The sequence below is a fragment of the Acidovorax sp. 22279 genome (assembly GCF_052045435.1).
Lineage (GTDB): Bacteria > Pseudomonadota > Gammaproteobacteria > Burkholderiales > Burkholderiaceae_C > Acidovorax > Acidovorax delafieldii.
The window spans coordinates 32,130-87,625 of sequence record NZ_JBQEOV010000016.1 but is presented as its reverse complement, the minus strand read 5'-3'; the positions used below and the strand labels follow the sequence as shown (position 1 = coordinate 87,625).

Here is a 55,496-nt window from a genome sequence, read left to right as displayed (position 1 = left end):
GGTGAGGGGGCGGTGTTGCTGGCCGGGTATCAGGCCACCACCACGGCGGCGCCTTCGCCACGCGCTGCGATCGTGCCAATCGCGTAGACCTGTTCACCGGCAGTTCGCAGCGTGGCGGCCGTGGCTTCGGCGTTGGCCGCATCCACCACCACCACCATGCCGATGCCGTTGTTGAAGGTGCGGTTCATCTCGATGTCGTCGATGCCCGCCGTCTTCTGCAGCCAGGCGAACAGCTCGGTCTGGGGCCAGCTGCCCTTCTTCAGGTGCGCGGCGGTGCCGTCGGGCAGCACGCGGGGGATGTTCTCCAGCAAACCACCGCCGGTGATGTGGGCCAGGGCCTTGATGGGGTGAGCGGCCAGCGCGGCCAGCACGTTCTTCACGTACAGGCGGGTGGGCTCCATGATGGCCTGCTTGAAGGGCTTGCCGTCCAGCGTGGCGGGCACTGTGCCCTGGCTTTCAGCGCGGTCAATGCACTTGCGCACCAGCGAGAAGCCGTTGGAGTGCACGCCGTGGCTGGACAGGCCCAGCACCACGTCGCCAGGGGCCACGTCCTTGCCGGTCAGGATCTTGGATTTTTCGACCGCGCCCACGGCAAAGCCGGCCAGGTCGTATTCGCCCGCCGGGTACATGCCGGGCATTTCGGCCGTTTCGCCGCCGATCAGCGCACAACCGGAGAGCTCGCAGCCCTTGGCGATGCCGCCGACCACGGCCGCAGCCGTGTCCACGTCGAGCTTGCCGCAGGCAAAGTAGTCCAGGAAGAACAGGGGCTCGGCGCCCTGCACCAGCACGTCGTTCACGCTCATGGCCACCAGGTCGATGCCCACGGTGTCGTGCATGTTCCATTCGAACGCCAGCTTGAGCTTAGTGCCCACGCCATCGGTGCCAGAGACCAGCACGGGCTCCTTGTAACGCTTGGGCACTTCAAACAGCGCGCCAAAGCCGCCGATGCCCGCCAGCACGCCTTCGCGCATGGTCTTCTTGGCCAGCGGCTTGATGCGCTCGACCAGGGCGTCGCCCGCGTCGATGTCAACGCCGGCGTCTTTGTAGGAGATGGGGGTGGAGGGGGCAGAAGAGCTCATGGGTGGTGTGGTGCTGGTAGGCCCGCCGGGCGGGCTGGAATCCGGGGATTTTAAGGGGCACGCTCAGGCCCACCACCTCAGCCCTGCGGTACAGGGGGCTTTGGGGCGCGGCCGTGCCGGGCAGATTGCACCAGTACACCGGCCAGCGCCAGCGTGGCAAACAGGATTCCGGCACCAAACGTGGCACTGGCGCCCAGCCGGTCCCACAGCAGGCCTGCCAGCCCGCTGGCCACCAGCAGTGCCACGCCGCTGACCAGGTTGAACATGCCAAACGCCGTGCCCCGCAGGTCGGCCGGTGCGGTGTCGGCCACCATGGTGGCCAGCAGCCCTTGCGTCATGGCCATGTGCAGGCCCCACAGCGCAATCCCCAGCCAGGCGGCGGCGCCCCGGTCGCTGAGGGCCAGCAGCGCATCGGCAGCGATCAGCGCCACCAGCCCCCAGGCCAGCAGCGTGGTGTGGCGGGTGCTGTCTGCCAGTTTGCCCAGCGGGTAGGCGCCCAGTGCAAACACCACGTTCATCAGCACCAGCACCAGGGGCGTCCAGGCCAGTGGCAGGCCACCCTGTTGCACGCGCAGCACCAGAAACGCCTCGCTGAAGCGCGCCAGCGTGAACACGGCGCCCAGCGCCACCACCCACCAGTAGGCGCCGCCCAGGCGGCGCAGGTTCTCGCGGCGGATGGGGTTGGTGCGCACGGCGCTGGCGGCGCGCTCGGGCTCGCGCACACCCACCAGGAGCAGTGCCACGCACAGGGCGGCCGGAATCACGGCCACCCAGAACACGGCGCGGAAGTCATTGGCCCACAGCAGCATCAGCCCCATGGCCAGCAGTGGGCCCAAAAAGGCGCCCACGGTGTCCAGGGACTGCCGCAGCCCGAATGCCGCGCCCCGCATGCCGGGCGGCGCAAGGTCGGCCACCAGCGCGTCGCGCGGCGCGCCGCGTATGCCCTTGCCCACCCGGTCGAGCAGGCGCGCCGTGACCACCAGGCCCACGGTGGGCGCGATGGCAAACAGGGGTTTGGACAGTGCACCGAGCCCATAGCCCAGCACCGCCAGTGGCTTGCGCCGCCCCCACCAATCGCTCAACACCCCCGAAAACACCTTGAGTACCAGCGCTGTGGCCTCGGCCGCGCCCTCGATCAGGCCCACCGCGAGCATGCTCACGCCCAGCGTGGTGACCAGGAACACCGGCAGCAGGCTGTGGATCATCTCGGACGACACGTCCATCAACAGGCTGACGAAGCCCAGCGCCCAGATGCTGGCGGGCAGGCGCTTGGCGGGGGCGGCGGGAGGTGTCATGGTGCAAGGCAGGGGACGGTGGTGCCGGGCGGCGGCCCAGGGGGCTGGCAGCAGACTAAAATCGCGGCCATTGTCGCCCAGCCCCTGCGAGGGAGCCGGTCGGTGACCACGCGCCGTATGCCACTTTGTCGCCGCGCCTGGCCGCAGTCATCGACGGCCCGGTGCCTTCCCACCCACTTGTGATGCCGCTGCTGACCCTCTTCCTGACCGCCGCTTCCGCACCTTCCGCCACGGTTCAGCCTGCACTGTGCGGGCGCCGCGCATGACGATGAAGCAACTGGCGCTGGACATCGGCCTGGCCACCGGGCCCACCCTCGACCGTTTTTTTGCCGGGCCCAACGAGGCCGCGCTGCAGCACCTGCGCCTGGCCGCCGGGGCGGGCAGCAGTGAAGCCACCCGCTCCCCGGTGCCCACCTACCTCTGGGGCGAGCCGGGCAGCGGCAAGACCCATTTGCTCCAGGCCGTGCGCCAGGCCCTGCGCGAGCAGGGCTCCAGCGTGGGCTGGCTCGACCCCTCGGTGGGCGAGCCGCCAGACTTTGACGAGCGCTGGGCCGCCGTGGTCATAGACGACGTGCACCTGTACAGCACCGCCCAGCAGGCCACGGCCTTCAACTGGTTCGTCAATGCCATCAGCCCCGCCAGCGGTAGCCAGCGCTGGGTGCTGGCGGCTGGCGATCTGCCCCCCGCCGACCTGCCGCTGCGCGACGACCTGCGCAGCCGTCTGGGCTGGGGCCATGTGTTCCAGCTGCAACTGCTGGGCGAGGCCGAGCGCCGCGCCGTGCTGCGCCAGGAGGCCGATGCGCGCGGCGTGTTCCTGGGCGACGAAGTCATGGACTACATGCTCAACCGCTTTTCGCGCGACCTGGGCAGCCTGATGCAGCTGCTGGACCAGCTTGACGCCTTTGCCTTGCGCACCCAGCGTGCCATCACGATTCCGCTGCTCAAGACAATGCTCGAGTCCGAATAAAAAATGAGGGACAACCCCCTGAGCGGCTGCGCCGCTTCCCCCTTCTCTCGCTGTGCTGCGCACCGCGGGAAGGAGGACGCCGCCAGCGCGGCGGGGCGGCCCTTGCGCGGCGGCCGCTGGGTTTGGGCAGCGACAGTTTTTGCAACCGCTCGCGCAGCGCAACTTATTGAATGATTGAAATGCAAAGAAGCCGCCTTCGCTTGGCGCTGTTTGACCTGGACCACACGCTGCTGCCGCTCGACTCTGACTACGAGTGGGGTGAGTTCACCATCCGCATCGGCTGGAACGACCCGGTGGAGTTCGCGCGCCGCAACGACGAGTTCTATGCCCACTACCAGGCGGGAACGCTCGATGTACACGACTACGTGCGTTTTGCGACCGAGGCCGTGCGCCTGCGCGGGCCCGAGGCCGCAGCGGCGGCGCACCAGCAGTTCATGCGCGAGGTCATCACCCCCGCCATCCAGCCCCAGGCGCTCGACCTGATCCGCCAGCACCAGGCAGCGGGCGACGAGGTGGTGATCGTCACTGCCACCAACGAGTTCGTGACCACCCCCATCGCCCAGGCGCTGGGGGTGCCGCAACTGCTGGCCGTGCAGCTGGTGCGCGACGCCAGTGGCTGGTACACCGGCGAGATTGACGGTATCCCGACCATGCGCGAAGGCAAGGTGCGCCGCATGGAACAATGGCTGGCCGGGCGGCAGCTCAGCTGGGCCGACGTGGAGAGTACCTTCTACAGCGACTCCATGAACGACGTGCCCCTGCTGGAGAAGGTGAACCACCCGGTCGCCACCAACCCCGACCCGCGCCTGCGCGCCCTGGCCCAGGAGCGCGGCTGGCGCATACTGGACCTGTTTGCCGAGCCTGCCAGCCAGACGGCCTCCTGACCCCCTGCGCTCGCAGTCCCCTGATATCTCCCTACCCATGATCAAGAAGTTCATCGACAAACTGCTGGGCAAATCGACGCCCGGGACCTCGGGCGGCAAGCCCCATTTCGGCAAGCGCGAAGAGGTGCCCGCCAGCGTGCACGGCATCAACCCCGAGCTGGTGGACCGCCGCGCCGCCGAGGTGGTGCAGACGCTCAAGGACGCCGGCTTCGAGGCCTACATCGTGGGTGGCGCTGTGCGCGACCTGCTGCTGGGCCTGCGCCCCAAGGACTTCGACGTGGCCACCAACGCCACGCCCGAGCAGGTCAAGGGCCTGTTTCGCCGCGCGTTCATCATCGGCAAGCGCTTTCGCATCGTGCATGTGGTGCACGGCCGGGGCCGCGAGCACGAGGTGATCGAGGTCTCCACCTTCCGCGCCTACCTCGACAATGCCGCAGCGGGTCAGGTGGCTGGCAACGAAAAGACCAGCAAGGCGCAGCTGTCGGGCATGCAGCATGCCGTGGACGCCAGCGGCCGCGTGCTGCGCGACAACGTCTGGGGCCCGCAGGACGAAGACGCGACGCGCCGCGACTTCACCGTGAACGCCATGTACTACGACCCGGTCAGCCAGATCGTGGTCGATTACCACAAGGGTTTGCAGGACGCGAAGAAGAAGACGCTGCGCATGATTGGCGACCCCGCCACGCGCTACCGCGAAGACCCGGTGCGCATCATCCGCGCCGTGCGTTTTGCGGCCAAGCTCAGCCCGCTGGGCTTCAGCATCGATGCCAAGTCGGCCGCGCCGCTGGTGCAGTCGCAGGCCCTGCTGGCCGAGGTCCCCCAAAGCCGCATGTTTGACGAAATGCTCAAGCTGCTGCAGACCGGGCACGCCATCGCCACCATCGAGCAGCTGCGCAAGCTGGGCATGTCCAAGGGCATCTACCCGCTGCTGGACGTGGCCGTGGAGCGCGCCGACACACCGTTTGTCAAAGCGGCCCTGGTGGACACCGACCGCCGCGTGAACGAAGGCAAGCCCGTGGCCCCCAGCTTCTTGCTGGCCTGCGTGCTGTGGGAAGACGTGCGCAATGGCTGGCAGGAGCGCCTGAACCAGCGCCAACATCCGCTGCCCGCGCTGCAAGAGGCCATCGACGAGGTGTTCGACAAACGCATTGGCGACGTGTCGGGCCGCGGCAAGCTGGCCGCCGACATGCGTGAGATCTGGGTGATGCAGCCGCGTTTTGAAAAGCGCGTGGGCAACACGCCGTTCGGCATGGTCATGCAGCCGCGCTTTCGCGCCGGGTTCGACTTCATGCGCCTGCGCGCCGATGTGGGCGAAGTCGAGGAAGCCCTGGCCGAGTGGTGGCAAGACTTCCAGGCGGCGGACGATGAGCGCCGCGACGACCTGATGGACCAGGCCAAGGAAGAGCAGAAGGCCCGCCAGAAAGCGCAGCCTGTTGTCAAGCGTGTGCCTCGCAGTGCACCTGCTGCAGCACCTCGTGCCCCTGGCACCGTCCAAGACACTGACCATGCGGGCGGTGAAACCGAATGGGCTGCCGAAAGCGGCGCGCCCAAGAAGCGCCGCCGTCGTCGCCGCAAGCCCGGTGGTGGTGGCGGCGAAGGTGCAGCACCTGCTGCGGCTGGCGAGTGAGTTTGCCGGACGTGGGGGAGCAGGCTGAGCGGGCCTCTCGGGTCTATGTGGGCCTGGGGGCCAATCTGGGAGAGCGGCGAGCCGCCTTGCGCAAGGCTTTGGCGGCCATGGGTCAATTGCCCGGCACGCGGGTCCTGCGCGTGTCGCCGCTCTATGGCAGCGCACCGGTCGATGCCGGTGGCCCGGACTACCTCAACGCCGTGGCCGAGCTGACAACGACCCTGGCACCTGAGGCCCTGCTGGGTGCCCTGCAAGCCATCGAGCTATCTGCTGGCCGCGAGCGCCCCTACCGCAACGCGCCGCGCACGCTGGACCTCGACATTCTGTGGTTTGGCGACCAGGTGATCGACACCCCCACACTCACCGTGCCCCACCCCCGCATGGCCGAGCGCGCGTTCGTGCTGCGCCCCCTGGCCGATCTGGTGCCTGGGCGGGTGGATGCGTCGGCGTTGCAGGCCGTAGCGACTCAGGACATCCACCAGCTGGAAGGCCCGGCTTGGGTGGGCGCTTTATCGGGTGAATAATTTGCTCCTGAATTGGGAGCTTTTTGCGCTTTATAGATAAGCGCTAGGGCCTGAAAAGGCTTAAAAATATTCCCGTCTGCATTGGCTTTGCGTGGGACAGATGAAACGGACGCGGTCCAACGCCAGTGCCACCGTGGAACCGGCTCCGCCGGGCCTCGGGTGGCGTCTCTCTCGGGGGCTGGGAGGCCGCAGCCCCAAGCCTGCCCGCGCAGGCGTGGACGGCATCGAAGAGCTACCGCCTCAGGCGGCAGCACCGAGCGGATTGCGTCTCAGAGCGTCAATCGACTTTTGCCCCGGACGCCTTCACCACCTGCTGGTACTTGGCACGCTCGCTGGCCATGAAGCTGTCGAACTGCTGCGGCGTGGTGGTCACGGGCTCCGCCAGCAATGCGGCAAAGCGGGTCTTCGTTTCGGGCGCGTTCAGTGCCGCCACAAAAGCCTTGTTCAGCTTGTCGATGATGGGCTTGGGCGTGGCGGCGGGCGCCACCAGGCCCCACCAGGTGTCGATGGAAAAACCCTTGAAAGTCGCGGAAAGTGGCGGCACGCCGGGCAGCGAGGCCGAGGCGTCGAGCGAGGTCACGGCCAGCGCCTTGAGCTTGCCCGCGCGGATGTTGGGCGCTGCGGCGGCCAGATTGTCGATGTTGAAGTCCACCTCGCCCGCCAGCAGTGCCAGCTGGGCCGGGTTGGCGCCCCGGTAGGGGATGTGCAGCGCGTAGATGCCGGCGCGCTGCTTGAACATCTCGCCCGCCAGGTGGCCCGCGCTGCCGTTGCCGCCACTGCCGTAGTTGAGCTTGGCGGGGTTGGCCTTGGCGTAGGCGATGAGGTCGGTCACGGTGTGGATCTTGAGTTGCTCGGCCTTGGCGGCGTTCATGACCAGCACATTGGGCACGCGCACCATCTGCGTGATGCCGGCAAAGTCCTTGCCTGCGTCATAGGGCATGCGGGCATACAGCCAGGGGTTGACTGCGTGGGTGGCGGTGGCCGCGATGCCAATGGTCAGGCCATCGGGTGCAGCTTTGGCAATCGCGTCGGCGCCGATGTTGCCGCCCGCGCCGCCCTTGTTGTCGATGATGACCGTGCCCAGCGATTCGCGCACGCGCTCGGCCAGTGCGCGGGCCGTGACGTCGATGGGGCCGCCCGGGGCATACGGCACGATCAGGCGGATGGGCTGGCCGGCATCCTGAGCCCAGACGGTGGGGGACGAAAAAGCCGTTGCGGTGGCAGCGGCGGTGGCGAGGAGGATGAGGTTTCTGCGGTTCATGGGCGCCATTGTGCAAAAAAATCGTAAGAAAGCTTATGAAGCCCTGAGGGGGTGATGGTCAGGCGGGGACGTTCATGCCGTGCGAGGCGCGCTGAGCGCCACGCCCAGGTCTTCCACCAGCATGCCCAGTTCGTGCGACGAGCGGATGTCCAGCTTCAGGAAGATGGCGGACCGGTGTGTGTCCACGGTGCGCGGGTCGATGGGGCGCTCCGGGTCACGCTGCGCCAGTGCACGGGCCACTTCCTTGCTGCTGAGGCCCGTGCCCAGCAGCTGGGCCACCTCTTGCTGGCGTGGGCTCAGGGCGTTCCAGCGCTCGCGAAGCTGGTGCTGCCGTTGTGTCTGCCGTGCCTGCGTTTGCGACAGCGTGGAGGCCTTTTCGACAGCGGCCAGCAAGGTGGCTTCGTTGCACGGTTTTTCGAGCCAGTCCACCGCCCCTTGTTTGACGGCTGCCACGGCGGAGGACAGCTCACCGTGGGCCGATAGGAACACGGTCTTGAGCGCGCTGTGGCGCTGGCCGAGTTCGTGGAATACCTGCAGCCCGCTCAAGCCTTCCATGCGCAGGTCCAGCAGCACGCAGCCGGGGTGGTCCAGTGCAGCCTGCGCCAGAAAGGCCTCGCCGCCGTCAAAGGCACGCACCGTGTACCCGCGTGCGAGCAGCAGTGCGGCCAGCGATTGGCGCACGCCTTCATCGTCGTCCACGATGTAGACCACAGTGGGGTCCAGCGAGTCAGCGGCGATGGGGGCAGTGTCGTAGGTCATGGCGCGGTGGCATTCTCGGTGGCGGGGGGGCAGGGCAGGCGGATCTCGAAGACCGCGCCGCCGCCCTCGCGATTGCGGGCCTGTAATTGGCCCCCCATGCTTTCAATGATGGAGCGGCAGATGTTGAGACCCAGGCCGAGACCGTCGGAACGTGTGGTGAAGAAAGGCTCGAACAGGCGCTCGGCGATGCCGGGCGGCAGGCCCGGGCCCCGGTCCAGCACTTGCACCAGCGCTTGGCCATCGTCTGCGGCTATGCGCAGCCGCAATTCGTGCCCGCCGGGCGGGGGCTGGTGGGTCTGCATGGCCTGCAGGGCGTTCAGGCCCAGGTTGATCACCACCTGCTCCAGCAGCACGCGGTCTGCGTTCACCGGCAAAGGGGCGCCGGCCTGTTCCACACGCACAGGGATCCCCTGGCGGCGAGCCTCGGCGCGCAAGAGCAGCTCCAGCGACTGCTCCACGATGGCAGACAGATCGCAAGGCTCGCGGCTTTCAGGGTGCTGGCGCACCCAGCGGCGGATACGACCCACGATGTCGGCGGCCCGCAGCGCCTGGGCCGACAGGGCCTCCAGGCTGTCGTGGAGGGGGCCGGTCTTGCCCTGGGCGGCCAGCGCCCGTGCGGCAGCCGCATAGTTGACCAGGGCGGCCAGCGGCTGGTTCAGCTCGTGGGCCAGGGTGGATGCCATCTCGCCGACAGTGATCACGCGCTGTACCCGCTGCAGCTGGGTCTCGCGCTGCTGCTGCTGCTCTTCGGCCCGCTTCTGCGCGGTGATGTTGACCACCGAACTCATCCAGCCGATGTGCTGGCCGCTGCCGTCGATCAGGCGTGTGGTGTAGAACATCGTGTACACGTCCGACCCGTCACGGTGCCTCAGCCGGTTCTCCCGCCCCTGCGGAAACGCGTTGCCAGCCAGCACGGTGTCGCTGTCGTTCCAGTGGCGGTCCAGCTCGTCAGGGTGCCAGTACGGGTAGGGCGGCAGCTGGCCGATGAGTTCGTCGGCCCGGTAGCCCACCATATCGCACATGGCCGCGTTGACATAGACGATGCGCCCTTCGAGGTCGCGGGCGCGCATGCCCACCAGCAGCGAGTCCTCCATGGACTGGCGGAACGCCTGGGCCTGCTGCAGCGCGTGGGTACGCTCCTGCACGCGCTGCTCCAGTTCGATGCGGGCCAACCGGTTTTCGGCGAGGCGCCGCTCGCGCAACTGCCAGTACAGCGCACCCAGCACCAGCAGGCCCGACGCCAGCGTGGCCAGCGCCCAGGCCTGTTGCCGCGCCAGGGCCACCACGCGGCTGTCGGCGGTGACGGTGAGGGTCCATCCCAGGTCGGGCAGCTTCTCTTCGAACGCCAGGTAGCTTTTGCCGCCAGCGCCGTCCAGGCGCAGTTCGGCACCGGGCGGGTCGTCTTGTGGCCGCAGGGTCCATGGAACGGCGCGCGGGGTCCATCCTGTGCCGTACTGTTCGTTGTGCTGCAGCTGCTGCACGAGTGGGGTGGGCAAGGGCTGGCTGGTGCGGTAGAGCCAGCCGGGCACGGAGCCGAGAAAGACGATGCCCCGTTCGTCCGTCACGAACACTGGATCGCGCAGCTGGGCCCATGGGTCCGAGATGGGTTCCATGCGCACCTTGACCGCCACCACGCCGATCACGCGGCCCGCATCGACCACGGGGGCTGAGACAAACAGGCCGGGTTCGCCCGTGGTCTTACCCACGCCATAAAAGCGCCCCGTCTGGCCCGCCAGGGCATCGCGAAAGTACGGCCTGTTACCGTAGTTCTGGTGCACAAAGCTGTTGGGGGTGTCCCAGTTGCTGGACGCGAGGGTGAGGCCCTGCGGGTCCATCACGTACAGCATGTCGGAGCCCGCATGCTGGTTCACCGCCTGCAGGTAGACATTGGCTGCGTCGCGTACGGCCTGCGATGAAGGCTCCTGCAATAACTGGCGCACCAGTGGGTGCTGCGCGGTGGTGAAGGGCAGGTAGTTGTAGCGCGTGGCCACGCCACGCAGCGCCAGGGCTTGCACCTCGCCCAGGCGGCGCAGGTTGTCCCACTGGGCGTCGCGTTCGCTCTGTTCTGCCCATTCGCCCGCGCCCCACACCAGCAGGGCCGCCAGGCACAGCAGCGTGGCAATGAAGCCTCCGCGCCGGACTTGATGCCAGCGGCGGGGCGCGCCCTGCGGGGCTGGCGGGGCGGGCGCTGCACGCACCATGGGTCGTGGTCCAGGTGTCTTTATCGGCCTTGCGGGGGCGTGTCAGCCGCCGTGTTTGTCGGCTTCCGACGTGAATGCGTCGGCAAAAAACTCTTCCGACGGCAGGCCGCGCTGGGCGCTGTAGGCGTCACGGGCGGACTCGACCACGATGGGCGCGCCACACGCATAGACCTGGTGACCTGAGAGATCCGTAAAGTCGTCCAGCACCGCCTGGTGCACAAAGCCTGTGCGGCCAGTCCAGCCGTCCTCGGGCAGTGCGTTGGAAATGACCGGAACGTAGCGCAACCACGGCAATTCGGCCACGCGGGCCTGCACCCAGTCGGCCAGGTACAGATCGCCAGGGCGACGGCCGCCCCAGTACAACACGGTGGGGCGGCTGATGCCCTTGAACTGCAGGTGCTCGATCAGCGCCTTGATGGGGGCAAAGCCGGTGCCGGATGCCAGCAGCACGATGGGCTTGTCGGAGTCTTCGCGCAGGAAAAAACTGCCAAACGGACCTTCGACACGCAGGATTTCCTTCTCTTTCATCGCCCCAAACACATGGTCGGTGAACTTGCCGCCGGCCATGTGTCGAATGTGCAGCTCCACACCCGGTGCCTCTGCCTGGGTGTGCGGCGCGTTGGCCATCGAGTAAGCGCGTCGGGCGCCGTCGCGCAGGATGAACTCAATGTACTGGCCCGCGTGGTATCGGAAGGTGTCTGCGGCAGGTAGCTGCAGGCGCACCTGCATCACATCGTCTGATTTCTTTTCGAGCGAGGCCACGCGCACCGGCATCTTCTTGACGGGGTAGGCGCTTTCGTCGGTGACCTGGCGCGATTCGAGCACCACGTCAGACAGTGGCTGTGCGCAGCAGGTCAGCACCAGGCCTGCGGCCTCTTCGTCGGCCGTGAGGGCCTTGGATTGGTGGGCGCCGTGCTGCACGGTGCCGCTGAGTTTTTTGCACTTGCACGAGCCACAGGCGCCGTCCTTGCAGCCGTAGGGCAGGCCCACGCCACTGCGGATGGCGGCGGCCAGGATGGCTTCGCCCGCATTGGCACTGAAAGCGCGGCCACTGGGCTGCACGGTGATCTGAAACGCTGCGGTGGTGGCAGCCTCGGCGCTGGTCATGTGTGGGTATCCTTGGAGTCGTCTCTAGCTAAGCAAACGGACCCGATTTTGCCCTCAAACCAGAACCCCCTCGGCGCGCTGCCAGCGCGCTTTCGTCGCGAACGCCTGCTCATCGTGGGCTGTGGTGATGTAGGTCAACGGGTGCTGCGCCATCTGCAGACGGGTCCCGGGGCCGGGCGCATGCAGGTGCTGGCACTGACCTCCAGCGCTGGGCGGGTGGCGGAGCTGCGGGCACAAGGGGCCCGGCCTCTGGTGGGCAATCTGGACGATGCGGGCACCTTGCGCAGGCTGTCCGGCCTGGCGACGCGGGTGCTGCATCTGGCGCCCCCGCCGGGGGAGGGCGCAGGGGGCGATGCCTGGTGGCGTGACCGCCGTACCGTGGCGCTGACTCGCGCGCTGCGGCTGCGCACCTTGCCAATGTCGTTGGCCTACGCGTCCACCAGCGGTGTGTATGGCGACTGCCAGGGGGCCCTGGTGCCAGAGACTCGGGCCGTGGCCCCCGGCACACCTCGCGCCCAGCGCCGTGTGAATGCCGAGCGCGCGGTGCGCCACTTGGGCCGTGCCGGCGTGCGGGCCACCGTGTTGCGCATTCCGGGCATCTACGCCCCCGACCGCGAGGGCGGTACGCCTGAGGCCCGCTTGCGCCGGGGCACGCCTGTGCTGGTGGCCGAGGACGATGTGTTCACCAACCACATCCATGCCGAAGACCTGGCGCGCGCCTGCATGGCGGCTGTGTGGAAGGGGCATCCGCAGCGCGCCTACAACGTGAGCGACTCCACCCACATGAAGATGGGCGACTACTTTGATCTGGCGGCTGATCTGTATGACCTGCCTCGCCCGCCGCGCGTGCCTCGCAGCACGGCGCAAGAGCAGCTGTCGCTGATGCTGCTGAGTTTCATGAGCGAATCCCGCCGGCTGGACAACCAGCGCATGCTGCGAGAGCTGGGTCTGCGGTTGCGCTACCCCAGTGTGGCCGAGGGGTTGCGAGCCTGAGAGGCTGGAGAAATCCGCACTCTCCTCACCTTGCCCACATGGGCGACCGATCAGCGGGGGTAGCTATTGCCCTGGGCGTCGTAGCAGCGGAACACGTTGCACTGCGTGAATTTTTTGGGGGTGGGCGCCGGCGGTTGCACCGGCGTAGGCCGCGCCGGGTAATGCGGTGGGGGCACGACGACTACCGGCGTCGTGGTGTTAGTTGACCGGGGGCGGGACTTCTCCACCTCCGCATAGCCCTGAGGGCCCAGGCAGTCCAGGTCGACCTGCCGCTGCGCCGCCTCCACCCGCAGGTTTTGTTCGTAGCCGCCGCCGGTGACGCTGCTCAACACCACATCCAGGTTGCGCCGTGAACGGGCGCACTCCGGGGAGCGTGCGTAGTCTGTGGTTTTGGCAGGAGCGGTCTGGTCGCGTTGTGTATTGCGCCGTGATTCGGTCTCGGCGGCGGTCGCCTCGGCCTGCAAGCGCTGCTGTTTGCGCGCCAGCGCCTCGGCGGCTTCTTCGCGCTCCTGCTGGATCTCCTGCGGAGTTTTGCGGGCCTCCACCTCACGCACGGTGGTGCCGCTAGCGCATTTGCCGTCGGTGTAGGTGACCTTGCCCGTGGCAGCGTCGGTGCAGCGCACCACCTGCGCCTGGGCACCCAATGGAGGTAGCGCGCCCAGAAAGACCACGCACAGGCCAGCGATGAGGGTATGGGTACGTGGTTTCATGGTGGCTGGAGAGTTGTAGGGGTAGCGGGGTCAGCGCCAGGCCATCACGGCTTGTCCGGGCTGTTGGACTGCTGGCGCGAGCGCCAGTCGTACGGACTCGGGGTGTAGCTGTCGGGTGCCAGGCGGCCGGGGCGGTTTTCGCGGTTGCGGCGGTCTTCGGCAGCGCGGCGATCCCGTTCGGCCTGCTCCCGGCGGGCCTGGTCCTGTTCTCGGGCTCGGCGATCCAGTTCACGGGCCTGCTGGTCGCGGCGTTCGCGTTCGCGTGCTGCCCGGTCGCGCTCAGCGCGGTCACGGTCACGCTCTCTTTCGCGCCAGTCATTGCGGTTGCGGTCGTTGTCCCACCGGTTGTCGTCGCGGTCACGTCCGCCGTAGTAGATGGCGGGCGGTGGCGGCGGGGCCGAATAGATCACGCCAGGCGCACGGTACACAGGCGGCGCTTGGTACACCGGCGGCGGGGCACTGTAGATGTAGCCTGGCTGTTCGTACACCGGGTAGCGCGGAGAGTCGTAATAAGGGTCGCCCGGCACGGTGGCACACCCCGTCACCAGGGCCCCCAGGACCGTGGCGGAAAGAATGCGGGTGATGGTGTAGGTCATGGTGATCAGACTCCGGCCGGGTGGGCGCGTTCCGCCTTGTCCGTAAAGCCCATGAAAAGCGCTCCGGTGGAGCGTTACAAATTTCAGGGGTCTGGCACAGGGGGCCAATCACTTTAGCGCGCGGGGACGGCTTTTGGTTGACTCGGCGCATGCACAGGTGCCGATGGAGGCTGTAACAACCCGTGAATATGGGGCACGCCTGCTGCTTGATATCGTCAAAAATGATAGCTATCAGAGTACGTTTTACGGACGCAATCAACTGATTCAACCAAAAAATCGGACCCGCAAAAAACAAACGGCCCCGCAAGGCCGTTGTACTCCAGCGGATAGGGCGCCGGTTTACTTGGGCAGTACGCGGCGGATGGTCTCCGCCAGGTCTTCCGCCACAAACTTGGCCACATAGCCATCGGCCCCGACGCTGCGAACGTGGTCTTCGTTGGCCGAGCCCGACAGCGAGGAATGGATGACCACCGGCAGCCCATGAAAGCGGGCGTCCTGCTTGATGTTGCGCGTTAGCGTGAAACCGTCCATCTCCGGCATTTCCAGGTCGGTCAACACCATGGCCACGCGGTCAAGCACCGTCTTGCCCTCGGCCTCGGCACTTTTGGCGATGGCATTGAGCCGGTCCCAGGCCTCCTTGCCGGATTTCACCATTTCATATGGCGCGTTGAGCACCTTGAGCTCTTGCTCGATGAGCGAGCGGGCCACGAACGAGTCGTCCGCCGCCAGGATGATGCAACCAGGCTTGAGCTTGAGCTTGGCGCCCACCTTTTCCTCTGTGACCTCGTGACCGTCAGAGGGCGAGATCATCTGCAGGATGGCTTCCACGTCCAGTACCTGCGCGAGGCGGGACTCGTCGGTGTTGCCGTCCAGACGGGCAATGCTGGTCACCAGCTTGCCAGCAGCGCCGCTGGTTTCCGCCGACAGCACCTGTTTCCAGTCCAGGCGCACGATGTCTTCCACCGACTCGACCGCAAACGCCTGGGTGGTGCGTGCGTACTCTGTCACCAGCATGATGTTCAGGCCCGTCTGTGGCTTGCAGCCCACGATGGAGGGCAGGTCCAGCACCGGAATCACCTGTCCGCGCAGGTTGACCACCCCGAGCGAATGGGCCGTGGTGCCCGCAATCGGCGTGATGCTGGGCATGGCCACGATCTCGCGGATCTTGAAGACATTGATACCGAACAGCTCGGACTTGCCCAAGGCGCTGTCGATGCCCAGGCGAAACAGCAGCAGCTCGAACTTGTTGGTGCTGGTGAGGTTGGTCCGCTCGTCGATGTCCTGCTGGATGGCTTTCATGTTGGATCCTTCGCGCGGTAATGAAGATACGAAGATACGCGCTTTTACAAATTCTAGGACCCAAACGGCACGCGCAGTGCGCTAAATCTTCAGGCAATACCCGAATAGTGCGCTGCAGCATCCGTGCGTGGCGGCGCCGTCACACCCTGTCCGGCGTGACCGGCTCAAAGTGCACAACGGTGGGGAACGGATCGTAAAAATGGTGCAGCAGCCCTTTCCACTCCTGGTACTGGGCGGACTGGCGGAAACCCACCTCGTGGTCGGCCAGGGTGGCCCAGCGCACCAAAAGCACATAGTCCTGCGGTCGCTCCATGCAATGCCCCAGCTCATGGGACAGGTAGCCGGGCATGGAGGCAATGATGCGCTGCGCCTGGGCAAACGCCTGTTCAAACGCGCTGTTCTGGCCGGAGCGGATGGTGAGGTGGGCAATTTCCAGAATCATGGGGGTGGCCAGAGGGGTGGATGGGGCAGGGGATCAGACCACATTGCTGCGCTGCACGGGCTCGGGCTGGGCTGCGGTGGCCTTCATGCCGTCCGCCAGGCGGTGCAGCAGACCGAGCAGGGGCGCGTCCGATGCGTCGCAGGCCAGGCCAATGTGGCGCGAAAAGGCCAGGGGCCCGTCCAGCGGGCGGGTGAGCGCGCGGCGCGCCTGGGCTGCATGCGACTGCGGCACCACGGCCAGGCCCATGCCCGCGTCCACCATGTGCAGCAGCAGCTCCTCGCGCGCGGCGCTGGCCTGCACCTGCAGCGCAATCCCCCGCTCGGCCAGCAGCCGGATGAAGGACTGGTGCAGCGGGCAATAGGGCCACTCGATGAGGGGCAGGTTTTCAATGTCTGCCAATCCAAAGCGCTTCTTGAAGCGCAGCGGGTGCTGCTCGGGCACCAGCATCACATAGGGCTCGTGCCACAGCGGCACAAAGGTGTCGCCCGGCGGCTTGCAGTGCTCGGCCACCATGCGCAGCCGCGCCTCTTGCGCGCTGGCGGTGAGCCGCACCATGGTGTGGGGCAGCTCCTGCGCGATGTGTGCGAACAGGGGCGTGGCCTGCTGCACCATCAGGTCGTCCTGCAGGAAGATGCCCAGGGTTTCACGTGGTGCATCGCGAAAGTCGCGCACCATGGCGCTGGACTGGGCCAGCAGGCTGCAGGCGCGGGGGTACAGCCGGTGCGCGGCGGGCGTAGGCGCCAGGCCCTGGCGGCTGCGCTCGAAAAGGGTGGTTTCGAGCGCATCCTCCAGCCCCTTGATGGCCATGCTGATGGACGGCTGCGCCACAAAACAGCGGCGCGAGGCGGCCGTGACCGAGCGCTCTTCATAGGCCGCTACAAAGTAGCCCAGGGCGCGCAGGTCAAACAGCATGGTGGCAGGGCCTTTCTTGGATCGGGTTGTCAGACCGGGGTGATGGTGGTGACGGTCTCGCGGAAATAGTCCACCTGGCCGTTCTGCGAATGGCTGGTGATCCAGGTCACGGATTCCACTTCGCGCTGTTGTACCGCATAAAAGAAGCGCTGGTGAAAGTGCGTGAGCACCCAGTCGTTGCCCAGCGGCTGGCTGTGGGTGTGCAGGATCTTCGTGCCGCGCGGGAACACCTCCACCCCCAGGCGCTGCACCACGGCCATCGCCTCGGCCTTGTTGCGGGCGATTTGCCAGCTGGTGTCGGCGTCATCGCGGTAGTGGTCAATGCGGAAGTCCACATCGTCGGCAATCGTGGCCAGCAGTGTGGGCACGTCCTGCTGCTCGAAGGCGGTCAGCACGCGGTCGATGGGGAAGGTCAGTGGCGGGTTGGTCGTCATGTCGGGTCTCCGGTAGGGGGTCAATCCATCAAACAAACCCTGGCCAGGGAGCCGCAACTGTAGGCAGAGCAAGGCGCCCACACAACGATGGAATTTGTGGGTCCGTGCGATAAAAAATCGATGGGTGCCGACGAGCAAGGCTTGGAGCGGCTCACAAAACCCAGCTTAGCGGTTCTGGCTAGGCGCTGCGTCGCAGGCAGTGCGAGCAGTACGACAAGACGCGGCAACGACGCCAGAAGAGTTTTGTTGGCCGCTTTCAGTCCGAAATCCCGGGCACCTGCCGCAGGTAGGCATGCAGAGCCGCGATGGACTGGCGCACCTTGGCGGGCTGGGCATCGCGTTGGGGCGTGACGGCCCAGATGTCCAGCGTGCCAAACGACCAGTCGGGCAGCAGGCGCACCAGCCGCCCGGCCTGCAGTGCTTCGCGCGAATCCATGCTGCCCACCAGCGCCAGGCCCAGCCCGGCCTCGCACATCTGCTGGATCGAGAGCTGGTTGTTGCTGGCAATGCGCGGCTCCACCCGCAGTGCGCGCGGCTCGCCGCTGGGACTGCGCAGGTCGATGAGCAACCCGCCCCCCTCGCGCGCGAAGCCCAGCCAGCTATGGGACAGCAGCGCATCCGGGTGCTGGGGCACGCCGTGTGCGGCCACCCATTCGGGTGATGCGCACAGGTACCAACTCATGCCCCCCAGGCGCCGGGCCGCCCAGGTCGAATCCGCCAGGCGCCCGTAGCGCACGGCCAGGTCGATGCGTGCGTTGATGAGGTCGATGGTGGAGTCGTCCACCAGCAGCCGCAGGCGCAGCGCCGGGTGCGCGGCCAGCAGTTCACCCAGGGCGGGTGCGATATGCCGCGCAAAACCCACGGTGGCCGACATCCGCAATTCGCCACTGGGCGCATCGCGGGAGGCTGCCAGCTCGGCGCGCGCTTGCTCAGCCGCCGCCCACATGGCAGCGCAGCGCGCGTGGTAACGCTGGCCCGCCTCGGTGAGCGCCAACTTGCGCGTGGAGCGGTGCAGCAGCGTCACGCCGCCGTCGCTTTCGAGCTTGCGCACCTGCTGGCTCACCGCCGAAGTGCTCGTGCCCAGGGCGCGCGCGGCGCCGCTCATCGAGCCGTGCTGCACCACGGCGGCGAAAACAGCCATGCGTTTGAGGTCTTCCATGCGTTTGATTGTGAAGCACAGCTTCAAAGATAAGGCGGTTTTAGCCATCTACCGCCTGTTTTGACAAGCTCCTATTCTCGCTACATCACAACTTTGACCCCAAGGACATCGATATGAACATCGCCCTGATTGGCGCCACCGGTTTTGTCGGCTCGGCCGTGCTGAACGAACTGCTGCAACGCGGCCACCGTGTGACCGTGCTGGCCCGCAACCCGGCAAAGCTCACGGCCCGCGAAGGCCTGACCGTGGTCGCCGCAGACGCGCAGGACGCCACCCAGGTGGCCAAGGCCGTTGCGGGCCACGACGCGGTGGTGAGCGCCTACAACCCCGGCTGGACGGTGCCAGACATCCACGACCAGTTCCTCAAAGGCACGCGCGCCATCATCGACGGCACCAAGGCGGCCGGCGTGCGCCGCCTGCTGGTGGTGGGCGGCGCGGGCAGCCTGTTTGTGGCGCCCGGTGTGCAACTGGTGGACACGCCCCAGTTTCCCGCCGAATGGAAGCAGGGCGCCCTGGCCGCGCGCGAGGCGCTGAACTGGATCCGCACCGAAAGCACGCTGGACTGGACCTTCCTCTCGCCCCCCATCCTGCTGCAGCCCGGCGAGCGCACCGGCCAGTACCGCCTGGGCGACGAGGCCCCGCTGATGAACGGCGACCAGCCTGGCAGCATCAGCGTGGCCGACCTGGCCGTGGCCATCGTGGACGAGCTGGAAACGCCGCGCCACGTGCAAAAGCGGTTCACGGTGGCGAACTGAGCCTTTTCGGATTGACAGGGGCTGCGTCCAGTGGGCGCAGCCCTTTTCTTTGTGACTTCAGGAAAAAGCCGCCAGGTCGATCAGTGTGTGGCCCAGCACTATGGGCCACAGGGTTCTCCAGTGCAGGAACCAGCGGCACATCACCCCATGCGCAAAGAAGGCCGCGATCACGCAGTGACTGCCGTGCTCCCAGTGCGCCAGCGCAAAGATGGTTGATACGCAGAGTGTGAAGCGCATTTCTGAAGGATGTTGGCGTGCACTGGCGTACAGCAGCCATGGCAGCCCAATGAAAAAGATGCTCTCCACCAGCCCGGCGCTGACTGCCGCATAGATTTGCACCGCCACACTCGCCAGGCCCTGAGGGAAAAGTTGCACCAACTGGAAGCTGCCAGGCGACGGGCCGAGTACCCGCCACGACAAGTTTCTCGCCACCAGAAAGGCCAGCCCTGCGGTGACGAACACCATCAGCCCCTGTCCTGCAAGGGGCCACAGGTTTTTTCCGGGCGGAACGAGTCCGTAGTGTGGTGGGTGCAATGCGGCTTTGTGGGCGAGCAGTCCCAGCAAGAGAGCCGGAAGCACTACCCATTGAAGCCCGTCAACCGCCCAGAAGATCGGTGCTCCCCTGCTTCCCAGGGCCGGTAAGTAAAAGCCATTGAGTTGCCAGACGAGTAGCACCGGGATCAGGGACCAGCCCACGAGCAGCTGTTGCCTGGTAGTGAGAAAAAACGGCCGTTTCAATGTCGAGATCAAGCGCCTCTCCGGGATGCTGGTAGTTGGTCATCCCGCTCACCTGTCTCGGAAAACGTTGACCGATGCGGGGAGGATCATCTTCTCCTCAGCTGGATGGTCCAGCCGCATCGCCAAACGCCTGGGCGTGAAATAGTCCCCAACGCGCCCCACAGATACATCTGCAGGCGCGTTGGGCGGGGTCTCTCACCCGATGAACCACCGCATCGGCACCATCACGAGGGACGGGAACAGCACCATCAGGAACATCACCGCGAACTGGGCCACCATGAACGGGATGACGCCCCGCGTCACGTCATCCATGCGCATCTTGCCCACGCCCGCCACCACATTCAGCACGGTACCGACTGGCGGGGTGATGAGCCCGATGGCGTTGTTGATGATGAACAGCACGCCGAAGTAGACCGGGTCGATGCCTGCCGCCTTCACCACGGGCATCAGCACGGGCGTGAGGATGAGGATGGTGGGCGTCATGTCCATGGCCGTGCCCACGGCCATCACCAGCACCATGATGGCGATGAGCAGCAGCGTGGGGTGTTCCATCAAGGGCTTGAGCAGGCTCACCAGCTGGCGCGGGATATCCGCCACGGTGATGAGCCAGGCGCTGACCATGGCGGCCGCCACCAGGAACATGATCACGGCGGTGGTCTTGGCGGCGCTAATGAATACGTCGGTGAGCTGGCGCCAGTGCAGCTCGCGGTAGACCAGAGTGGCCACCAGCAGCGCATAGACCGCCGCCACCGCCGCCGCTTCGGTGGGGGTGAACACGCCCATCTTCAAGCCCACGATCACGATCACCGGCAGGAACAGTGCCCAGGTCGATTCCCTGAACGCCTGCAGCTTTTCGGCGGTGGAGGCCTTGGGCGGTGGGGTGACGTTTTCGCGCTGCGAGACCCAGTACCAGGTGATGGCAATCGCCAGCCCCATCAGCAGCCCCGGCACGATGCCGGCCAGGAACAGCTTGCTGATCGACACGTTGGCCGCCACGCCAAACACCACGAAGCCGATGGAGGGCGGAATGACCGGTGCGATGATGCCCGCCGAGGCGATGAGTCCGCCCGCTCGTGCCTTGTCGTGCCCGGCCTTCACCATCATGGGCAGCAGCAGGGCGGCCAATGCTGCGGTGTCGGCCACGGCGGAGCCCGACAGCGCCGCCAGCATGCAGGCCGCCAGGATGGCAACAAACCCCAGCCCGCCCCGCTTGTGCCCCACCAGCGTGAGCGCGAGCTTGACGATGCGCTGCGACAGCCCACCCACGTTCATGATCTCGCCCGCCAGCATGAAGAAGGGCACGGCCAGCAGCGGAAAGCTGTCGGCCCCGTTGATCACGTTCTGCGCCAGGATCTGTGCGTCAAACAGGTCCAGGTGCCACATGAGGGCGACGCCGGAGACCAGGAGCGCATAGGCGATCGGCACGCCGATGGCCATGGCGGCCAGCAGGGAGCCAAGGAAGATAAAAACGGTCATGGGAGAGCGCTCCAGGTCATTGTGGTGTGGGGCTCACTGGCGTGATCCCGTGGGCGCGGGGGCTGTGTGCGGCAACTGGCTGCCCACGGCGGCCAGTTCTTCGGACTCGGAGATCTGCACCAATTCGCTGTCCGGCATCTGCCCCGACACGATGCGCCACAGGTCCAGCGCCAGCAGCAGCCCAGCCGCCACGGCAAACACCACGCCGGATGCGTAGAAGATGGCCATGGACGCCCCCGTGACCGGTGCATCCACATCCCAGTTGATGCGCGCCTGCGCCAGTGCGCCGCTGAACAGCAGCCAGGTGCACCAGATCATCAGCGCGTAGCTCAGGGCCAAGCAAATGCGCTGGCCCAGCGGCGGCAGACGCGCCAGCAGAAAGTCTGTGCCCAGGTGCCCGCGCTCGCGCACCGCCACGATGGCGCCCAGAAAGGTGATCCACACGAACAGCCAGCGCGAGACCTCCTCGCTGATGGCGATGCCGGAGTTGAAGGCGTAGCGCAGCACCACATTGCCGAACACCATGGCCACCATCACGGCCAGCGCCAAGGCGATGAGCAGGTTGATCCAGCGGCAGCAGCGGTCGATGAAGGCATTGAGCATGGGGTTGTCTCCTGTTTTCTTTTGACTCAGAGCGCTGTGCCCTGCAGCAGCCCGCGCTGCGCCAGGTTGGCCATGAAGGCGCGCAGGCCAAAGCGCCAGGGCGGCGCGGCCTCGCTGTGCGCCACGCGGTTGTGCAGCCCACCCAGCCAGGCGCTCTGGATGGACACCAGGTCGCCCAGGTGGTGGGTGAAGCCGCCGCCCGGCTGGTCGCGGTCTTCGATGGGGGCGAACAGCGTGCCCATGAACAGCACGAACCCGTCCGGGTACTGGTGCGCGGCCAGGGTCTGTGCCACCAAGTCGGTGGGGTCGCGGCTGATGCTGGCCATGGTGTTGATGCCGCGCAGCTCAAAGCCGTCCGCGCCAGCTACACGCAGGTGCACGGTTTCATTGCGCACCTGCTCCAGCCCGAAGCTGCCGTCAAACAGGCGGATGAATGGGCCCAGGGCGCACGACGCGTTGTTGTCCTTGGCCTTGCCCAGCAGCAGGGCGCTGCGGCCCTCGATGTCGCGCAGGTTCACGTCGTTGCCCAGCGTGGCGCCCACGATCTGGCCCCGGCTGTTCACCGCCAGCACCACCTCGGGCTCGGGGTTGTTCCAGGCCGAGTCGGAGCGGATGCCGATGTCGTCGCCGCAGCCCACCGAGGCCAGCACCGGCGCCTTGGTGAACACCTCGGCATCGGGGCCAATGCCCACCTCCAGGTATTGCGACCACAGGCCTTTGTCTTGCAACAGCGCTTTCAGGCGCATGGCCTCGGGCGAGCCCGGGCGGATGTCCGCCAGGTTCTGGCCGATCAGGCCGATGACCTGGGTGCGCAGGCCCTGCGCGCGGGTGGCGTCGCCGCGCGCCTGCTCTTCGATCACGCGCTCGATGAGGCTGGCCGCAAACGTCACGCCCGCCGCCTTCACCACCTGCAGGTCGCACGGGGCCAGCAGCCAGGGGCGGCTGGTGTCACGTGCGCCGGGCAGGCTGTTGGCCAGCAGGTCGTCCACGCTGCACAGGTATTGGCCGCTGGCTGTACGCACTGCCTCGGCGGGCGCCAGTGTGTCGAGCAGCGTGCTCATGGTGGGGTAGTGCGCGCTGAGGTCGTACACACCTTCGGGCCGCAGTGCCACCACGGCCGGGCCGGGCACAGCACCTTGGGGCACCCACGCCCGGCCCACCAGCGTGCCTTGCAGGCCGTCGTCGGGAAGCACTTGCAATGCGGCCTGGGGCGCACAGGCCCGTTCGGCAACTGCCGCTGCCGTCATGTTGTTCATGGAGAGTCCTTCGAAAAAGTCCGGGAAGGCGCCAGTGGCCTACCCGCTCGTTGTCAGTGGTTGTGGCGTGGCGTCTTTTCGGAGATGCGCTGAAATTCCAGCGCAAAGTCCAGCGTGGCGCCATCGGCCAATTGCCCTGTTTTCTCGCGGTACAGCGCCTCCCAGGGCGACTGGCTCGCGGGCACGGGTGGGGCGGGCAGGTCGCGCTGTCGGCGCGCGATTTCCTCGGGGGCGACCAGCGCATCGCAGCGACCGGTGTTCAGGTCGATGCGGATGGTGTCGCCGCTTTGCAGCCAGGACAGGCCCCCGCCCACGGCGCTCTCGGGCGATGCGTTGAGGATGGAAGGGCTGTCTGCCGTGCCCGACTGGCGTCCGTCGCCCAGCGTGGGCAACGTGTTGATGCCACGCCGGATCAGCGCATCGGGCGGCTGCATGTTCACCACTTCGGCCGAGCCCGGCCAGCCGATGGGGCCCGCGCCGCGCATCACCAGGATGCAGCCTTCGTCGATGTTCAGTGCCGGGTCGTTGATGCGGGTGTGGTAGTCGTCCGCACCTTCAAACACCACAGCACGGGCTTCAAAGATGCCTTCAGCGCCCGGCTGGCTGAGGTAGCGCTGGCGAAAGGCTTCGGAGATCACCGAGGTCTTCATGATCCCGAAGTCGAACAGGTTGCCACTGAGCACCATGAACCCCGCCTTGTGCATGAGCGGGTCGCTGAAGGGTCGAATCACCTCGCGGTCGTGGGTCTCGCGGCCTTGTAGGTTCTCGCCCACCGTCTTGCCGGTCACGCTGGCGCAATCGGCGTGCAGCTTTTCGGCCTGCTGCAGCTCCCACATCAGCGCGGGCACGCCGCCTGCGCGGAAGAAGCGCTCACCCAGAAACTGGCCCGCAGGCTGCATGTTCAGCAACAGCGGCAGGTCGTAGGCGTGGTTGGTCCAGTCTTGCGCGTCCAGCTGCACGCCCGCGTGGCGCGCCATGGCCATGATGTGCACCTGCGCGTTGCTGCTGCCGCCCGCCACGCTCACCACTGACAGCGCGTTCAAGAAACTTTCCCGCGTCAGGATGCGGGAGGGGCGCAGGTCTTCGTACGCCATCTCCACGATGCGCCGCCCGGTCTCGTACGCCATCTGCCCGCGCTCGCGGTAGGGCGCGGGAATGGCCGCGCAGCCAGGCAGCGACAGGCCCAGCGCCTCGGCCACCGCGTTCATGGTCGATGCCGTCCCCATGGTGTTGCAGTGCCCGGCGGAGGGCGCGCTGTTGCAGGCGCGTTGCAAGAATTCTTCCTCATCGATCTCGCCCGCCGCGAGCTGGCGGCGGCTGCGCCAGATCACGGTGCCCGAGCCCACCAGCTGCCCTTCGTGCCAGCCGTCCAGCATGGGCCCGCCTGAGAGCACGATGGCCGGAATGTCCACCGTGGACGCCGCCATGATGCCCGCCGGCGTGGTCTTGTCGCAGCCCGTGGTCAGCACCACCGCGTCGATGGGGTAGCCGTACAGGATCTCCACCAGGCCCAGATATGCCAGGTTGCGGTCCAGCGCGGCGGTGGGGCGGCGGCAGTTTTCAAAGATGGGGTGGACGGGGAACTCCATCGGTATGCCGCCCGCATCGCGGATGCCGTCGCGCACGCGGCGCGCCAGGTCCAGGTGGATGCGGTTGCAGGGCGACAGGTCGCTGCCCGTCTGTGCAATGCCGATGATGGGGCGGCCCGAGCGCAGCTCTTCGGGCGTCAGCCCGTAGTTCATGAACCGCTCCAGGTACAGCGCGGTCATGTCCGAGCGCTCAGGCGCGGCAAACCATTCGCGGGAGCGGAAGGGGCGGCGGGGTGTCTTTGTCATGGGGTCGGAGCGTCGCAAAAGAAGGGCTGGGCGCAGCGGTACGCTGCGCCCTGGGGAACGAACTACCGGCTTACTTGCCGCCCCGCGCCTTGGCCAGCTCGCCCATCAGCTCGCTGGTGGTTTCTTCGCCAAACTCCTTGCCGTACTTGGCCAGCACGGGCTGCAGCTTGGTGCGCAGCTTGGCCTGCTCGGCGGCGGGCAGCTCGGTGATCTGCATGCCGGCCTTCTTCAGCTCACCCAGTGCGGTTTCGCTGAAAGCGCGGATGGTCTTGCGCTCGAACACCGTGGCCTCGCGCGCGGCCTCCTGCACGATCTTCTTTTCGTCGGCCGAGAGGCCGTCCCAGGTTTTCTTCGAGATGAGCAGCACCCAGGCGCTGTACATGTGGCGCGACAGCACCAGGTGCTTTTGCACTTCATAGAACTTGCTCGCCAGAATGGTGGCGGGCGGGTTTTCCTGGCCGTCCACGGCCTTTTGTTCCATGGCCGTGTACAACTCGGTGAACGGCATGGGCGTGGCGTTGGTGCCCAGCGCGTTGAAGGTGTCGAGGAACAAAGGGCTCTGGATCACGCGCAGTTTCAGGCCCGCCAGATCATCGGCAGTGTTGATGGCCCGGCGCGAGTTGGTCACGTGGCGAAAGCCGTTCTCCCAGAAGCCCAGGCCGATCAGGCCCTTGTCCGGAAGCATGGCCAGCAGCTTCTGGCCGAAGGGGCCGTCCAGCACCGCGTCGGCTTCTGCCTCGTTGTTGAAGGTGAGCGGCAGGTTCAGCACGCCAAAGGGCTTGATCAGCGACATCAGCGTGGACGAATCAGGAATCGTCATCTCCAGCGTGCCGCCGCGCAGGGCCGAGGTCATGCTCACATCGTTGCCCAGGGCGCCGCTGGCGAACAGTTTGGCGTTCATCTTGCCGCCGCTCTTGGCCTGCAGGCGCTCGGCAAAGTGGCGCACGGCCTGGGCCTGTGGGTGGTCGTCGCTCAGGCCGATGCCGACCTTGAAGGTGTGTTCCTTGACTTGGGCCGAGACGGGGGCGGCGAAGGCGGCCAGCAGCGTGGTGGCAAGTGCCAAGGATTTGGCGAGGGTCTTGAATTGCATGGTGTCTTGTCTCCGTTGGAATGGCGGGACCCCGCTGGCGAGGCCGTCGGCGTATGCAGCTTTTTTGGGCAAGCCGTCATGAACGCAAGGCGAAGGTTAGGTTTCGCGCCCTGCCGGGTCCACTGAATGTTTTGCGACAATCCATTCCAAACGCTTATGAGTCCAGACGATTTTCCGGGTAAACCCTTGTCTTTGGCGCAGGCCTGCGCGCGGCTGCGCTTTCGGCATTTGCAGTTTCTGGACATCCTGGGCCGCACGCGCAACCTGCGGCTGACGGCCGAGCAGATGCACGTCACGCAGCCTGCGGCCACCAAGATCCTGATGGACATCGAGGAGATCCTGGAGGCGCGCCTGTTCGACCGCCTTTCGCGCGGCATGCGGCCCAACGAGCTGGGGCTTTTTACGCTGCGCTACGCCAGCGCGGCACTCGATGGGCAGCGCAAGTTTGTGGACGAGTTCAATGCCCTCAAGCAGGGCGGCCACGGGCATGTGACGGTGGGCGCCATCACCGGGTCGGCCGCGCATGTGCTGGTGGCCTCGGTGGTGGAGATCCAGCGCCTGCGGCCCCTCTTGGTCATCAAGATCCTGGAGCAGAGCAGCGACCAGCTCATCGCCTGGCTGGCCGAGCGCAAGATCGATCTGATGATTGGCCGCTTCACCACCGAGGACCAGCGCAGCCAGTTCCACTACGAGCACCTGTCCGCCGAGCCGCTGCATGTGGTGGGCGGACAGCACCACCCGCTGCGCGGCGCCACCGACCTGTCGCTGACCGAGCTGGCGCACTGGCCGTGGATTCTGTACCCCGCCTCCACGGCGGTGCGCAAGGTGTCGGACGACCTGTTCGGTGGCGCGGGCCTGGCGCTCACGGCGGGGGTGGTGGAGACGCCGTCCTTTTTGTTTGCGCTGGAGCTGATGAACACCACCCACATGATGTCGCTGCAGCCCGCCGCGCTGATCCAGAAATATGTGGACCGGGGCCTGCTCTCGCGCATCCCCGTCGAGCTGCCCGACCGCATGCCCAGCTACGGTCTCATCACCCGGCTGGGCGAGCCGCCCACTCCTTCGGCACAGGCCTTTATCGATGTGCTGCGCGAGGCGGCGGGCGTGGCGCCGGACGCTTTGGGGGAGTAACCAGGCCTGCGCTATGTACGGCCTTTTTCGATAACCAATGGTTATTGAAAATCCAGGCTACCGGGCCCTGCCGTTATGCTCTGCGCCCTTTCCCGCCATCCAGACCTTTTTCTCCATGACCGACGCACCCGACACGCCCGACACCATCCAGGAACCCCGCTGCTGGAGCGATGGGCGCTGGACGGCGCAGGTCATCAAGAACGAAGACGACGATGGCTGGGCCGTGTCCATGACACTGAAGGGCGAGGCCGAACCCGCGCTGGTGGGCCCCTGGACCATGGGCCGCGACAAGAAGAACCCCAAGCCGCTCGATGTGTCGGCCTTCCACACCCTGGTCAAGACCGCGAGCGAAGTGGTGCGCCGCCATGAGCAGCAGTTGCATGCGCAGCTGAACAAGAGCGTGCACATCACCACCGCAGACGGCCAGCGCCTGCGCGTGGCGCTGGCCATCGTGCCCGATGAGGAAGGCGCCACGGCCACGCTGAGCGCGCAGGACGAGCTGGGTGAAGAGGTTGCCCGTGCGTCCGCGCCGCCCACCTTCAAGCTCACGCCCGCCAGCGCAGCGGCCTGGGCCGAAGGCGGGTTTCAGCGCGTGCGCTGAGCAGACTTCGGCATTCAATACAGCCCACAGCCGCAGAAACCGGCACTGCCAGTGCAGGCAATCGCCTGCGCGACGGCGTACTGCGTGCCCGCCGCCTAAAATCCCACCCGTCGGCCCCGGATGACCTTCGGGGCCGACAGCGTTCTCAGGGCGGGGCGGAATTCCCCACCGGCGGTATTTGTTGGCTGAAAAGCCCGCAAGAGCCCGCGAGCGCCTGCGGTGCCGTTCTTCGGATCGGCCTGCAGGGTCAGCAGATCTGGTGCGAAACCAGAGCCGACGGTCACAGTCCGGATGAAAGAGATCGCGAAACCCACAGCTCCCGCCATGGGTGGCTGGGCCCTCGGCGTTTGCCTGCGTGCTTTGTTGCGCGCTGGCATGGCGCTGGGCCTGCGCCGCCCTGTGCAGGTGCCGTGCTCGCGCGCGCCCTGATTCTGGCCAACCCTGTTCTGAGGAACCCATGAATCAGTCTTCTTCACCTTCCGTTTCCCCCCTGGCTCCCGTCGCCGCCCACCGTGGCGCCCGCGTGGCCATCATCAGTGCCAGCTGGCACCAGGACATCGTGCACCAGGCCCGCGACGCGGCCCTGGCCGAGTTTGACCGCCACGGCCTGCCCCCCGCGCAGGTGGCGCTGTTCGATGTGCCCGGCGCGTTCGAGATTCCGCTGCTGGCACGCAAGCTCGCGCGCAGCGGGCGCTACGACGCCATCGTGGCCTGTGCGCTGGTGGTCAACGGCGGCATCTACCGCCACGAGTTCGTCACCACCGCAGTCATCGACGGCCTGATGCGCGTGCAGCTCGACACCGAGGTGCCCGTGATGTCGGCCGTGCTCACGCCGCGCGACTTCCACGACCACGAGGACCACGTGCGCTTCTTCCGCGAGCATTTTGTGAAGAAGGGCACCGAGGTGGCCCAGGCCTGCCTGCAGACCATGGCCTACCTGCGCAAGCTGGCCTCGCCCACGCTGGCCACCGTGCAGCAGGCAACCCCTGCGCTGGCTGAAGCCTGAGAAGGCGCCAGTTGCTACTATTTATGTAGCTTTTGGCACATGATGCACTAGCGCTTCAAGCCGATTAGGCTTGAAATGGCTGCGCCGCTTCAGCCTGCGGCCAACCGGGGCTGGTGGTGGCCCGGCGCGGGCATGCTGGCCTGCCTGGGGGTGTCGGCGTCGGTGTCCGCCAGCCGGAACACCGCCACTGCCTGCACCAGCTGCTGCGCCTGCACCTTGAGGCTGTCAGCGGCGGCGGCGCTCTGTTCGACCAGCGCTGCGTTCTGCTGCGTGGCCTGATCCATTTCGGTGATGGCGTCCCCTACCTGGGCGACTCCCGCGCTTTGCTCGCTGCTGGCAGCGCTGATCTCGCCCACGATGTCGGTCACGCGGCGGATGGCGCTCACCACCTGGTTCATCGTGGCGCCCGCCTTGTCCACCAGCGTGGTGCCCAGTTCCACGCGCTCCACGCTGGCGTGGATCAGGGTCTTGATCTCCTTGGCGGCCTCGGCACTGCGCTGCGCGAGGCTGCGCACCTCGCCCGCCACCACGGCAAAGCCCCGGCCTTGTTCGCCGGCGCGGGCAGCTTCCACAGCCGCGTTCAGCGCCAGGATGTTGGTCTGGAAGGCGATGCCATCGATCACGCTGATGATGTCGGCGATCTTGCGGCTGCTGTCGTTGATGCCCTTCATGGTCGTCACCACCTCGGCCACCACATCACCGCCCTGCACGGCCACGGTGCTGGCGCTCACGGCCAGCTGGTTGGCGGTGCGCGCGTTTTCGGCGTTGGCCTGCACGGTGGAGCTGAGTTCTTCCATCGATGCCGATGTTTGCTCCAGCGCGCTGGCCTGCTGTTCGGTGCGGGCGCTCAGGTCGTTGTTGCCCTGTGCGATTTCGGTGCTGGCGGCGGCCACGCTGTCGGCGTTGTTGCGCACATTGCTCACCACGTGCGACAGGCTGATCTGCATGTCGTGCAAGGCATTGAGCAGCAGTGCGATCTCGTCCTTGCCCTGCACGTGCCGCGCCACCGTCAGGTCGCCGCTGGCCACGGCCTGCGACACGCGCACCGCGTTGTCCAGCGGGTTCACCACGGTGCGGCTGAAGGCAATGGCGCCTGCTATGCCCAGCGCGCACACCACCAGCATCACCACCAGGCTGATGGTGGTGGCGCGCTGCGCAGTGGCGGCGGCACGTTCGGCCACGGCGCTGCTGGCCTTGGCGATCAGGTCGCCCGCCTGGTCCAGCAGCTGCGAGGGCTCGCGGTCCATGCCCGCCACGGCCTTGTCGCCCGCTTGCGGGTCGTGGTCGGCCGCCTTGAAGGCTTCAAACCCCTTGCGGTAGGCGGTGCCCATGCGTTCGTGGGCCTGGGCAAACTGCAACACGCGTTCGCGGCCCTCCCCCGGGGGCAGGGCGGCCACGAGCTTTTGCGCCTCGTCCTTGATGGCCTGTTCCTGCTTTTCAAACGCGGCCCAGTAGCGCGTGAGCTGGGCCGGGTCCTTGCCACGCAGCAGCACGTTTTTCCACTCCTGCACCTGCACCTTGAAGTTGTTGAGCATGCCCGCCGCCATGCGCTCGTGCTCGAAGCTCTGGGCCACGGTGGTCTGGTAGGTGTCGAGCGCCTGGTTCAGGCGGCTGATGCCAAACAGGGCCGCTGCAAACAGCAAGAGCAGCGACACGGTGAAGGCCAGGGGGAGCTTGAGGCTGAGCTTCATGAGGAACTCCTTGAGGGTCCAGAAACGCCGCAGTGCTGGGCCATGGGCCCAGCACCCTGGTCCAGCGGCGCGCCGTGCGCGGGGCCGCAGACAGGGTGTCTTTGGGATTATGGAGACGGATGTAATTTTTTGTACATGTCTTTTTTGCCGTGGGGCCGAGGCAAGCAGGCTCCGTCAGTCGCACGCTTTGTCATCCGATGGATAGCGAATAGCGAATAGCGAATAGCGGATAGCGGATAGCGGATAGCGAATAGCGAATAGCGGATAGCGGATAGCGGATAGCGGATAGCGGATAGCGGATAGCGGATAGCGGATAGCGCGAGCCAGATAAGCGCCAGGGGCCGATGCAATGCAGACAGCACAAACAAAACGGCCTTGCCGGTGAGGGCAAGGCCGCGCAGTGGTCAGGGCATGGCGCAGGCCGATGCCGCGAGGGTCTGGCTACAAAACCCCGCTGGCCCGCAGTGCAGCGATGCGCACTGGGTCCAGCCCCATTTCGCGCAGCACCTCGTCGGTGTGCTGGCCCAGTGCCGGCGGCGCATTGCGCAGCACGGGTGGGGTGGCCGACAGGCGCAGCGGGCTGGCCACGCCGGTGATCTGCTGCACGTTGTCGGTGGCGGCCTCGCTGTCCTTCCAGCGCGGCAGCGTCACGGCCAGGCCACGGGCCTGCACCTGCGCGTCGTCAAACGCCTGGGCGATGGTGTTGATGGGGCCGCAGGGTACGGCTTTGTCTTCCAGCAGCGCGATCCAGTCGGCCGTGGTGCGCGTGCGGGTCACGGCCTCCATGGCGGGGATCAGCGCGGTGCGGTTTTGCACGCGCAGGGTGTTGGTGGCAAAGCGCGGGTCAGTGGCCCACTGGGGCTGCTCGGCGGCGGCGCAAAAGCGCTGGAACTGGCCGTCGTTGCCAATGGCCAGCAGCATGTTGCCGTCGGCGGTGGGGAAATCTTGGTAGGGCGCCAGGCTGGGGTGGCTGTTGCCCATGCGGCCAGGCGCCTTGCCGGTGGCGAGGAACCCCGACGCCTGGTTGGCCAGCACGGCCATGCCCACGTCGAGTAGGGCCATGTCGATGTGCTGGCCCTGGCCCGTGCCGTTCACCGCGTTGTCGCGCACGTGCAGCGCGGCCAGGATGGCGTTGCTGGCGTAGAGGCCGGTGAACAGGTCGATGACGGCCACGCCCACCCGCATGGGGCCACCGCCGGGCTGGTTGTCGGCCTGGCCGGTGATGCTCATCAGGCCCGTCATGGCCTGCACCATCAGGTCGTAGCCCGCACGCTCGGCGTAGGGCCCGTCCTGCCCGAAGCCGGTGACGGAGCAGTAGATGAGGCGCGGGTTCAGCGCGCGCAGGCTCTCATGGTCCAGGCCGTACTGCTTGAGGCCGCCGACCTTGAAGTTCTCCACCACGATGTCCGCCTCCAGCGCCATCTGCTTGATGAGCGCTTGGCCGTCGGGCGAAGCCATGTCGATGGTGACCGAGCGCTTGTTGCGGTTGCAGGCGGTGTAGTAGCTGGCCTGGTTGGTGTCGTTGCCGTCCGCGTCCTTCAAGAAGGGCGGGCCCCACTGGCGTGTGTCGTCGCCCACGCCGGGGCGCTCCACCTTCACCACATCCGCGCCCAGGTCGGCCAGGATCTGCGTGCACCACGGCCCGGCCAGCACGCGGGAGAGGTCGAGCACCTTGATGCCTGCGAGGGCGCCTGGGGCGGTAGAAGAGGTGGTCATGGTGTGTTTACTATGAAATTAATAGCTGTCAGCGCATGATGGACTAGCGCTACAAGGCAAAAACACCGCAAAGGCGGTGTTTTTGCCGGTTTTCGGGGCGCAGGCCGATCAGTTGGCGAACGCGGCGATGCCCGTCTGGGCGCGACCCAGGATCAGCGCGTGCACATCGTGCGTGCCTTCGTAGGTGTTCACCACTTCCAGGTTCACCAGGTGGCGGGCCACGCCAAACTCGTCGCTGATGCCGTTGCCGCCCATCATGTCGCGCGCCAGGCGGGCAATGTCCAGCGCCTTGCCGCAGCTGTTGCGCTTGATGATGGAGGTGCCTTCCACGCTAGCCGTGCCCGCGTCCTTCATGCGGCCAAACTGCAGGCAGGCCTGCAGGCCGATGGCGATCTCGGTCTGCATGTCGGCCAGCTTTTTCTGGATGAGCTGGTTGGCGGCCAGGGGGCGACCAAACTGCTTGCGGTCCAGCGTGTACTGGCGGGCGGTGTGCCAGCAGAATTCGGCCGCACCCAGCGCGCCCCAGGCGATGCCGTAGCGTGCGCTGTTCAGGCAGGTGAAGGGGCCTTTCAGGCCTTGGACTTCAGGGAAGGCGTTTTCTTCGGGCACGAACACATCGTCCATCACGATCTCGCCGGTGATGGAGGCGCGCAGGCCCACCTTGCCGTGGATGGCGGGGGCCGTCAGGCCCTTCATGCCCTTTTCCAGAACGAAGCCGCGGATGGGGCCCACGGCGCCGCCTTCGGAGACTTCCTTGGCCCAGACCACGAACACGTCGGCCACGGGGCTGTTGGTGATCCACATCTTGCTGCCCTTGAGCTTGTAGCCGCCGTCCACCTTGTAGGCGCGGGTGGCCATGCTGCCGGGGTCAGAGCCGTGGTCGGGTTCGGTCAAGCCAAAGCAGCCAATCCACTCGCCGCTGGCGAGCTTGGGCAGGTACTTCTGGCGCTGGGCTTCGCTGCCGAATTCATAAATAGGCACCATCACCAGCGACGACTGCACGCTGGCCATCGAGCGGTAGCCCGAGTCCACGCGCTCCACCTCGCGGGCAATCAGGCCGTAGGCCACGTACGACAGGCCGGGGCCGCCGTACTGCTCGGGGATGGTGGGGCCCAAGAGGCCCACTTCACCCATCTCGCGGAAGATGCTCACGTCCATTTTTTCGTGGCGAAAAGCGTCCAGCACGCGGGGGGCCAGCTTGTCTTGGCAATAGGCGGCGGCGGCGTCGCGGATGGCGCGCTCGTCGTCGGTCAGTTGCTGGCTCAGAAGGAACGGGTCATCCCATTGAAAAGCGGCGTGGGCCATGTGTGTCTCCAGGTCGGAAAGTAGGGGAAGAAAAAACGAATCTGGAACGCATCGTAGGCCTTGGGGTGGTGGCCCGCAAGCGAGTTCTTTTCATCCAGACATGCGTTTATGGAATGTATGGAATACTGGCGGCCAACTAAGCCAAGGCGTGGCTGGTCACTTAAAAATTCCTCTTCATCATGCGCCGCAACATTCCATCGACCCAGGCCCTGGCCTGTTTTGAAGTGGCCGCCCGCCACGAGAGCTACACCCGCGCCGCGCAGGAGCTGTCGCTCACCCAAAGCGCCGTCTCGCGCCAGATCCAGGCGCTGGAAGAGTTTTTGGGAGTAGCACTGTTTCGCCGCACGCGCCACGGCGTGGTGCTGACGCCTGCGGGTGCGCACTATGGCCGCCAGGTGGCGCGCTGGCTGCAGGGGCTGGAGCGCGATACGCTGGACGTGATGGCCCACCAGGGCGAGGGCGGCACCCTTACGCTGGCCGCGGTGCCCACCTTTGCCACGCGCTGGCTCATCCCCCGCCTGCCGCACCTGGCGCAGGCGCATCCCGATATCGTGGTGCACATCGACACGCAGACACGCCCCTTCTTGTTTGCCGACACCACCTTCGATGCCGCCTTGTATGCCGGCACGCCCGAGCAAGTGGCCAACTGGCCCGGCGTACAGGCGCAACTGCTGATGCACGAAGACGTGGTGCCCGTGTGCAGCCCGCGCCTGCTCGAATCCGCCGCACCCCGGGGCCGGGGCCGCGCCCACCAGCCCGTGGCCGCCGAGGCGCTGGCCGAGCTGCCGCTGCTGCAGCAAAGCACACGCCCCTACGGCTGGCGCCAGTGGTTCGATGCCATGGGGGTGGAGGCTCCGCACGCGCTGGATGGCCCGCGCTACGAGCTGTTTTCCATGCTGGCCGTGGCCGCCACGCATGGCATGGGCGTGGCGCTGATCCCGCCGCTGCTCATCGAGGCCGAACTCGCCAGCGGCGAGCTGGTGGTGGCCTGCAACCGCCCGCTGCGCGGCGAGCGGGCGTACTACCTCATCAGCCCCGCACAGGCCCAGCCCCCGGTGCTGGCCACGTTTGCGCGCTGGCTCCAGCACATGGCAGAGGTGGGTAGCCCGCCGGTTGCGGGATGACGCGCTTGCGCCCACGGGGGCTGTGAACTAATCTGGCCGCGCGGAAGTCTGTCTTTCATTCAGCAACCTTGTTGGAGAGCGACCACCATGACCACTTACCACGCTCCGCATTTCGACCCCACCGTGGACGAGATCGAGACCCTCAAGCAACTGGAGATGGGCGAAGTCATCACGCTGCCCCACGCGCTCAAGGACCATGTGTCGGGGCGACTGCTCGAATGGGGCTTCATCACCAAGGGGACGGGGGGTGAGCTGGCCATCACCGCCAGTGGCCGCCAGCTGATCCGGCGACAGGACAACTGACCCCGCGCGTCAGCCGGCCCCTTGTGCGTATCCGTCGCAGGGTGTGGCGTGGGACCTCCGTGCGGGTGGGTGCCTTTGGCTAAATCCTGGTGCGCGGGCTGGGGTATCCGGGCCCTGCGCCCGCCGCCCGCAGCGTTGGGCCTATCCTGTGCCATTCCCCTTGTCTGGAGCCGCCGTGCCCGCTTTGTCCCGTTTGCGCACCACCCTGTGCATCGCCGCGCTGGCCGTTGCCGGTTTGCTGCTGGCGGGTTGCAGCACAGTGCGGCTGGCGTACAACCAGGCGCCCCACCTGGCGTACTGGCAGCTGAACCGTTACCTTGACCTGTCGGACGTGCAGACGGAGCGCGTGCGGGGCGACCTGGGCGACCTGCACCGCTGGCACCGCGACACCATGCTGCCCCAGCATGCCGAGCTGTTGCAAAGGGTGCAGCAGCAGTTGCCCGCCACCATCACCCCCGAGCAGGCCTGCCGCATCTATGACGAGGCTCGTATACAGCTGGACAAGGTGCTGGCCCAGGCCGAGCCCAAGGTGGTGTGGCTGGCCTCGCAGCTGTCCGAGGCGCAGATCCGCAATCTGGAGCGCAAGCAGGCCGACAGCAACGCTGACTGGAAATCCGAATGGCTGGACCCATCGCCCGACAAGATGCGCGAGCGCCGCTTCAAGGACCTCTCGTCGCGGCTCGAAACTTTTTATGGCGCGCTGGACGAACCCCAGAAGGCCGTGCTGCGCGCCTTTATCGCCCAGTCGGCTTTTGACCCGCAGCGCACCTATGCCGAGCGCGTACGCCGGCAAAAAGACCTGGTGCAGGTGCTGCGCAACATCCAGGCCGACCGTGGCAACACCGCCCAGGCCCGCACGCTGATGCTCGGCTTCCTGGACCGCGTGGTGACGTCACCGGACGGCGCCTACCAGCGCTACGCACAAGCGCTGGTGGTCGAGGGCTGCGAGGGGTTTGCGCGCCTGCACAACGCCATGACGCCTGCGCACCGGCTGCGTGCGGCGCAATCCCTCAAGGGTTATGAACAGGACTTCCTGTTGCTGGCTGCGCGCTGATGTGCAGCGCGAGGGTGGGGCGAAGCGCAAAGGCTGCTGCCGCGACGCGAAGGTCAGCAGAACATCATCGCCAGCAGGGCCGCATCCTCGGCCATGTTCTGCAGGGCGTAACCCGCCAGCCGGTAGGCCAGCACGGTGGCGTGCGCGATCAGATCCTGGGCGGTCATGGCGGTGGCTGGGTGTGGAGGTGTGCAGAAATCACATGCCGCCGCCACAGCGGCTGGCCCAGCAAAAAGGCCGATAGCTCGTGGAAGCTACCGGCCTTGTTGACTGTGGTGCCCGGGGCCGGAATCGAACCGGCACGCCTTGCGGCGGGGGATTTTGAGTCCCCTGCGTCTACCAATTTCACCACCCGGGCGGAATATGTGAAGCCCTGAATTATGGCACAGTAGGGCGTATGAAATATCCGACGATTGAAGACGCGGTAGGCAACACGCCGCTGGTGGCGCTGCAGCGCATTGGGGCCCAGGACAACGCCGCGCGGGGCAATGTGGTGCTCGGCAAGCTGGAAGGCAACAACCCGGCGGGGTCCGTCAAGGACCGGCCTGCACTGTCGATGATCCGCCGCGCCGAAGAGCGCGGCGACATCCGCCCTGGCGACACGCTGATCGAGGCCACGTCGGGCAATACCGGCATCGCTTTGGCGATGGCCGCGGCCATCAAGGGCTACCGCATGGTGCTGGTGATGCCTGAGGACTTATCCATCGAACGCGCCCAGACCATGAAGGCCTTTGGCGCCGAGCTGGTGCTGACCCCCAAGAGCGGCGGCATGGAGCACGCCCGCGACCTGGCCGAGGCCATGCAAAAGCGCGGCGAAGGCAAGGTACTGGACCAGTTTGGCAACCCCGACAACCCCCGCATTCACTACGAAACCACAGGCCCCGAGATCTGGGAGCAGACCGGCGGGCGCATCACCCACTTTGTGAGCGCGATGGGCACCACGGGCACCATCACGGGCGTGTCGCGGTTCCTCAAGGAGAAGAACCCTGCCATCCAGATCATTGGCGCCCAGCCCGAGGAAGGCTCGCGCATCCCGGGCATCCGCAAGTGGCCGCAGGAGTACCTGCCCAAGATTTATGACGCCAGCACGGTCGATGAGCTGGTGTATGTGAGCCAGGACAGCGCCGAGGACATGTGCCGCCGTCTCGCGCGCGAAGAGGGCATTTTTGCCGGCATCTCGGCTGCAGGCGCGTGCTGGGTGGCGCAGCAGATCGCCGCGCGCGACAGCAATGCCACCATCGTCTTCATCGTGTGCGATCGGGGCGACCGGTATTTGTCGACCGGGGTGTTTCCTGCGTGACCTGTGGAATGGCCTGCGCAGTGGGCTCCATGGGCATTGCCGGGTGCCTCTTCGCAGGTTTTTGAATCAGACTGGCTGCTTGTGCTAGTTGAACATGCCTCAGCAGCTACATAAAAGATAGCATATGCCCTACGAAGTCCGTTTTTGCCCTCACTGCGCGACCGAGCTGCAGCCCATCACGCTGGCCGAAGATGGCGGCGACAAGGAGCGCTTACGCTGCCCTGCCTGCGGCTGGACACACTGGAACAACCCCACGCCCGTGCTGGCTGCCATTGTGGAGATCGACGGCAAGGTGCTGCTGGCGCGCAATGCGGCATGGCCCGGCAAGATGTTTGCGCTGATCACCGGCTTCATGGAGGCGGGCGAGTCGCCCCAGGAGGGCATTGCGCGCGAGGTCAAGGAAGAGACCAACCTCGATGTGCAGTCCACCACCCTGGTGGGGGCCTACGAGTTTTTGCGCATGAACCAGGTCATCATTGCCTACCACGTGGTGGCCACCGGGCAGGTGCAACTCTCGCCGGAGCTGGTGGACTACCGGTTGTACGATCTGCCAGACCTCAAATGCTGGCCTGCGGGCACGGGCTACGCGCTGGCCGACTGGCTGCGCACCCGGGGCCACGAGCCCGTGTTTTTCACGGCCGAAGAAAATGCAGAACGCCGCCGTGGGCTGGACGAACAAGCCCCGGCCGCGACGCCGCCAAAGGATTGATGACCATGGACATTCACAAAGAAATCGACACCCGGGGCCTGAACTGCCCCTTGCCCATCCTCAAGGCCAAGAAGGCGCTGTCGGACATGGCCAGCGGCCAGCTGCTCAAGGTGGTGGCGACAGACAACGGATCGCTGCGCGACTTTCAGGCGTTTGCCAAGCAGACCGGCAACGAGCTGGTGGAGCAACAGACCGTGGGCGAGGAGTTCATCCACATCCTGCGCCGCCGTTGAACGTAAAAATAGCTGCCAGCGCTTATCCAATAAGCACGGGCAGCTATCGATTTTGAAGTGTCAGAGGGCTTGGCCGGCTGCGTTTACAGCGCCAGGTTCTTCAGGTAGTCCCGGAAGTGCGCCCCCACCTGCGGGTGCTTCAGGGCCAGTTCCACCGTCGCTTCCAGAAACCCTTCCTTGCTGCCGCAGTCGTAGCGTTTGCCTTCGTACTGGAAGGCGTACACGGCTTCATTGTTCATCAGGCGCGCAATGCCGTCGGTGAGCTGGATCTCGCCGCCCACGCCGCGCGGCTGGTTGCGGATCTCGTCAAACACGCCGGGCGTGAGGATGTAGCGGCCTGCCACGCCCATGCGCGAGGGGGCATCGGCCGCCTTGGGCTTTTCGACAATGCGCTGGATGCGGATCAACGGGCCACCGGCAGGCTCGCCCGCCACGATGCCGTATTTGTGCACCTGGTCCTCGGGCACCTCTTGCACGGCGATCACGGAGCGGCCTTGCTGGCGGAACGCGGTCGCCATCTGCGCCAGCACGGGCTGACCGCCCTGAGGGCCCACCATCAAATCGTCGGCCAGCAGCACGGCAAAGGGCTCCTTGCCCACCAGGGGCTCCGCGCACAACACTGCGTGGCCCAGGCCCAGCGAGCGCGGCTGGCGCACAAAGGCGCAGTCCATGTCGCTGGGCTGGATGGAGCGCACCAGCTCCAGCAGCTCCTTCTTGCCGGCCGCTTCCAGCTCGGCTTCGAGCTCGTAGGCGGTGTCGAAGTGGTCTTCAATGGCGCGCTTGCTGCGGCCGGTCACAAAAATCATGTGGCGGATGCCGGCGGCGTAGGCCTCTTCCACTGCGTACTGGATCAGCGGCTTGTCCACCACGGGTAGCATCTCCTTGGGGCTGGCCTTGGTGGCGGGCAGAAAACGCGTGCCCAGTCCGGCAACGGGGAAAACGGCTTTGCGAACGGTCGTGGCAACAGTCATGGGGCTCCTCTGGACGGATGGGTGGCGGTGTGCGCGGGCTGCGCTGCAGCCCGCAACCCACACCGGCAAAACATGAAAACGGGGCGGGCAGCCCCTACGGGACGGGCTGCCATGGCGCAGTATGGCCCGGGTTTTAGCCTAGCCGTGTCAGCTGATCGCGCAATCTGCCCAGCGTGGCGCCGAAGTCGGCGATGCGCTTTTTCTCCTGCTCGATCACCGCCGCAGGGGCCTTGGCCACAAAGGCTTCGTTGGACAGCTTGTTGTTCGCCTTGGTGATCTCGCCGTCGATGCGGGCGATTTCCTTGGACAGGCGCGCCTTCTCAGCCGCCACGTCGATCTCCATGTACAGGCACATGCGGGCGTCACCCACCACAGCCACGGGCGCGGCCTGTGCGGCGGCGGCCCAGGCGGACTCGTCGTCAAACACCTTCACCTCGCTGAGCTTGGCCAGCGCCTGCAGCACCGGGCCCACGCCACGCATGAACTCGGTGTCGCCCACCACGTACAGGGGCAGGCGGGTGGAGGGAGACACGTTCATCTCGCCCCGCAGCGCGCGGCATGCGTCCACGAGGCCCTTCACGCGGCCCATGTGGGCAATCGCGGCCTCGTCGATCTTCTCGGGCTGGGCCTGGGGGTAGCGCGCAATGCTGACCGATTCGCCCGGGATGCCGGCCACAGGTGCCACCACCTGCCACAGGGCCTCGGTGATGAATGGGATGATGGGGTGGGCCAGGCGCAGGATGGCTTCCAGCGTGCGGATCAGCGTGCGGCGCGTGGCGCGTTGCTGCGCTTCGGTGCCGTTCTGGATCTGCACCTTGGCGATCTCCAGGTACCAGTCGCAGTACTCGTTCCAGACAAAGTCATAGATCGTGTTGGCCACGTTGTCCAGGCGGTATTCCTCAAAGCCCTTGGCGACTTCGGCCTCGGTCTTTTGCAGCAGCGAGCTGATCCAGCGGTCGGCCTGGCTGAACTGCATGTAGCCGTGGGCCGCGCCGCCGGGCTGGCACTCTTCCTTGGTGTGCTCTTTCAGGCCACAGTCCTGGCCTTCGCAGTTCATCAGCACAAAGCGGCTGGCGTTCCAGAGCTTGTTGCAGAAGTTGCGGTAGCCCTCGCAGCGCTTGCTGTCGAAGTTGATGCTGCGGCCCAGCGATGCCAGTGCGGCAAACGTGAAGCGCAGCGCATCGGCGCCATAGGCCGGAATGCCCTCGGGGAATTCCTTTTGCGTGTTCTTGCGCACGGTGGGCGCGGTCTCTGGCTTGCGCAGGCCGGTAGTGCGCTTGTCGAGCAGGGGCTCCAGCGCAATGCCGTCGATCAGGTCCACCGGGTCGAGCACGTTGCCTTCGGACTTGGACATCTTCTTGCCCTGCGCGTCGCGCACCAGGCCGTGGATGTACACATGCTTGAACGGCACGCGGCCCGTGAAGTGCGTGGTCATCATGATCATCCGGGCGACCCAGAAGAAGATGATGTCGTAGCCCGTGACCAGCACGGTGCTGGGCAGGTACAGGTTGAAGTCGTCGGTGGCGCTGTCGCCCTGGTTGGGCCAGCCCATGGTGCTGAAGGGCACGAGGGCGGACGAGTACCAGGTGTCCAGCACATCCTCGTCGCGACGCAGCTTCTTGCCGGGCGCCTTGGCCTGGGCTTCGGCTTCGTCGCGGGCCACGATCACGTTGCCTTCTTCGTCGTACCAGGCCGGAATCTGGTGGCCCCACCACAGCTGGCGGCTGATGCACCAGTCCTGGATGTTGTTCATCCACTGGTTGTAGGTGTTCACCCAGTTCTCGGGCACAAAGGTCACTTCGCCGCTGGCCACCGCGTCGATGGCCTTTTGCGCAATGCTCTTGCCCGTGGGGTCCTGGTCGCTCACCTTGCTCATGGCCACGAACCACTGGTCGGTCAGCATGGGCTCGATCACCTGGCCGGTGCGGGTGCAAATGGGCACCATGAGCTTGTGCTTCTTCACCTCGACCAGCGCGCCGATGGCTTCCAGGTCGGCCACCACGGCCTTGCGGGCCACGAAGCGGTCCATGCCCTGGTACTTGGCGGGGGCGTTCTCGTTGATGGTGGCCTGCAGCGTCAGCACCACGATCATGGGCAGCTTGTGGCGCTGGCCCACGGCGTAGTCGTTCTGGTCGTGCGCGGGGGTGACCTTAACCACCCCGGTTCCGAATTCCTTGTCCACGTACTCGTCGGCGATCACCGGGATCTGGCGGTCGCACAGCGGCAGGTTGACCATCTTGCCGATGAGGTGCGTATAGCGTGCATCCTCGGGGTGCACCATCAGCGCCACGTCGCCCAGCATGGTTTCAGGCCGGGTGGTGGCCACCGTCAGGCTGCCCGATCCATCGGCCAGGGGGTAGGCGATGTGCCACAGCGATCCGTCTTTTTCTTCGCTCTCGACTTCCAGGTCGGACACGGCGGACTGCAGCTTCGGGTCCCAGTTCACCAGGCGCTTGCCGCGGTAGATCAGGCCCTGCTCGTAGAGCTTCACGAAGGTGTCGGTGACCACCTTGGAGAGCTTGTCGTCCATGGTGAAGTATTCACGGCTCCAGTCCACGCTGTCGCCCATGCGGCGCATCTGCGTGGTGATGGTGTTGCCGGACTTTTCCTTCCACTCCCACACCTTGCTCACAAAGTTCTTGCGCGCCTCGGGCGGGGTGGGGCCCATGTCGTAGCGGCTGATGCCTTGCTCCTGCAACTGGCGCTCCACCACGATCTGCGTGGCGATGCCCGCGTGGTCGGTGCCCGGCACCCACACCGTGTTGAAGCCGCGCATGCGGTGGTAGCGCGTGAGGCTGTCCATGATCGTCTGGTTGAACGCATGGCCCATGTGCAGCGTGCCCGTCACATTAGGCGGGGGCAGCTGGATGGAAAAGGCGGGCTCGCCCGCCTGGGGCAGGCCCGTGCCACGGTGGCCTGCGGTGCCATACCCGCGCTTTTCCCATTCGGGGCCCCAATGGGCTTCCAGCGCGGCAGGTTCAAACGACTTGGACAGGCTTTCGAGGCCGGGTTGTGCTTGGGGCGTGCTCATGGGGTGTCGCAGTGGGGGCAGTGGGGCGGAGCGGCCGCAGGGAGCGCTCCGACGAACAAGAGGGTGAACCGCACATTTTAAGGGACCGCCACCCCATCGCTGGCCCCGCAGGGCCTTCGTCTGTTCGGGGGCGGCGCGCCGTCTGTCGGCCGATTCTTTCCAATGGTTACCTTGTGGCTGGGTGCGCGGGTGAATGGGTCCTGATAATCCCGCCCCACAGAGCGAGGAGGGCGCGGCAACGCGGACCAGGCTCTGAGAGCGGCTAACAAAACTCCCCTGGCGTCGTTGTCTCGCCTTGTCGTACTGCTTGTACTGCCTGCGGCGAAACGCCTAGCCAGGGCCGCTTCGCTGAGTTTTGTTAGCCGCTCTAAGGATCACGATTTACAACAAGGACTGGTGCAGTGGCTTGCGGGGGGTGTTCAGCCTTCCGGTGCCACGGTGCCGGGCCGTCACAACCATCCGAACCTATGACGTTTCAATCTGCCTGGCGCCTGGGCCTGGTCAAGGTCTTTGCCTATGCGCTGCTGGCGCTGTTTCTGGTGCCTGCGGTGACCTACGTGTTCACCCGCCATGCCCAGACCGACCAGGACGCCCGTTTTGTGGCCGGTATCAGCCAGCGCATCGATGCCGAAAAGGGCCTGCCCGCCGACGAGAAGCAGGCGCGCAAGGACTATTACCGCAGCAACCCGCCGTCCACCATCTGCAGCAATGCAGACCCCGATGCCCGCGAATACCGCGAGGCGCTGTGCGACACCTTCTCCGATGTCTGGCAGTTCCACATGGCGCGCAAGCTGTCGCTGTGGACGCTGGTGGCCAGTGCGGCGCTGCTGCTGGCGGTGCTGGGGCTGGGGGCGCTGGCGTTTGCCGACCGCAAGCTGCAGTACGCGAGCTTTGTGGCGGGCTGGCGCCTGACGTCCTGGGCCAGCGCCACGGCGCTGGTGGTGCAAGGGACGATGGCGGTGTGGCTGTCCTTCTGGGTGACGGCGTTTTTCTTCCACAAGTACTCGCCCAAGCTGGTGCTGTTTGTGGGGTTTGCCGTGGCGGCGGGGGTGCTGGTGGCAGTGGCGGGCATCTTCAAGCGCGTGCAGTCCAGCAACCAGGTGGTGGGCGAGCTGGTGGCCGAGGCCGATGCGCCGCTGCTGTGGCAGCGCATTCGCCACCTCGCGCAGCGCCTGAAGACCGAGCCGCCCCGGCACATCGTGGCTGGCATCGATGCCAACTTCTTCGTGACCGAGGCCCCGATCACCGTGGGCCAGCAAACCCTCACGGGCCGCACGCTGTTTGTGAGCCTGCCGCTGCTGCGCATCCTGGACCAGACCGAGGCCGACGCCGTGCTGGGCCATGAGTTGGCCCACCTGCGCGGGGGCGACACTCGACGTAGCGCACAGCTGGGGCCCAAGCTGGTGCAGTTTGACCACTACCGCCACGCCATCCGCACCGGCGGGCTGTCGGCCATGGCGTCGCCGCTGCTGGACCTGTACCGCACCATCTTCGAGATCGCCCTGGCCAGCGACAGCCGCGAGCGCGAGTTCAAGGCCGACCGCCTGGCGGCCAAGCTGGTGAGCCCGGCGGCGATTGCACAGTCGCTGGTCAAGATTGCCGCCTACGCCCAGTACCGCTACCGCATCGAGGACGAACTGTTCGGCCGCAACGAGCGGCACGACAACAGCACGCTGGGCATTGCGAGTTTTGTGGCCCAGGGCTTGGCGCCGTACGCGGCATCGCCCGACTTTGTGGATGCGATGAAGACGGCCAATGTGCCGCATCCCTTCGACTCACACCCCGCCATGCCCGAGCGCCTGCGCAACGTGGGTATGGCCCTGAAAGAGCGCGACTACGGCGCGATTGCCGTGCGTGCGCCCGCCACCACCTGGGTGCAGGAGATATTGACCGCCGACGCCATCGAACAGCGGCTGTGGAGCGCTTACGAACAGCAGTTTGCGCAGGACCACGAGCGCAGCCTGGCCTACCGCTACGAGCCCGCCAACGAGCAGGAGCGAGCCCTGGTGTTGCAGTACTTTCCGCCCGTGGTGTTTGCCCTCAAGGGCGATGCGACGGTGGAGGTGAGCATCGACGGCATCCGCACCTCGGCCGATGAGACCACGGTGTTCTGGGACGCCATCAAGAGTCTGGAATTCAAGGAAAGCAGCTTTGGCAACGCGCTGATCGTGACCCACCTCGAGAAGAACGCCCTGGGCCTGGGCGCCAAGACCAGCAAGATCAAGCTGCCCGGCCTCAAGAAGGACAAGGACCAGTTCAATGCCGTGGTCAGCCACTACTGGCAGCGCCACCAGATCATGCGTGCGCAGCAACAGGCAGCGGGATGATTGCTATATTTTGTATAGCTGCTGAGGCAATGGGATGTAGCGCTTCAGCGCTGTAGGGCCAAAAGAATCCCATGCAAGGCGGTGGGAGGGCCGTTTGACGGGGCTGCGCACCCCCTCCAGCGCAGCCAGCCCCGTGGACCGTGGGGCGGTGCGTGGGGGCGTGTGGTCAGGCCGGCTTACTTGCGCACAAACTCCGGCCGGTCGTTTTGCTGGGGCTTGAGCGGCGCATCCACCTTGCCTTCGGCGCGTTCCTTGCGCCATTGCTCCTTGCGTGCCGTCCACTCGCGCAGGCGGGCGTGGGCCACGGTGCTGTCTTTTTCCATTTGCTCGTCATTGGCCAGCTGGGCCGACAGCTCCAGGCGAATGCCGTTGGGATCGAAGAAATAGATGCTCTTGAAGATGTGGTGGTCCGTCACGCCCAGCACTTCCACTCCATGCGCCTCCAGGCGCTGCTTGGTGTTCTCCAGCTCCTGCACGGTGTTCACGCGGAACGCAATGTGGTTGACCCACAGGGGGGTGTTGGGCGAGGGCTCGGCCTTCACGTCGTCGCCCAGGTCGAAGAAGGCGATGAACGAGCCGTCCTGCAGGCGAAAGAAGAAGTGGGTGTAGGGGCAGTACTCGCCGGTGCTGGGCACATAGTCGCTCTGGATGATGTGGTACAGCGGCAGGCCCAGGATGTCTTCATAGAACTGGCGCGTTTCCTCGGCGTCGCGGGCCTTGTAGGCGTAGTGGTGCAACTGCTGGATGGGGGCGGGTGCCGGCAGGCTGGCCAGGTCGGTCGGGTTCAGAACGGCGTTCATGCAGAGTCTCCTCAAATCGGTGAACGCAATTCTACTATTCGTAATTGATTTACGTTAAGTTAATTTTTATACCCAGAAGGCTGGCAGATGAGGACGGGCTGGCCCCAAAAAAAAAGCCACCCGGCGCAAGGCGCACGGGTGGCTGTTCGCAAGCAGCCGGAGGCGGGGCGGAGCAAGTCAGCCCGCTGCACCCAGGTCCGCTCGGCCTGGTTTACTGCTTCACGGCTTCAATCTGCACCACCAGGCGCACGTTCTTGGGGAAGCCCCATTCCACGCCGTAGTTCATGCCCCACTGGGTGCGGTCGATGGTGGCTTCAAAGTCGCCGCCGCACACTTCGCGCTTGAGCATGGGGCTGTCGTAGCAGTTGAACTGGTTGGCCTTGAGGGTCAAGGGGGCGGTCTTGCCCAGCAGTGTGAGCTGGCCTTCGACGCTGGCGACCTTGTCGCCGTTGAAGACGAACTTGCTGGAGACAAACTTCATCGTGGGGTGCTTGGCAGCGTCGAACAGGTCAGCGCTTTGCAGGTGCTTGTCAAACGCGGGGGTGCCCGTGTTCACCGAGGTCACGTCGAACGTGATCTCTGCCTTGCCCGACTTGCCAGCCTTGTCGAGCTGGACGGTGCCTTCCTTCTTGTCGAAGCGGCCGCGGTTCACGGCGGCGCCAAAGTGGCTGATCTCGAACGAGGCAAAGGTGTGCGTCGGGTCGATGGCGTAGTTGGCCGATTGGGCTTGGGCAGCACAGGCGAACAGGGTGGCGGCGGCAGCCAGGGCGAAGAGGGACTTGCGCATGGAAACTCCTGATAGATCAAAAAGGAAAGGACAAGGGAAAAGGGGAAGGCACCACCCGCCGGGTCCGTGCCCGGACGGCAGGCGTAGGCCGGTGGGGCCCGGGCCGAGGGGTGGCGCTCAGAGCTTGCCGACGCCGGTCAGCGCGAGCTTGAACTTGACCTGCACGTCGTCGGCCACCATGGAGGTGTCGGCCCACTCGTTTTCGCCGATCTTGAAGGCCAGCCGCTTGATAGGCAGCGCGCCTGTAGCCGTGGTGGTGGGGCCGCTTTGGGTCAGCGTCACGGGCACCACCACGTTCTGGCTGTTGCCCTTGATGGTGAGCGCGCCCGCCACTTCAAACTTGCCGCCGCCCAGGGCCTTGATGCTGGACGACACGAATTGGGCCTGCGGGAACTTGGGCACGTTGAACCACGCGGGCTTGGGCAGCTCTGCATCGGTCTCGCGCGAACCCAGCGTGGCGCTGCCAGTGTCCACCGTGAAGGCGATCTTGCTGGTGGCCAGTTTGGCCGGGTCAAACGCCACCTGGGCGCTGAACTTCTTGAACTGGCCTTCCAGTGGCACGCCCATCTGGCGGGCGGTGAACTGCACCTCGCTTTGCGCGGGCACCAGCTGCTGCTGGGCCAGGGCGGCTTGCGCGCCCGCAACGAGGGCAGCGCCGATCACGATGCGGGACAAGGTAGAAGACAGATGCATGCAGAAACTCCGTGCAATTCACAAAAGGTGGAAGCGGTGGTCGCAGGGGGGGAGCGACCTTTGAGGTGCGCAAGGCGCCCACCAGGGTTTGCCATGGCGCCCCGCAGGTGGAGGCTGGTTATTTCCCGGGCAGCATGCGGTTCAGCAGGCCATCACGGTCGACCAGCTGGTGCTTGAGCGCTGCGGCGATGTGCAGCAGCGCCAGCGCGGCCAATGCAAACGCGGTGTACTGGTGCCAGGGCTTGATGGCCTCGGCCAGGTCCTTGCTCACCGGCACAAAGTCGGGCAGCTGCCACAAGCCCAGGAACACGATGGGGAACCCCGCCGCCGAGCTGTAGGCCCAGCCAATCAGGGGCACGGCGAAGAAAAGCACGTACAGCAGGTGGTGGGTGCCGTGGTGTGCCAGCTTCTGCCAGCCGGGCATGGTCTTCTCGACCGCCTGGGGCAGCGCCGGTGGGCGGTGCGTGGCGCGCCACAGCAGGCGCAGCGCCGACAGCACCAGGATAGTCACACCGGCCCATTTATGCCAGTTGTAAAGCTTCAGCCGTTGGGGCGAAAAGGGCAGGTCGGCCATGTAGACGCCGACGCCAAACAGAGCGATCAGCGCCAGGCCCAGCACCCAGTGCAACAGCATGGCGGTGCGCGTGTACCGACGCGGGGTGTCGAGGGTCGTCGTGGAAGTGGCTGTCATCAGCGAATCTGGAGGTCGGTGCAAAAATGAGGTGAGCGAAGGCTGCAAGGTCCGCCGGACTTGGCGACACAACGCGCTGGGCGATGGCGCAGTGTAGGAAGCGCTGGCTGTGATCAGCTTCAGGCAGATTGATGCCTTGATTCAAATTTATTGAATCGATATGCCTTGAGCGCTCAAAGTTCCCCAATGCTGTGCAATTTCTGCGGAGCGGCTATTTGCTGGCATCCGCGGGGCACCGGCGCGGCGCCTGCCTGAACCTTGCTGGTGCGCCGGTGCCCCTGTGGAGACACCTTGGCGAATGGGGGAGGTGGCCGCATCAGGTGCAGCGATGGCGGGCTGTACGGGGGCGGGGCGCCAGAGCACCCCGCGATGCCCGGGTTATCGGGCCAGCGCGGCCTGTTTCCAGGCGCTGACGGCAGCGCTGTCGTCGCCGCGTTGCTCGGCCAGTTCGGCCACGTGGCGCCAGGCACTGGCGCGCATTGGCGCGTCGTTGAGCTGCTGGGCTGCCTGGGTCAGCAGCTGCTGGGCTTTGCCCCACAGCTGGCGCTTGAGGCAGGCCATGCCCGCCAGGTATTGCAGGCGGGCGTCGCGTGGGTTGGCTTGCTGGGCGGACTCGATGCGGGCCAGCCAGGGCCCGTCGAGCGCATCCAGCCCCGCCTCCAGCGCACGCACCAGCTTGAGGGCGTGTTGCTCGGCCAAGGCATCGGGCAGCTCCACCATGCGTTCCCACACGGGCAGCAACCAGGCACGCACCTGCGTGGCATCGCCGCCCAGTGCAGCCAGCCGCTGGGCGGCGTGGATGGCCAGCTCGGGCATGTTGCGCTCGCTGGTCTCCAGCGACAGCCAGATCTGCTGCAACTGAGCGACATCGTGCGCGCTGTTGATGAGTTCGGTGGCCAGGCCGCGCACGATGCTCTGTGCGGCATTGGGCGAGAACGCACGGTGCTTGCCCAGCAGGCGTGCGGTGTCCAGTGCTTCTTGCGTCTGGCGCGCCAGACGGGTGGCCTTGAGCTTGATGCGCAGCGCCAGGGTGCGCCGCGCGGCCCCCTGGGGCAGGGCTGCCAGGCGGTCGAGCGCCGCGTTGGCATCGCGGTCGTCCAGCGACCAGCGGGCGGCGCGCATCTGGGCGCCTTCGTGCATTTCCTGCTCGTTGATGGAGCCGCGCATGGGGGCTTCCTGCAGTGCGTCCTGCAGGTGGCTTTCGCGGGTGGCGCGGTCTTGCAGTGCGTGTGACGCCTCGGCGGCGATCATGTGGGCCAGCGCGCGCAGCTGCTTGCCGTGGGGCACCGCCTCGCCGCTGGCCTCCAGCGCGTGTTCTTGCGACAGCGCGGCCACAGCGGCCTTGCGCGAGCGGATGAACCGGCCGCCCAGCATGTGGGTCAAGGCGTCGAGCAGTGCGCCGTGCATGGCACGCTCTTTTTGCTGCACGCGCCAGCGGCGTGCCTGGTGTGGCAGCGCCAGCAGCGCCGCCAGGGCCCGCAGCGCCGCATAAACGGTGACAAAGCCGCCCACCAGCAGCAACACCACCATGTTGAGCGACAGGTCGATGCGATAAGGCGGCCAGTACAGGGTGACGGTGCCCTGGTTGTTGCCCGCAAACAGCGCGGCCGCCACTGCCACGCCAAACAACGCCAAAAGCCAGAGTGCAGCACGCATAGCGTCAACGTCCCGCAGCGGCGGTGGCCAGGGCCGACAGGGTTTCGTCCAGGCGCGGCAGCTCGGCCGCCTTCATGCTGGCCTGGGCCTGCTGCAGGGTGGAGGCCACGTTCTGGGTGCGGCGCGATGCGGGGTCGAAATACTTGTTGAGCGCTGCGGTGGCTGCGGTCAGGTCGGCACGGGCCGACTCGAACTGGCGTGCCAGGATGCCCAGGCGTGCATTGAGCAGCTTGAACTTGAGGTTCTCGCGCAAAAAGAAGGTCTGCTCAGGGGCCAGCAAGATGGCTTCGGGCTGGTCGATGCGGCTCACGCGCACCAGGCTGCGGGCCTCGTCGCGCACAACCTCCCAGCTACGCTGCAGGGCCGCTTGCCACCAGGCCAGGCCCTCGGTGGGGGCGGGGGCACTGCCAGGGGCTGCGGGGCCGGCGGACAGGCGCTTGGTCGAGGCGGCCTGGGCCACGGCATTGAGCACGGGCAGGTCGTCCACCTGGCGCACCAGGTCGTCCAGGCGGGCCAGCAGGCCGGCGGTGTCGGTCACGGTGGCGCGGGTCAGGCGGTCCAGGTCGCGGCCGATGGCGCGCTGCACGGGGGCCAGGCGGGGCTGGGCAGAGCGCTCGATGCGTTGGTTGGCGCTTTTGAGCGCTGCCACCAGCGGCTCCAGGCTGCCGGTGAGCTGGGCCTGTTGCTGCGCCAGGCGGATGGCCGACTCAATGTCCACCACCAGGTTTTCATCGCGCGAACGCGACAGGCTTTGCATGAGTTCTTCGAGCTGGCTGCGCTGCAGGGCGACCTCGCTCACGCGGGCCTCCGCCACCGACAGGCGAGCCGCCGTGTCGCGCACCAGCTCTTCGGCCTGGCGGGCCATGGTGCGGGCCTCGATGGCCAGGGCGCCCGAGTCGGCCGATTGCCGGGCCAGTTGCTCCTGGATGGCGCTGAGCTTTTGCCACAGCAGGCCGCTGCTGACCAATGCGGCCACCGCCACGGTGCCCAACAGCAAGGTCATGGCGCCACTGCGGCCGGTGGCAGCGGCTGGCGCAGCGGCCGAGGGGGCCGGGCTCACTGCTGGCGCGCCCACAGCGGCGGCCACAGGGGCTGCAGGGGGCGTGGAGGGCAGATCGTCGGGGGGCGCAGAACTCATGCGACCGATTCTATCGAGGCCACCACATCTTCCAGCGCCGGACGGCATTCCCGCACGGTGCCAAAGCCCGCTGCGTGGGCCGCTTCGGCGATGCGCGGGTGGGTGGCCAGCGCCTGTGCAGCGCCCCAGTATTGGCCGGGCAGGGCCTCGGCCAGGTGGGCCACCGCCTCGGAACTGCTCAGCAGCCAGACGGAGCCATCGTGCGCCGCCTGTTGTGCCAGCGCCACCTCCTGCGCCGTGAAGCGGGGCGCGCCGCGTTGGTAGGCCACCACAAATTCCACCTGACCGCCCCGCGCCTCGATCTGCTGGGCAAGCCACTCGCGGCCATTGCCCTGGGGCGATTCGTGTGCGCCCTGCGGCGTGGCGGAGCGACCGCGCACGATCAGCACGCGGTCGCCAGGCCGCACCTGGGGGGCCACCTGGCGCCACAGCGCTTCCGAGTCGAACTGCGGTGCGTCGGGCGCGGGCCCATCGATGGCGCTGCGCGATACGCCCGCCTGCTCCAGCGCGCGGGCGGTACCTGGGCCAGGTGCCCATGCTCTTGTTTTTGTAGCTGCCAGGGTATGAATATCCAGCGCTACAGGGTGATTTGGCTCCAAGAAGTGCGCCACGGCGTTGCCGCTGACAAACATCAGGGCGCGGTAGGTGCCGACGTTGGCGCGGGCCAAGTCCAGCGCCTGTTGCATGGTGGTGTCCGTGCAGGGAACAATCGCAATCAGGGGCAGCGCCACAGCCTGTATGCCGTGTGCGCCCAGTTGCGTTACCCAATGCGCCGCTTCGCGGGCAGGGCGTGTGACGATGACGCGGGGCGCGGCTGCGGCCATGTCAGGCCGGGGTGACGCCGCGCGCACCCCCAGCACGCAGGCGCTGCGCGATCGCATCGCCCAGTGCTTCAGCCTGCGCCAGTGTGGTGACAGGGGCAGAGGCCTGTGCGCGCACCAGCGGGGCTTTGTCCTCGGGGTCGCCCCAGGCGGCGTCCAGCTGCAGCACGCCGTGGGTGAAGGTGCCGTGCGCTGCCAAGGGCATCGAGCAGCTGCCCCCCATGGCGCGGCTCACGGCGCGCTCGGCGGCCACGGTCAGCCAGGTGGTCTGGTGGGCCAGCGGTGCCAGCGCGTCGATCAGGTCTTGCCGGTCGCTGCGCACCTCGATGCCCAGTGCGCCCTGGCCTGCAGCGGGCAGCATGGCGCTGGGCTCGAACGTGGTGCGGATGCGGGCTTCCAGCCCCAGGCGCTTGAGGCCTGCGGCGGCCAGCACGATGGCGTCGTACTGGCCTTCGTCCAGCTTGCGCAGGCGGGTGTCGAGGTTGCCGCGCAGGGGCTCGATCTTCAGGTCAGGCCGCAGAGCCTGCAGCAGCACCTGGCGGCGCAGGCTCGACGTGCCCACCACGGCACCCTGCGGCAGGGCGTCCAGGTTCTCGTAGCGGGGGGAGACAAAGGCATCGCGCGGGTCTTCGCGCTCCATCACGCAGGCCAGGGCAAAGCCCTCGGGCAGCTCCATGGGCACGTCCTTGAGCGAATGCACGGCAATGTGGGCGCGGCCTTCTTCCAGCGCCACTTCCAGCTCTTTCACAAACAGGCCCTTGCCGCCCACCTTGCTGAGGGACTTGTCCAGAATCTGGTCGCCCTTGGTGGTCATGCCCAGCAGTTGCACGCTGTGGCCACGGGCTTCGAGCAGCGCTTTGACATGCTCGGCCTGCCACAGCGCAAGGCGACTTTCGCGGGTGGCGATGACGATGGGGGGCGTTGGCGAGGGGCTCAAGTTCGTAACCTGTTTGTAATTATTCAGCGGCGCAGGATGCTAGCATGCGCCCGCACTGGGGCTGGTGCGGCCTGCGGCCATGCGGGCTCCACGCGCCAGGCCATCCCACCCATCCCGGAGACTCCTGCATGAAACGATCCGACAAGGACCAGCCCCTGATTGATGACATCCGCCTGCTGGGCCGCATTCTGGGCGACGTGATCCGGGAGCAGGAGGGGGTGGAGGCTTATGAGCTGGTCGAGCAGGTCCGCAAGCTCTCCGTGGCCTTCCGCCGCGACGCCGACCAGGAGGCCGACCGTGCGCTCAAGAAGCTGCTCAAGTCCCTGTCGGGCGACCAGACGGTGAGCGTGATCCGCGCCTTCACCTATTTCAGCCACCTGGCCAACCTGGCCGAAGACCGCCACCACATCCGGCGCCGCGCTGTGCACGAGCGCGCAGGCGACACGCAAGAGGGCAGCATCGAGGTCGCCCTGTCGCGCCTGCGCTGGGCTGGCATTGCGCCCAAGACGATTTCGCAGACGCTGGCGGGCAGCTACGTGGCCCCCGTGCTCACGGCCCACCCCACCGAGGTGCAGCGCAAGAGCATTCTGGACGCCGAGCGCGACATCGCCCAGTTGCTGGCCACGCGCGACGACATCCAGGTGCGCGCTCAGCTCTACAACAGTGCCAAGGACGCGCTCACCCCGCGCGAGCTGGCTGCCAACGAAGCCCTGCTGCGGGCCCGCGTGGCGCAGTTGTGGCAGACGCGCCTGCTGCGCTACAGCAAGCTCACGGTGGCTGACGAGATCGAAAACGCGCTTTCTTATTACGAAGCCACCTTTCTGCGTGAGATCCCCAAGATCTATGCGGACCTGGAAAACGAGCTGGGCCAGTACCCTGTGCACAGCTTCTTGCGCATGGGCCAGTGGATTGGTGGCGACCGTGACGGCAATCCCAACGTCACCGCGCAGACCTTGCAATATGCCCTGAGCCGCCAGGCCGAAGTGGCCCTGCGCCACTACCTGACCGAGGTGCACTACCTGGGCGGCGAGCTGTCGCTGTCGGCCCGCCTGGTGCAGGTGTCGGCCGAGATGGAGGCCCTGGCCCAGCGCTCGCCCGACACCAACGAACACCGCGTGGACGAGCCCTACCGCCGTGCGCTGACTGGCATCTATGCGCGCCTGGCCGCATCGCTCAAGGATCTGACCGGTGGCGAAGCCGCGCGCCATGCCGTGGCGCCACAAAACGCCTATGCCAGTGCCGAGGAGTTCCTGGCCGACCTGCGGGTGATCGAGGCCTCATTGCAGTCCCACCATGGCCAGGCCTTGGCTGCCGAGCGACTGCATCCGCTGATCCGCGCCGTGCAAGTGTTTGGCTTCCACCTGGCCACGGTGGACCTGCGCCAAAGCTCCGACAAACACGAAGAGGTGGTGGCCGAGCTGCTGGCCAAGGCCCGTATCGAGCCCAACTATGCCAGCCTGCAAGAGGCTGCCAAGCGCGCACTGCTGATCAAGCTGCTGAACGACGCGCGTCCGCTGCGCGTGGTGGGCGCGGAATATTCGGCCCACGCCCAAGGCGAGCTGGCCATTTTTGAAACCGCCCGTGTGATGCGCGAGCGCTTTGGCCACGAGGCCATCCGCCACTACATCATCAGTCACACCGAAACGGTGAGCGACCTGCTCGAAGTGCTGCTGCTGCAAAAGGAAGTGGGGCTGATGAACGGCACGCTGGATGCCGAGTCGAAGAACCACCTTATCGTGGTGCCCCTGTTCGAAACCATCGAAGACCTGCGCAATGCCGCGCCCATCATGCGCGAGTTCTACAGCCTGCCCGGCGTGGCCGCGCTGGTGCAGCGCAGCGGCGGCGAGCAGGACATCATGCTGGGCTACAGCGACAGCAACAAGGATGGCGGCATTTTCACCAGCAACTGGGAGCTGTACCGCGCCGAGATCGCCCTCGTCGAACTCTTCGATGAACTCGCCACCACCCACGGCATCCAGCTGCGCATGTTCCATGGCCGGGGCGGCACTGTCGGCCGTGGCGGTGGCCCCAGCTACCAGGCCATTCTGGCGCAGCCGCCCGGCACCGTGCGCGGCCAGATCCGTCTGACGGAGCAGGGCGAGGTCATTGCCTCGAAATACGCCAACCCCGAAATCGGCCGACGCAACCTGGAAACTCTGGTCGCCGCCACGCTCGAAGCCACCCTGCTGCAGCCCACCAAGCCCGCCACCAAGGCGTTTTTGGATGCTGCTGCGCAGCTCTCGCTGGCCAGCATGGGCAGCTACCGTGCGCTGGTGTACGAGACCCCGGGCTTTACCGACTACTTCTTCAACTCCACGCCCATCCGCGAGATCGCCGAGCTCAACATCGGCTCGCGCCCTGCCAGCCGCAAGGCCAGCCAGAAGATCGAAGACCTGCGCGCCATCCCCTGGGGCTTCAGCTGGGGCCAGTGCCGCCTCACGCTGCCCGGCTGGTTCGGTTTTGGCTCGGCTGTGGAAGCCTTCATCAACACCGAAGGCAAGGACCCCAAGGCCCAGCTGGCGCTGCTGCAAAAGATGTACCGCCAGTGGCCGTTCTTCCGCACCCTGCTGTCCAACATGGACATGGTGCTGGCCAAGAGTGATCTGGCCCTCGCCTCGCGCTACAGTGAACTCGTGACCGATGCGCGCCTGCGCAAGAAGGTGTTCACCAGCATCGAGGCCGAGTGGCACCGCACGGCTGATGCGCTCACCCGCATCACCGGCGACAAGCAGCGCCTGACGCACAACACCGCGCTGGCGCGGTCCATCAAGCACCGCTTCCCGTACATCGATCCGCTGCACCACTTGCAGGTCGAGCTGGTGCGCCGCTGGCGCGCAGGGCAGGGCGACGAGCGGGTGCAGACCGGGATTCACATCTCCATCAACGGAATTGCAGCGGGGCTGCGCAATACGGGCTGATCTGCGGGCACAGCGGTCCGAACACGCACTTTCCAGCCTGCTGCTATCGCGGGCACCCACAACAAAAAGGGCTCCCAATGGGAGCCCAGTTTGTTTGGCCAGTGTGGAACTGTGTGTCTAAAACACCTCCCATGGCAGCAGCATCCGCACGCGCGAAGTGCCACCACCATGGGAAGTCCCGCAACTGCGTCAATCGGTCATGCGATTACATGGCGCTGAATTCGCCCGAAGGGATCTGGCCGGTGCGCAGAGCTTCGGCAGCCTGGGCACGCACGGCAGCACGGTCAGCGGTGGATTTATAGGTCACCACACGCGAGCCAGCAGGCTCGATGCTGCGTGTTTGTGCCACGGTAGCGGCTTCGGCAGCCACTTCAGCGCGGGTGCGGTTCGTGTCGAACTTCAAGGCAAATTGCGAGCCATCGGCTTCGTCTGCATGGGCACCAAAAGCGGCGAAAGCGGCAACAGCAGCGACGGAGAGGAAACGGGCGGTCTTGTTCATGATGAAAATCCTTGAAAGTTAAAAAGCGTCTCAAAAAAGCCGGGTCAAAAAC

The 55,496-nt window shown here is 66.3% G+C and carries 50 protein-coding genes, 1 tRNA gene and 1 riboswitch; of the genes, 17 read left to right on the top strand and 34 right to left on the bottom strand.

The annotated features are described in order from the left end of the window. Nucleotides 1-29: 29 nt before the first annotated feature. Entirely contained in the window at nt 30-1,079 is a 1,050-nt protein-coding gene (purM, locus tag ACTJKQ_RS19630) for a phosphoribosylformylglycinamidine cyclo-ligase (RefSeq protein ID WP_440597809.1), read from the bottom strand. Between the two features lie 77 nt (nt 1,080-1,156). Then, nucleotides 1,157-2,374, bottom strand: coding sequence for an MFS transporter (locus ACTJKQ_RS19625; protein ID WP_440597808.1), 1,218 nt, complete (start codon nt 2,372-2,374; stop codon nt 1,157-1,159). Between the two features lie 268 nt (nt 2,375-2,642). On the opposite strand from ACTJKQ_RS19625, the gene hda reads away from it, so the two are divergent. The 4 genes from hda to folK all read left to right on the top strand — a co-directional run bounded on the left by hda (nt 2,643) and on the right by folK (nt 6,376). Continuing rightward, nucleotides 2,643-3,341, top strand: coding sequence for a DnaA regulatory inactivator Hda (gene hda, locus ACTJKQ_RS19620; RefSeq protein WP_440597838.1), 699 nt, complete (start codon nt 2,643-2,645; stop codon nt 3,339-3,341). Between the two features lie 179 nt (nt 3,342-3,520). Beyond that, on the top strand, nt 3,521-4,225 hold the full coding sequence (locus ACTJKQ_RS19615; RefSeq protein ID WP_440597807.1) for an HAD family hydrolase: 705 nt from the start codon (nt 3,521-3,523) through the stop codon (nt 4,223-4,225). A gap of 37 nt (nt 4,226-4,262) precedes the next feature. Continuing rightward, nucleotides 4,263-5,852, top strand: a complete 1,590-nt coding sequence (gene pcnB / locus ACTJKQ_RS19610; RefSeq protein WP_056066705.1) for a polynucleotide adenylyltransferase PcnB — start codon at nt 4,263-4,265, stop codon at nt 5,850-5,852. Beyond that, complete coding sequence (folK, locus tag ACTJKQ_RS19605) at nt 5,849-6,376, top strand: 2-amino-4-hydroxy-6-hydroxymethyldihydropteridine diphosphokinase (protein WP_440597806.1); 528 nt, start codon at nt 5,849-5,851, stop codon at nt 6,374-6,376. Before pcnB ends, folK begins: the two co-directional genes overlap by 4 nt. A gap of 277 nt (nt 6,377-6,653) precedes the next feature. Here folK and ACTJKQ_RS19600 read toward each other — a convergent pair whose 3' ends face one another. From ACTJKQ_RS19600 to ACTJKQ_RS19585, 4 genes are all read right to left on the bottom strand, one after another. After that, nucleotides 6,654-7,637, bottom strand: a complete 984-nt coding sequence (locus tag ACTJKQ_RS19600; protein ID WP_440597805.1) for a Bug family tripartite tricarboxylate transporter substrate binding protein — start codon at nt 7,635-7,637, stop codon at nt 6,654-6,656. A 72-nt stretch (nt 7,638-7,709) separates the two neighbouring features. Further along, nucleotides 7,710-8,396, bottom strand: coding sequence for a response regulator transcription factor (locus ACTJKQ_RS19595; RefSeq protein WP_108498638.1), 687 nt, complete (start codon nt 8,394-8,396; stop codon nt 7,710-7,712). Next, the gene (locus ACTJKQ_RS19590) at nt 8,393-10,597 is read right to left on the bottom strand and encodes an ATP-binding protein (RefSeq protein WP_440597804.1); all 2,205 of its coding nucleotides are present in this window, start codon (nt 10,595-10,597) and stop codon (nt 8,393-8,395) included. Before ACTJKQ_RS19590 ends, ACTJKQ_RS19595 begins: the two co-directional genes overlap by 4 nt. A 42-nt stretch (nt 10,598-10,639) precedes the next feature. Then, nucleotides 10,640-11,704 (bottom strand): CDP-6-deoxy-delta-3,4-glucoseen reductase, encoded by a 1,065-nt coding sequence (locus ACTJKQ_RS19585; protein WP_440597803.1) that lies wholly within the window; start codon nt 11,702-11,704, stop codon nt 10,640-10,642. Nucleotides 11,705-11,752: 48 nt separating this feature from the next. Here ACTJKQ_RS19585 and ACTJKQ_RS19580 point away from each other — a divergent pair, with 48 nt between their 5' ends. Continuing rightward, nucleotides 11,753-12,697 (top strand): NAD-dependent epimerase/dehydratase family protein, encoded by a 945-nt coding sequence (locus ACTJKQ_RS19580; RefSeq protein ID WP_440597802.1) that lies wholly within the window; start codon nt 11,753-11,755, stop codon nt 12,695-12,697. A 50-nt stretch (nt 12,698-12,747) separates the two neighbouring features. On the opposite strand, the gene ACTJKQ_RS19575 is transcribed toward ACTJKQ_RS19580, so the two are convergent. From ACTJKQ_RS19575 to ACTJKQ_RS19545, 7 genes are all read right to left on the bottom strand, one after another. Then, nucleotides 12,748-13,407 (bottom strand): DUF4124 domain-containing protein, encoded by a 660-nt coding sequence (locus ACTJKQ_RS19575; RefSeq protein WP_056748284.1) that lies wholly within the window; start codon nt 13,405-13,407, stop codon nt 12,748-12,750. A 44-nt stretch (nt 13,408-13,451) separates the two neighbouring features. Next, nucleotides 13,452-14,003: a hypothetical protein gene (locus ACTJKQ_RS19570; RefSeq protein WP_056066726.1), complete on the bottom strand. Its 552-nt coding sequence runs from the start codon at nt 14,001-14,003 to the stop codon at nt 13,452-13,454. Nucleotides 14,004-14,342: 339 nt separating this feature from the next. After that, nucleotides 14,343-15,302: a chemotaxis protein gene (locus ACTJKQ_RS19565; protein ID WP_015015359.1), complete on the bottom strand. Its 960-nt coding sequence runs from the start codon at nt 15,300-15,302 to the stop codon at nt 14,343-14,345. A gap of 139 nt (nt 15,303-15,441) precedes the next feature. Then, nucleotides 15,442-15,744, bottom strand: a complete 303-nt coding sequence (locus ACTJKQ_RS19560; protein WP_440597801.1) for an antibiotic biosynthesis monooxygenase family protein — start codon at nt 15,742-15,744, stop codon at nt 15,442-15,444. A gap of 33 nt (nt 15,745-15,777) precedes the next feature. Continuing rightward, nucleotides 15,778-16,656, bottom strand: a complete 879-nt coding sequence (locus ACTJKQ_RS19555; protein WP_288852419.1) for a LysR family transcriptional regulator — start codon at nt 16,654-16,656, stop codon at nt 15,778-15,780. A gap of 29 nt (nt 16,657-16,685) precedes the next feature. After that, nucleotides 16,686-17,090, bottom strand: coding sequence for a hypothetical protein (locus ACTJKQ_RS19550; protein ID WP_099730947.1), 405 nt, complete (start codon nt 17,088-17,090; stop codon nt 16,686-16,688). Nucleotides 17,091-17,346: 256 nt separating this feature from the next. Next, nucleotides 17,347-18,249: a LysR family transcriptional regulator gene (locus tag ACTJKQ_RS19545; RefSeq protein WP_440597800.1), complete on the bottom strand. Its 903-nt coding sequence runs from the start codon at nt 18,247-18,249 to the stop codon at nt 17,347-17,349. Nucleotides 18,250-18,362: 113 nt separating this feature from the next. Between ACTJKQ_RS19545 and ACTJKQ_RS19540 the strand changes: the two genes are divergently transcribed. Further along, nucleotides 18,363-19,004 carry an NAD(P)-dependent oxidoreductase gene (locus ACTJKQ_RS19540; RefSeq protein ID WP_436074685.1) on the top strand — a complete coding sequence of 214 codons (642 nt, stop codon included), beginning with the start codon at nt 18,363-18,365 and terminating at the stop codon, nt 19,002-19,004. A 57-nt stretch (nt 19,005-19,061) separates the two neighbouring features. Here ACTJKQ_RS19540 and ACTJKQ_RS19535 read toward each other — a convergent pair whose 3' ends face one another. The 6 genes from ACTJKQ_RS19535 to ACTJKQ_RS19510 all read right to left on the bottom strand — a co-directional run bounded on the left by ACTJKQ_RS19535 (nt 19,062) and on the right by ACTJKQ_RS19510 (nt 26,002). Next, the gene (locus tag ACTJKQ_RS19535; protein WP_395453284.1) at nt 19,062-19,754 is read right to left on the bottom strand and encodes a CPBP family glutamic-type intramembrane protease; all 693 of its coding nucleotides are present in this window, start codon (nt 19,752-19,754) and stop codon (nt 19,062-19,064) included. A 183-nt stretch (nt 19,755-19,937) separates the two neighbouring features. Further along, on the bottom strand, nt 19,938-21,218 hold the full coding sequence (locus ACTJKQ_RS19530) for a TRAP transporter large permease subunit (protein ID WP_440597799.1): 1,281 nt from the start codon (nt 21,216-21,218) through the stop codon (nt 19,938-19,940). Between the two features lie 33 nt (nt 21,219-21,251). Then, on the bottom strand, nt 21,252-21,821 hold the full coding sequence (locus tag ACTJKQ_RS19525) for a TRAP transporter small permease (RefSeq protein WP_440597798.1): 570 nt from the start codon (nt 21,819-21,821) through the stop codon (nt 21,252-21,254). Nucleotides 21,822-21,847: 26 nt separating this feature from the next. Then, nucleotides 21,848-23,077: a fumarylacetoacetate hydrolase family protein gene (locus ACTJKQ_RS19520; RefSeq protein WP_440597797.1), complete on the bottom strand. Its 1,230-nt coding sequence runs from the start codon at nt 23,075-23,077 to the stop codon at nt 21,848-21,850. A 53-nt stretch (nt 23,078-23,130) separates the two neighbouring features. Beyond that, on the bottom strand, nt 23,131-24,912 hold the full coding sequence (locus tag ACTJKQ_RS19515; RefSeq protein WP_440597796.1) for an IlvD/Edd family dehydratase: 1,782 nt from the start codon (nt 24,910-24,912) through the stop codon (nt 23,131-23,133). Between the two features lie 70 nt (nt 24,913-24,982). After that, nucleotides 24,983-26,002: a TRAP transporter substrate-binding protein gene (locus ACTJKQ_RS19510; RefSeq protein WP_440597795.1), complete on the bottom strand. Its 1,020-nt coding sequence runs from the start codon at nt 26,000-26,002 to the stop codon at nt 24,983-24,985. A 156-nt stretch (nt 26,003-26,158) separates the two neighbouring features. Between ACTJKQ_RS19510 and ACTJKQ_RS19505 the strand changes: the two genes are divergently transcribed. From ACTJKQ_RS19505 to ACTJKQ_RS19495, 3 genes are all read left to right on the top strand, one after another. Next, complete coding sequence (locus ACTJKQ_RS19505) at nt 26,159-27,133, top strand: LysR family transcriptional regulator (RefSeq protein ID WP_440597794.1); 975 nt, start codon at nt 26,159-26,161, stop codon at nt 27,131-27,133. A gap of 115 nt (nt 27,134-27,248) precedes the next feature. Beyond that, complete coding sequence (locus tag ACTJKQ_RS19500; RefSeq protein ID WP_176888755.1) at nt 27,249-27,734, top strand: hypothetical protein; 486 nt, start codon at nt 27,249-27,251, stop codon at nt 27,732-27,734. A gap of 137 nt (nt 27,735-27,871) precedes the next feature. Continuing rightward, a riboswitch (FMN riboswitch) is annotated at nt 27,872-28,041 on the top strand. A 150-nt stretch (nt 28,042-28,191) separates the two neighbouring features. Beyond that, nucleotides 28,192-28,740, top strand: coding sequence for a 6,7-dimethyl-8-ribityllumazine synthase (locus ACTJKQ_RS19495; RefSeq protein ID WP_056066768.1), 549 nt, complete (start codon nt 28,192-28,194; stop codon nt 28,738-28,740). An 89-nt stretch (nt 28,741-28,829) separates the two neighbouring features. On the opposite strand, the gene ACTJKQ_RS19490 is transcribed toward ACTJKQ_RS19495, so the two are convergent. The 3 genes from ACTJKQ_RS19490 to ACTJKQ_RS19480 form a co-directional block, all read right to left on the bottom strand. Next, the gene (locus ACTJKQ_RS19490; RefSeq protein ID WP_440597793.1) at nt 28,830-30,431 is read right to left on the bottom strand and encodes a methyl-accepting chemotaxis protein; all 1,602 of its coding nucleotides are present in this window, start codon (nt 30,429-30,431) and stop codon (nt 28,830-28,832) included. Between the two features lie 441 nt (nt 30,432-30,872). Next, a complete protein-coding gene (locus tag ACTJKQ_RS19485) occupies nt 30,873-32,147 on the bottom strand; it encodes a CaiB/BaiF CoA transferase family protein (RefSeq protein WP_440597792.1) in 1,275 nt (424 codons plus the stop codon). 108 nt (nt 32,148-32,255) lie between these two features. Continuing rightward, complete coding sequence (locus ACTJKQ_RS19480; protein WP_015015345.1) at nt 32,256-33,452, bottom strand: acyl-CoA dehydrogenase; 1,197 nt, start codon at nt 33,450-33,452, stop codon at nt 32,256-32,258. Between the two features lie 179 nt (nt 33,453-33,631). On the opposite strand from ACTJKQ_RS19480, the gene ACTJKQ_RS19475 reads away from it, so the two are divergent. From ACTJKQ_RS19475 to ACTJKQ_RS19465, 3 genes are all read left to right on the top strand, one after another. Continuing rightward, nucleotides 33,632-34,576: a LysR family transcriptional regulator gene (locus ACTJKQ_RS19475; RefSeq protein ID WP_056748252.1), complete on the top strand. Its 945-nt coding sequence runs from the start codon at nt 33,632-33,634 to the stop codon at nt 34,574-34,576. A gap of 87 nt (nt 34,577-34,663) precedes the next feature. Further along, complete coding sequence (locus ACTJKQ_RS19470) at nt 34,664-34,879, top strand: hypothetical protein (protein ID WP_015015343.1); 216 nt, start codon at nt 34,664-34,666, stop codon at nt 34,877-34,879. Between the two features lie 175 nt (nt 34,880-35,054). Then, nucleotides 35,055-35,933: a DUF6279 family lipoprotein gene (locus ACTJKQ_RS19465; RefSeq protein WP_440597791.1), complete on the top strand. Its 879-nt coding sequence runs from the start codon at nt 35,055-35,057 to the stop codon at nt 35,931-35,933. 273 nt (nt 35,934-36,206) lie between these two features. On the opposite strand, the gene ACTJKQ_RS19460 is transcribed toward ACTJKQ_RS19465, so the two are convergent. Continuing rightward, nucleotides 36,207-36,291: transfer RNA gene (locus tag ACTJKQ_RS19460), tRNA-Leu, on the bottom strand. A gap of 39 nt (nt 36,292-36,330) precedes the next feature. On the opposite strand from ACTJKQ_RS19460, the gene cysM reads away from it, so the two are divergent. The 3 genes from cysM (at nt 36,331) to ACTJKQ_RS19445 (ending at nt 38,175) form a co-directional block, all read left to right on the top strand. Then, nucleotides 36,331-37,233, top strand: a complete 903-nt coding sequence (gene cysM, locus ACTJKQ_RS19455; RefSeq protein ID WP_015015341.1) for a cysteine synthase CysM — start codon at nt 36,331-36,333, stop codon at nt 37,231-37,233. A gap of 124 nt (nt 37,234-37,357) precedes the next feature. Then, complete coding sequence (locus tag ACTJKQ_RS19450; RefSeq protein ID WP_056748250.1) at nt 37,358-37,942, top strand: NUDIX domain-containing protein; 585 nt, start codon at nt 37,358-37,360, stop codon at nt 37,940-37,942. A 5-nt stretch (nt 37,943-37,947) separates the two neighbouring features. Beyond that, the gene (locus ACTJKQ_RS19445; RefSeq protein WP_056067086.1) at nt 37,948-38,175 is read left to right on the top strand and encodes a sulfurtransferase TusA family protein; all 228 of its coding nucleotides are present in this window, start codon (nt 37,948-37,950) and stop codon (nt 38,173-38,175) included. Between the two features lie 83 nt (nt 38,176-38,258). On the opposite strand, the gene galU is transcribed toward ACTJKQ_RS19445, so the two are convergent. Both galU and ACTJKQ_RS19435 read right to left on the bottom strand, forming a co-directional pair. Further along, nucleotides 38,259-39,146, bottom strand: a complete 888-nt coding sequence (galU, locus tag ACTJKQ_RS19440; protein WP_146869554.1) for a UTP--glucose-1-phosphate uridylyltransferase GalU — start codon at nt 39,144-39,146, stop codon at nt 38,259-38,261. A 133-nt stretch (nt 39,147-39,279) separates the two neighbouring features. Beyond that, entirely contained in the window at nt 39,280-42,177 is a 2,898-nt protein-coding gene (locus tag ACTJKQ_RS19435) for a valine--tRNA ligase (RefSeq protein WP_440597790.1), read from the bottom strand. Between the two features lie 467 nt (nt 42,178-42,644). On the opposite strand from ACTJKQ_RS19435, the gene ACTJKQ_RS19430 reads away from it, so the two are divergent. After that, nucleotides 42,645-44,504 (top strand): M48 family metallopeptidase, encoded by a 1,860-nt coding sequence (locus tag ACTJKQ_RS19430; protein ID WP_440597789.1) that lies wholly within the window; start codon nt 42,645-42,647, stop codon nt 44,502-44,504. 176 nt (nt 44,505-44,680) lie between these two features. Here the strand turns inward: ACTJKQ_RS19430 and ACTJKQ_RS19425 are convergent, their stop codons facing one another. From ACTJKQ_RS19425 to hemC, 8 genes are all read right to left on the bottom strand, one after another. After that, nucleotides 44,681-45,304, bottom strand: coding sequence for a VOC family protein (locus ACTJKQ_RS19425; RefSeq protein WP_440597788.1), 624 nt, complete (start codon nt 45,302-45,304; stop codon nt 44,681-44,683). 211 nt (nt 45,305-45,515) lie between these two features. Then, nucleotides 45,516-46,091, bottom strand: a complete 576-nt coding sequence (locus ACTJKQ_RS19420) for a YceI family protein (protein WP_440597787.1) — start codon at nt 46,089-46,091, stop codon at nt 45,516-45,518. A gap of 117 nt (nt 46,092-46,208) precedes the next feature. After that, on the bottom strand, nt 46,209-46,784 hold the full coding sequence (locus ACTJKQ_RS19415) for a YceI family protein (RefSeq protein WP_056066824.1): 576 nt from the start codon (nt 46,782-46,784) through the stop codon (nt 46,209-46,211). Nucleotides 46,785-46,902: 118 nt separating this feature from the next. Continuing rightward, nucleotides 46,903-47,475 (bottom strand): cytochrome b, encoded by a 573-nt coding sequence (locus ACTJKQ_RS19410; protein WP_056066827.1) that lies wholly within the window; start codon nt 47,473-47,475, stop codon nt 46,903-46,905. 378 nt (nt 47,476-47,853) lie between these two features. Next, on the bottom strand, nt 47,854-49,131 hold the full coding sequence (locus ACTJKQ_RS19405; protein ID WP_056066830.1) for a heme biosynthesis protein HemY: 1,278 nt from the start codon (nt 49,129-49,131) through the stop codon (nt 47,854-47,856). Between the two features lie 4 nt (nt 49,132-49,135). Further along, the gene (locus ACTJKQ_RS19400) at nt 49,136-50,269 is read right to left on the bottom strand and encodes a uroporphyrinogen-III C-methyltransferase (protein ID WP_056748238.1); all 1,134 of its coding nucleotides are present in this window, start codon (nt 50,267-50,269) and stop codon (nt 49,136-49,138) included. After that, nucleotides 50,266-51,093: a uroporphyrinogen-III synthase gene (locus ACTJKQ_RS19395; protein ID WP_440597786.1), complete on the bottom strand. Its 828-nt coding sequence runs from the start codon at nt 51,091-51,093 to the stop codon at nt 50,266-50,268. The genes ACTJKQ_RS19400 and ACTJKQ_RS19395 overlap by 4 nt, the downstream gene beginning before the upstream one ends. 1 nt (nt 51,094) lies before the next feature. After that, nucleotides 51,095-52,027 (bottom strand): hydroxymethylbilane synthase, encoded by a 933-nt coding sequence (gene hemC, locus ACTJKQ_RS19390; RefSeq protein ID WP_121942264.1) that lies wholly within the window; start codon nt 52,025-52,027, stop codon nt 51,095-51,097. 128 nt (nt 52,028-52,155) lie between these two features. Here hemC and ppc point away from each other — a divergent pair, with 128 nt between their 5' ends. Continuing rightward, nucleotides 52,156-54,945 carry a phosphoenolpyruvate carboxylase gene (ppc, locus tag ACTJKQ_RS19385; RefSeq protein ID WP_440597785.1) on the top strand — a complete coding sequence of 930 codons (2,790 nt, stop codon included), beginning with the start codon at nt 52,156-52,158 and terminating at the stop codon, nt 54,943-54,945. Between the two features lie 205 nt (nt 54,946-55,150). On the opposite strand, the gene ACTJKQ_RS19380 is transcribed toward ppc, so the two are convergent. Further along, the gene (locus ACTJKQ_RS19380; RefSeq protein WP_192428445.1) at nt 55,151-55,444 is read right to left on the bottom strand and encodes a DUF4148 domain-containing protein; all 294 of its coding nucleotides are present in this window, start codon (nt 55,442-55,444) and stop codon (nt 55,151-55,153) included. Between the last annotated feature and the right edge of the window lie 52 nt (nt 55,445-55,496).

Excerpts from the sequence above, each read along its gene's own strand:
- purM (WP_440597809.1), bottom strand. The coding sequence starts at position 1,079 with ATGAGCTCTTCTGCCCCCTCCACCCCCATCTCCTACAAAGACGCCGGC.
- ACTJKQ_RS19625 (WP_440597808.1), bottom strand. The coding sequence starts at position 2,374 with ATGACACCTCCCGCCGCCCCCGCCAAGCGCCTGCCCGCCAGCATCTGG.
- hda (WP_440597838.1), top strand. The coding sequence starts at position 2,643 with ATGAAGCAACTGGCGCTGGACATCGGCCTGGCCACCGGGCCCACCCTC.
- ACTJKQ_RS19615 (WP_440597807.1), top strand. The coding sequence starts at position 3,521 with ATGCAAAGAAGCCGCCTTCGCTTGGCGCTGTTTGACCTGGACCACACG.
- pcnB (WP_056066705.1), top strand. The coding sequence starts at position 4,263 with ATGATCAAGAAGTTCATCGACAAACTGCTGGGCAAATCGACGCCCGGG.
- ACTJKQ_RS19600 (WP_440597805.1), bottom strand. The coding sequence starts at position 7,637 with ATGAACCGCAGAAACCTCATCCTCCTCGCCACCGCCGCTGCCACCGCA.
- ACTJKQ_RS19595 (WP_108498638.1), bottom strand. The coding sequence starts at position 8,396 with ATGACCTACGACACTGCCCCCATCGCCGCTGACTCGCTGGACCCCACT.
- ACTJKQ_RS19590 (WP_440597804.1), bottom strand. The coding sequence starts at position 10,597 with ATGGTGCGTGCAGCGCCCGCCCCGCCAGCCCCGCAGGGCGCGCCCCGC.
- ACTJKQ_RS19585 (WP_440597803.1), bottom strand. The coding sequence starts at position 11,704 with ATGACCAGCGCCGAGGCTGCCACCACCGCAGCGTTTCAGATCACCGTG.
- ACTJKQ_RS19575 (WP_056748284.1), bottom strand. The coding sequence starts at position 13,407 with ATGAAACCACGTACCCATACCCTCATCGCTGGCCTGTGCGTGGTCTTT.
- ACTJKQ_RS19570 (WP_056066726.1), bottom strand. The coding sequence starts at position 14,003 with ATGACCTACACCATCACCCGCATTCTTTCCGCCACGGTCCTGGGGGCC.
- ACTJKQ_RS19565 (WP_015015359.1), bottom strand. The coding sequence starts at position 15,302 with ATGAAAGCCATCCAGCAGGACATCGACGAGCGGACCAACCTCACCAGC.
- ACTJKQ_RS19560 (WP_440597801.1), bottom strand. The coding sequence starts at position 15,744 with ATGATTCTGGAAATTGCCCACCTCACCATCCGCTCCGGCCAGAACAGC.
- ACTJKQ_RS19555 (WP_288852419.1), bottom strand. The coding sequence starts at position 16,656 with ATGCTGTTTGACCTGCGCGCCCTGGGCTACTTTGTAGCGGCCTATGAA.
- ACTJKQ_RS19550 (WP_099730947.1), bottom strand. The coding sequence starts at position 17,090 with ATGACGACCAACCCGCCACTGACCTTCCCCATCGACCGCGTGCTGACC.
- ACTJKQ_RS19545 (WP_440597800.1), bottom strand. The coding sequence starts at position 18,249 with ATGGAAGACCTCAAACGCATGGCTGTTTTCGCCGCCGTGGTGCAGCAC.
- ACTJKQ_RS19540 (WP_436074685.1), top strand. The coding sequence starts at position 18,363 with ATGAACATCGCCCTGATTGGCGCCACCGGTTTTGTCGGCTCGGCCGTG.
- ACTJKQ_RS19530 (WP_440597799.1), bottom strand. The coding sequence starts at position 21,218 with ATGACCGTTTTTATCTTCCTTGGCTCCCTGCTGGCCGCCATGGCCATC.
- ACTJKQ_RS19525 (WP_440597798.1), bottom strand. The coding sequence starts at position 21,821 with ATGCTCAATGCCTTCATCGACCGCTGCTGCCGCTGGATCAACCTGCTC.
- ACTJKQ_RS19520 (WP_440597797.1), bottom strand. The coding sequence starts at position 23,077 with ATGAACAACATGACGGCAGCGGCAGTTGCCGAACGGGCCTGTGCGCCC.
- ACTJKQ_RS19515 (WP_440597796.1), bottom strand. The coding sequence starts at position 24,912 with ATGACAAAGACACCCCGCCGCCCCTTCCGCTCCCGCGAATGGTTTGCC.
- ACTJKQ_RS19510 (WP_440597795.1), bottom strand. The coding sequence starts at position 26,002 with ATGCAATTCAAGACCCTCGCCAAATCCTTGGCACTTGCCACCACGCTG.
- ACTJKQ_RS19505 (WP_440597794.1), top strand. The coding sequence starts at position 26,159 with ATGAGTCCAGACGATTTTCCGGGTAAACCCTTGTCTTTGGCGCAGGCC.
- ACTJKQ_RS19500 (WP_176888755.1), top strand. The coding sequence starts at position 27,249 with ATGACCGACGCACCCGACACGCCCGACACCATCCAGGAACCCCGCTGC.
- ACTJKQ_RS19495 (WP_056066768.1), top strand. The coding sequence starts at position 28,192 with ATGAATCAGTCTTCTTCACCTTCCGTTTCCCCCCTGGCTCCCGTCGCC.
- ACTJKQ_RS19490 (WP_440597793.1), bottom strand. The coding sequence starts at position 30,431 with ATGAAGCTCAGCCTCAAGCTCCCCCTGGCCTTCACCGTGTCGCTGCTC.
- ACTJKQ_RS19485 (WP_440597792.1), bottom strand. The coding sequence starts at position 32,147 with ATGACCACCTCTTCTACCGCCCCAGGCGCCCTCGCAGGCATCAAGGTG.
- ACTJKQ_RS19480 (WP_015015345.1), bottom strand. The coding sequence starts at position 33,452 with ATGGCCCACGCCGCTTTTCAATGGGATGACCCGTTCCTTCTGAGCCAG.
- ACTJKQ_RS19475 (WP_056748252.1), top strand. The coding sequence starts at position 33,632 with ATGCGCCGCAACATTCCATCGACCCAGGCCCTGGCCTGTTTTGAAGTG.
- ACTJKQ_RS19470 (WP_015015343.1), top strand. The coding sequence starts at position 34,664 with ATGACCACTTACCACGCTCCGCATTTCGACCCCACCGTGGACGAGATC.
- cysM (WP_015015341.1), top strand. The coding sequence starts at position 36,331 with ATGAAATATCCGACGATTGAAGACGCGGTAGGCAACACGCCGCTGGTG.
- ACTJKQ_RS19450 (WP_056748250.1), top strand. The coding sequence starts at position 37,358 with ATGCCCTACGAAGTCCGTTTTTGCCCTCACTGCGCGACCGAGCTGCAG.
- ACTJKQ_RS19445 (WP_056067086.1), top strand. The coding sequence starts at position 37,948 with ATGGACATTCACAAAGAAATCGACACCCGGGGCCTGAACTGCCCCTTG.
- galU (WP_146869554.1), bottom strand. The coding sequence starts at position 39,146 with ATGACTGTTGCCACGACCGTTCGCAAAGCCGTTTTCCCCGTTGCCGGA.
- ACTJKQ_RS19435 (WP_440597790.1), bottom strand. The coding sequence starts at position 42,177 with ATGAGCACGCCCCAAGCACAACCCGGCCTCGAAAGCCTGTCCAAGTCG.
- ACTJKQ_RS19430 (WP_440597789.1), top strand. The coding sequence starts at position 42,645 with ATGACGTTTCAATCTGCCTGGCGCCTGGGCCTGGTCAAGGTCTTTGCC.
- ACTJKQ_RS19425 (WP_440597788.1), bottom strand. The coding sequence starts at position 45,304 with ATGAACGCCGTTCTGAACCCGACCGACCTGGCCAGCCTGCCGGCACCC.
- ACTJKQ_RS19420 (WP_440597787.1), bottom strand. The coding sequence starts at position 46,091 with ATGCGCAAGTCCCTCTTCGCCCTGGCTGCCGCCGCCACCCTGTTCGCC.
- ACTJKQ_RS19415 (WP_056066824.1), bottom strand. The coding sequence starts at position 46,784 with ATGCATCTGTCTTCTACCTTGTCCCGCATCGTGATCGGCGCTGCCCTC.
- ACTJKQ_RS19410 (WP_056066827.1), bottom strand. The coding sequence starts at position 47,475 with ATGACAGCCACTTCCACGACGACCCTCGACACCCCGCGTCGGTACACG.
- ACTJKQ_RS19405 (WP_056066830.1), bottom strand. The coding sequence starts at position 49,131 with ATGCGTGCTGCACTCTGGCTTTTGGCGTTGTTTGGCGTGGCAGTGGCG.
- ACTJKQ_RS19400 (WP_056748238.1), bottom strand. The coding sequence starts at position 50,269 with ATGAGTTCTGCGCCCCCCGACGATCTGCCCTCCACGCCCCCTGCAGCC.
- ACTJKQ_RS19395 (WP_440597786.1), bottom strand. The coding sequence starts at position 51,093 with ATGGCCGCAGCCGCGCCCCGCGTCATCGTCACACGCCCTGCCCGCGAA.
- ppc (WP_440597785.1), top strand. The coding sequence starts at position 52,156 with ATGAAACGATCCGACAAGGACCAGCCCCTGATTGATGACATCCGCCTG.
- ACTJKQ_RS19380 (WP_192428445.1), bottom strand. The coding sequence starts at position 55,444 with ATGAACAAGACCGCCCGTTTCCTCTCCGTCGCTGCTGTTGCCGCTTTC.